The 44562-nt window shown below is 50.9% G+C and carries 38 protein-coding genes, 1 tRNA gene and 6 pseudogenes; 20 read left to right on the top strand and 25 right to left on the bottom strand.

From position 1 onward, the window contains the following. Nucleotides 1-284: 284 nt before the first annotated feature. A pseudogene (locus tag ORL50_RS27885) lies at nt 285-517 on the top strand (arginine deiminase family protein); the annotation flags it as partial. A gap of 142 nt (nt 518-659) precedes the next feature. Here ORL50_RS27885 and ORL50_RS27880 read toward each other — a convergent pair. Next, a complete protein-coding gene (locus ORL50_RS27880) occupies nt 660-1295 on the bottom strand; it encodes a glutamate-cysteine ligase family protein (protein ID WP_266019838.1) in 636 nt (211 codons plus the stop codon). Between the two features lie 34 nt (nt 1296-1329). On the opposite strand from ORL50_RS27880, the pseudogene ORL50_RS27875 reads away from it, so the two are divergent. Continuing rightward, nucleotides 1330-1846 (top strand): annotated as a pseudogene (locus tag ORL50_RS27875) (HAD family hydrolase); the annotation flags it as partial. A gap of 677 nt (nt 1847-2523) precedes the next feature. On the opposite strand, the gene ORL50_RS27870 reads toward ORL50_RS27875, so the two are convergent. Beyond that, nucleotides 2524-3663 (bottom strand): glutathione-independent formaldehyde dehydrogenase, encoded by a 1140-nt coding sequence (locus ORL50_RS27870; protein WP_124528254.1) that lies wholly within the window; start codon nt 3661-3663, stop codon nt 2524-2526. Between the two features lie 224 nt (nt 3664-3887). Here ORL50_RS27870 and ORL50_RS27865 point away from each other — a divergent pair, with 224 nt between their 5' ends. Beyond that, on the top strand, nt 3888-4094 hold the full coding sequence (locus ORL50_RS27865; protein WP_416236054.1) for a hypothetical protein: 207 nt from the start codon (nt 3888-3890) through the stop codon (nt 4092-4094). 56 nt (nt 4095-4150) lie between these two features. Further along, nucleotides 4151-4956, top strand: a pseudogene (locus ORL50_RS27860) (IS5 family transposase). A gap of 72 nt (nt 4957-5028) precedes the next feature. Here the strand turns inward: ORL50_RS27860 and ORL50_RS27855 are convergent. Continuing rightward, nucleotides 5029-5198: pseudogene (locus ORL50_RS27855) on the bottom strand (glutathione-dependent formaldehyde dehydrogenase); the annotation flags it as partial. A 150-nt stretch (nt 5199-5348) separates the two neighbouring features. On the opposite strand from ORL50_RS27855, the gene ORL50_RS27850 reads away from it, so the two are divergent. After that, entirely contained in the window at nt 5349-5621 is a 273-nt protein-coding gene (locus ORL50_RS27850; protein ID WP_266019834.1) for a hypothetical protein, read from the top strand. A gap of 4 nt (nt 5622-5625) precedes the next feature. Then, on the top strand, nt 5626-9048 hold the full coding sequence (locus ORL50_RS27845; RefSeq protein ID WP_266019832.1) for a bifunctional diguanylate cyclase/phosphodiesterase: 3423 nt from the start codon (nt 5626-5628) through the stop codon (nt 9046-9048). 55 nt (nt 9049-9103) lie between these two features. Here the strand turns inward: ORL50_RS27845 and ORL50_RS27840 are convergent, their stop codons facing one another. Continuing rightward, the gene (locus ORL50_RS27840) at nt 9104-10129 is read right to left on the bottom strand and encodes a chemotaxis protein CheB (RefSeq protein WP_266019831.1); all 1026 of its coding nucleotides are present in this window, start codon (nt 10127-10129) and stop codon (nt 9104-9106) included. A 988-nt stretch (nt 10130-11117) separates the two neighbouring features. Between ORL50_RS27840 and ORL50_RS27835 the strand changes: the two genes are divergently transcribed. Together ORL50_RS27835 and ORL50_RS29245 are read left to right on the top strand one after the other, a co-directional pair. Then, nucleotides 11118-11528 carry a response regulator gene (locus tag ORL50_RS27835; protein WP_266019830.1) on the top strand — a complete coding sequence of 137 codons (411 nt, stop codon included), beginning with the start codon at nt 11118-11120 and terminating at the stop codon, nt 11526-11528. 367 nt (nt 11529-11895) lie between these two features. Then, nucleotides 11896-12075 (top strand): DUF2934 domain-containing protein, encoded by a 180-nt coding sequence (locus ORL50_RS29245; protein WP_416236052.1) that lies wholly within the window; start codon nt 11896-11898, stop codon nt 12073-12075. Here the strand turns inward: ORL50_RS29245 and ORL50_RS27830 are convergent. Next, a protein-coding gene (locus tag ORL50_RS27830) for an IS3 family transposase (protein WP_266019829.1) occupies nt 12011-13161 on the bottom strand; the annotation gives its coding sequence in 2 pieces (ribosomal slippage) (nt 12011-12927 and nt 12927-13161; 1152 coding nt in all). The genes ORL50_RS29245 and ORL50_RS27830 overlap by 65 nt on opposite strands. A 944-nt stretch (nt 13162-14105) precedes the next feature. Here ORL50_RS27830 and ORL50_RS27825 point away from each other — a divergent pair. Beyond that, nucleotides 14106-15434 carry an SDR family oxidoreductase gene (locus tag ORL50_RS27825; RefSeq protein ID WP_266019828.1) on the top strand — a complete coding sequence of 443 codons (1329 nt, stop codon included), beginning with the start codon at nt 14106-14108 and terminating at the stop codon, nt 15432-15434. 89 nt (nt 15435-15523) lie between these two features. On the opposite strand, the pseudogene ORL50_RS27820 reads toward ORL50_RS27825, so the two are convergent. Then, a pseudogene (locus ORL50_RS27820) lies at nt 15524-15890 on the bottom strand (histone-like nucleoid-structuring protein, MvaT/MvaU family). 107 nt (nt 15891-15997) lie between these two features. Between ORL50_RS27820 and ORL50_RS27815 the strand changes: the two are divergent. Continuing rightward, on the top strand, nt 15998-16381 hold the full coding sequence (locus ORL50_RS27815) for a hypothetical protein (protein ID WP_266019840.1): 384 nt from the start codon (nt 15998-16000) through the stop codon (nt 16379-16381). On the opposite strand, the gene ORL50_RS27810 is transcribed toward ORL50_RS27815, so the two are convergent. Further along, the gene (locus ORL50_RS27810; protein ID WP_266019839.1) at nt 16265-16531 is read right to left on the bottom strand and encodes a DUF1652 domain-containing protein; all 267 of its coding nucleotides are present in this window, start codon (nt 16529-16531) and stop codon (nt 16265-16267) included. The two genes, ORL50_RS27815 and ORL50_RS27810, sit on opposite strands and share 117 nt — an antisense overlap. Nucleotides 16532-17568: 1037 nt before the next feature. Here ORL50_RS27810 and ORL50_RS27805 point away from each other — a divergent pair. Together ORL50_RS27805 and ORL50_RS27800 are read left to right on the top strand one after the other, a co-directional pair. Beyond that, complete coding sequence (locus tag ORL50_RS27805; RefSeq protein WP_266019827.1) at nt 17569-17778, top strand: hypothetical protein; 210 nt, start codon at nt 17569-17571, stop codon at nt 17776-17778. A 313-nt stretch (nt 17779-18091) separates the two neighbouring features. Then, on the top strand, nt 18092-18352 hold the full coding sequence (locus ORL50_RS27800) for a hypothetical protein (protein ID WP_266019826.1): 261 nt from the start codon (nt 18092-18094) through the stop codon (nt 18350-18352). Nucleotides 18353-19691: 1339 nt separating this feature from the next. On the opposite strand, the gene ORL50_RS27790 is transcribed toward ORL50_RS27800, so the two are convergent. From ORL50_RS27790 to ORL50_RS27780, 3 genes are read right to left on the bottom strand one after another with little or no spacing between them, the layout of a single operon-like run. Then, nucleotides 19692-20684, bottom strand: a complete 993-nt coding sequence (locus ORL50_RS27790) for a thioesterase, FlK family (RefSeq protein WP_266019824.1) — start codon at nt 20682-20684, stop codon at nt 19692-19694. Then, nucleotides 20684-22333, bottom strand: coding sequence for a class I adenylate-forming enzyme family protein (locus ORL50_RS27785; protein ID WP_266019823.1), 1650 nt, complete (start codon nt 22331-22333; stop codon nt 20684-20686). Before ORL50_RS27785 ends, ORL50_RS27790 begins: the two co-directional genes overlap by 1 nt. A gap of 11 nt (nt 22334-22344) precedes the next feature. Then, nucleotides 22345-23769, bottom strand: coding sequence for a purine-cytosine permease family protein (locus tag ORL50_RS27780; RefSeq protein WP_266019822.1), 1425 nt, complete (start codon nt 23767-23769; stop codon nt 22345-22347). 143 nt (nt 23770-23912) lie between these two features. Between ORL50_RS27780 and ORL50_RS27775 the strand changes: the two genes are divergently transcribed. Beyond that, nucleotides 23913-24830, top strand: a complete 918-nt coding sequence (locus ORL50_RS27775) for a LysR substrate-binding domain-containing protein (protein ID WP_266019821.1) — start codon at nt 23913-23915, stop codon at nt 24828-24830. A gap of 60 nt (nt 24831-24890) precedes the next feature. Here ORL50_RS27775 and ORL50_RS27770 read toward each other — a convergent pair whose 3' ends face one another. After that, nucleotides 24891-25220 (bottom strand): hypothetical protein, encoded by a 330-nt coding sequence (locus ORL50_RS27770; RefSeq protein ID WP_266019819.1) that lies wholly within the window; start codon nt 25218-25220, stop codon nt 24891-24893. A gap of 1218 nt (nt 25221-26438) precedes the next feature. Here ORL50_RS27770 and ORL50_RS27765 point away from each other — a divergent pair. Then, nucleotides 26439-27353: a DUF4760 domain-containing protein gene (locus ORL50_RS27765; RefSeq protein ID WP_266019818.1), complete on the top strand. Its 915-nt coding sequence runs from the start codon at nt 26439-26441 to the stop codon at nt 27351-27353. 548 nt (nt 27354-27901) lie between these two features. Here the strand turns inward: ORL50_RS27765 and ORL50_RS27760 are convergent. From ORL50_RS27760 to ORL50_RS27730, 7 genes and pseudogenes are all read right to left on the bottom strand, one after another. After that, a complete protein-coding gene (locus ORL50_RS27760; RefSeq protein WP_266019817.1) occupies nt 27902-28753 on the bottom strand; it encodes a hypothetical protein in 852 nt (283 codons plus the stop codon). 415 nt (nt 28754-29168) lie between these two features. Next, nucleotides 29169-29819: a hypothetical protein gene (locus tag ORL50_RS27755; protein WP_266019816.1), complete on the bottom strand. Its 651-nt coding sequence runs from the start codon at nt 29817-29819 to the stop codon at nt 29169-29171. Nucleotides 29820-30475: 656 nt separating this feature from the next. Continuing rightward, nucleotides 30476-30685 (bottom strand): annotated as a pseudogene (locus tag ORL50_RS27750) (DNA polymerase V subunit UmuC); the annotation flags it as partial. Between the two features lie 174 nt (nt 30686-30859). Further along, nucleotides 30860-32143 carry a translesion error-prone DNA polymerase V subunit UmuC gene (umuC, locus tag ORL50_RS27745; protein WP_266019815.1) on the bottom strand — a complete coding sequence of 428 codons (1284 nt, stop codon included), beginning with the start codon at nt 32141-32143 and terminating at the stop codon, nt 30860-30862. Further along, entirely contained in the window at nt 32127-32561 is a 435-nt protein-coding gene (locus ORL50_RS27740) for a LexA family protein (protein ID WP_266019814.1), read from the bottom strand. Before ORL50_RS27740 ends, umuC begins: the two co-directional genes overlap by 17 nt. A gap of 146 nt (nt 32562-32707) precedes the next feature. Then, complete coding sequence (locus tag ORL50_RS27735) at nt 32708-33283, bottom strand: hypothetical protein (protein ID WP_266019813.1); 576 nt, start codon at nt 33281-33283, stop codon at nt 32708-32710. Between the two features lie 572 nt (nt 33284-33855). Then, on the bottom strand, nt 33856-34215 hold the full coding sequence (locus tag ORL50_RS27730; protein ID WP_266019812.1) for a hypothetical protein: 360 nt from the start codon (nt 34213-34215) through the stop codon (nt 33856-33858). A 93-nt stretch (nt 34216-34308) separates the two neighbouring features. On the opposite strand from ORL50_RS27730, the gene ORL50_RS29240 reads away from it, so the two are divergent. Continuing rightward, nucleotides 34309-34392, top strand: a complete 84-nt coding sequence (locus ORL50_RS29240; protein WP_416236053.1) for a type II toxin-antitoxin system CcdA family antitoxin — start codon at nt 34309-34311, stop codon at nt 34390-34392. Between the two features lie 671 nt (nt 34393-35063). On the opposite strand, the gene ORL50_RS27725 is transcribed toward ORL50_RS29240, so the two are convergent. From ORL50_RS27725 to ORL50_RS27710, 4 genes are all read right to left on the bottom strand, one after another. After that, the gene (locus ORL50_RS27725; RefSeq protein ID WP_266019811.1) at nt 35064-35420 is read right to left on the bottom strand and encodes a hypothetical protein; all 357 of its coding nucleotides are present in this window, start codon (nt 35418-35420) and stop codon (nt 35064-35066) included. A gap of 39 nt (nt 35421-35459) precedes the next feature. Next, the gene (locus ORL50_RS27720) at nt 35460-35864 is read right to left on the bottom strand and encodes a DUF6957 family protein (RefSeq protein ID WP_266019810.1); all 405 of its coding nucleotides are present in this window, start codon (nt 35862-35864) and stop codon (nt 35460-35462) included. Nucleotides 35865-35873: 9 nt separating this feature from the next. Next, nucleotides 35874-36224 (bottom strand): hypothetical protein, encoded by a 351-nt coding sequence (locus ORL50_RS27715; RefSeq protein WP_266019808.1) that lies wholly within the window; start codon nt 36222-36224, stop codon nt 35874-35876. Nucleotides 36225-36312: 88 nt separating this feature from the next. Further along, entirely contained in the window at nt 36313-37050 is a 738-nt protein-coding gene (locus tag ORL50_RS27710; protein ID WP_266019806.1) for a metallophosphoesterase, read from the bottom strand. A 296-nt stretch (nt 37051-37346) separates the two neighbouring features. On the opposite strand from ORL50_RS27710, the gene ORL50_RS27705 reads away from it, so the two are divergent. Further along, the gene (locus ORL50_RS27705; protein ID WP_266019804.1) at nt 37347-37814 is read left to right on the top strand and encodes a helix-turn-helix domain-containing protein; all 468 of its coding nucleotides are present in this window, start codon (nt 37347-37349) and stop codon (nt 37812-37814) included. Between the two features lie 344 nt (nt 37815-38158). On the opposite strand, the gene ORL50_RS27700 is transcribed toward ORL50_RS27705, so the two are convergent. Beyond that, complete coding sequence (locus tag ORL50_RS27700; protein ID WP_266019803.1) at nt 38159-38815, bottom strand: Bax inhibitor-1/YccA family protein; 657 nt, start codon at nt 38813-38815, stop codon at nt 38159-38161. Between the two features lie 123 nt (nt 38816-38938). On the opposite strand from ORL50_RS27700, the gene ORL50_RS27695 reads away from it, so the two are divergent. Next, nucleotides 38939-39026 (top strand) — tRNA-Ser (locus ORL50_RS27695). Between the two features lie 368 nt (nt 39027-39394). Next, nucleotides 39395-39706, top strand: coding sequence for a hypothetical protein (locus ORL50_RS27690; RefSeq protein WP_266019802.1), 312 nt, complete (start codon nt 39395-39397; stop codon nt 39704-39706). Between the two features lie 40 nt (nt 39707-39746). Here the strand turns inward: ORL50_RS27690 and ORL50_RS27685 are convergent, their stop codons facing one another. Beyond that, nucleotides 39747-40115, bottom strand: a complete 369-nt coding sequence (locus ORL50_RS27685; protein ID WP_266019799.1) for a hypothetical protein — start codon at nt 40113-40115, stop codon at nt 39747-39749. Nucleotides 40116-40370: 255 nt separating this feature from the next. Continuing rightward, the gene (locus ORL50_RS27680; protein ID WP_131672097.1) at nt 40371-41282 is read right to left on the bottom strand and encodes a LysR family transcriptional regulator; all 912 of its coding nucleotides are present in this window, start codon (nt 41280-41282) and stop codon (nt 40371-40373) included. Nucleotides 41283-41415: 133 nt separating this feature from the next. On the opposite strand from ORL50_RS27680, the gene ORL50_RS27675 reads away from it, so the two are divergent. Both ORL50_RS27675 and hpxO read left to right on the top strand, forming a co-directional pair. Next, complete coding sequence (locus ORL50_RS27675) at nt 41416-42447, top strand: aromatic ring-hydroxylating oxygenase subunit alpha (protein WP_131672096.1); 1032 nt, start codon at nt 41416-41418, stop codon at nt 42445-42447. A gap of 181 nt (nt 42448-42628) precedes the next feature. Beyond that, the gene (hpxO, locus tag ORL50_RS27670; protein ID WP_266019797.1) at nt 42629-43822 is read left to right on the top strand and encodes an FAD-dependent urate hydroxylase HpxO; all 1194 of its coding nucleotides are present in this window, start codon (nt 42629-42631) and stop codon (nt 43820-43822) included. Nucleotides 43823-44562 lie beyond the last annotated feature (740 nt).

Genomic DNA, 44562 nt, shown 5'->3' with positions numbered 1-44562 from the left:
AGCACGTGTCCGATGCAGTATTTGTCGGTTGACACGCGGTAGTCCCAATGATTCCGAAGTCAAAAATTTGAACCGAGTAAAACTACGCGATCACCGGTCAATAGATTGAGCCGTGTTCTCTTCACAGCGGACATACGGTTATCAGTTTAACAAGGGCGAACCCACGTTCGTCGCGAATTTTGACAAAACGCCAAAGAGATTCCGTTTCGCAATACCCGCTCGCTTCTGCCGATTGAGTAAAAAACACTACTCGCGCGATTGGCGATCGTTTGAAGGATCCCGCCATGCCAAAGCTCAAAATCGGCGTCCATCCGAAGCCGGCGAACTCCACAAGGTCACGGTTTGCTCACCCGGTCTGGCCCACCAGCGGCTGACTCCGGGCAACTGCAACGAATTGCTGTTTGATGACGTCCTCTGGGTCGCTCAGGCCAAGCGCGATCATTTCGACTTTGTGACCAAAATGCGCGAACGCAACATCGACGTGCTCGAGATGCATAACCTGCTGAACGAGCTCGTTGCAGATACTAATCTTGGAGAGGTTGCACACTTCGGAGCTATCGACGGGACAGGCATCGATTCGGTTTCGCTTCCAGCGAGAATCGTCTTTTGAGACTCTTTGAACCAGCATTGGACTTACTGCCAAGGATCAAGGCAGGATATCAGAGGCGAGGAAGTGCTTGATCAAGATCCTCAGATTGCGTGTGCCGAAGAGCAGGTTCGTGATTTCCTATCGCCGTTTCCATCATCAAGTGGTCAACGACTTGTGAAAGAGCCTCACTGACATCACCTCCCTGGCTTAGGGCCTCCTCGTAGACACACCGTTGTCGCTCTGCACTGGTGCCGTGACGCAAAATGCGGCGAGCCTGCGAAAAAACATTCTCTACACCCAATTCTCGGGCAGTGTCACCCAGGATCTGTTCCGCCATGAAAAGCCACTGTTCAATCGAAAATGACCGATCGTAACCCTCGATTAGAAACGCTGCGTGGATTCCAAATCGTTTAGCTCTCCATCGATTTTCCATCAGGATCCAGCGAGTTTTCGGCGAGTAGTTCGATCCTGGATGAGGCTGACTGAGTGCATGCCCGATCATCAATCGGAAAAAAGAGGCAATACACAATGCATCATCCAAGCGAGGGCATGCATCTGTCATCCGCAACTCCAACGTAGGGTAATTCGCAGACGGTCGCACTCCCCACCAGCATTCGCCTGGATGCTTGATCGAGCCGGTTGAGATCAAAAATGCGATGTACGCGTCATAAGCGTATTGATCCTCGAGGAACTCGGGAATACCCATTCGGGGCCACTCATCACAGGCTGTTTGGCGATAGCTAAAAACCTTGTCCCGTGAAACGGGTGTAGAAATTACTGACGAGCAAGGAAGAATCTTAAGTAAAAAGCATGCGGCTGCGTATGAGGCCCTCAAAAGCCAAAATAACGGCACTCCCAGGTTCAGTCGAGCTACTAAATACGCTCACCCACGAAAATATACAGTGGTGCATCGCAACCAGTGGTGGTGTTTCTACAGCCAAGATCAATTTAAAGGCGCTGGGTTTAGACATCAACGACATTAATATAATCACCCGCGACGATGTCAAATATGGAAAGCCTGATCCAGATCTTTTCCTTGCCGCAGCGCAAAAGCTCAAGAGACCCATTGAGGACTGCTTAGTGGTTGGAGACGCCATATGGGACATGCTTGCAGCAAGGCGGTGCAAAGCGACAGATGTGGGCTTGCTCTCCGGCGGCTACGATATTAGCGAGCTAGAAAGAGCGGGAGCCCTGAGGGTGTACGAGGATCCTCAAGACCTATTGCAGCATTTTGAGGAAATAGCATCCCGACCTTGATTTTCGATAATCACCGTCAGGGCTTTTTATCAGCAGATTCATGCGTTTCGCCGATAACATTTCGATGCTTTGGGAGAGTGCAGCCCCCAGCGCCGTACTGAAACTCACTTCACTTGCGCAGGCGTTAAAGTAGGCTCGACAACGGTAACCAGTAGCCCTTCAGAACTTTGGATGCAGGGCAGGAAACCTTCAGTTCGCCGCGTATCTAGCCAGCCCCTGACTTTAAGCACATCGAAAATCTGCCCTTGATCCATCAACGCGAGAATCAGCTCGTCTGATATTCGATACCGACCGCACACCGGACAGTCACGCTCTTCCCACGGGCCGTCGCACATGACGCGTTGTGCAGCTCCCACACAAATCAGGCAATTCATCTCGATCACCATTTATTGTTGTAGTTATCTCTGGCCCAGGATGTTCACTCCTACCTGGGCCGCCTAGCTGCCCTACTTATTCTCGTCAGACTTTCCTTCCTGCATTTGGACAGAAGACTTGGTGCCACTGGAATTGTCTTTCGTGGCGTTATCCGCGTTGTCAAAGCATCCATGAAGCATGAATACACTGCATAGACATAAGCACATAGATAGCTTTTTCATGATCATTCTCCTGCTAGCTGTTGAATCTTTTCTACTGAAGAGGCCGGCCCAAAGGGAGCCGGCGAAACCGGAGGTTGGCGTTTAAGCTGCTGGCTTGAGTACAACCTTCGTCCAGCCATCGTCACGTGCGTCGAAGTGCTTATAGGCATCTGGGCCCTCGGCAAGCTTGAGGCGGTGGGAGATGATCTGAGAAGGTTTTGCTCGGCCATGGTGGATTAGCTCAGCCAGGCGACGGTTGTAGACTTTGACGTTGGCTTGGCCCGTTCGAATCTGCTGCCCCTTGAACCAGAAAGCGCCGAAATCGAAAGCCATCTTGCCTTCCTTAGCCAGCTCATTTTTGGCTCCTGGGTCTTGCGGTACGAACACACCTACGACGCCGATGCCTCCGGTCGCTTTGGTCGAAGCGACAAGGTTGTTCATGGTCAGGTGATTAGCTTCATGACCATGGCGGTCGCAGCACTGATAACCCACGCACTCGCAACCGCGATCAGTGCCCTTGCCATGGGTCAAGTTCAAGATCTGATCCACCGCCTCTTTCTCAAGCGAGTTGATGGGCGTAGCGCCCATTTGAGCAGCAAGCTTCAAGCGGTCAGGATGATTATCGACTACGAACACCTGAGAGGCACCCTTGATCATGGCCGAGTGGGCAGCCATCAAACCAACTGGGCCGGCGCCGTAGATGGCAATACTTTCCCCGGGAAGGAGGCCTGCCAACTCGGTTGCATGCCAACCAGTCGGGAAGATGTCGGAGAGCATGACGTAATCTTCTTCACGTTCTTGCGCGTCCTCGGGCAACACCAGGCAGTTGAAGTCTGCATAAGGCACTCGAAGTAGTTCAGCCTGCCCCCCCTGATACGGGCCCATGTCAGCGAACCCATAGGCCGCACCCGCGCTGCCGGGGTTAGCGGTCAGGCAAAACCCCGTCAGGCCTTTTTCACAGTTTTCGCAAAAGCCGCAGCCGATGTTGAATGGCAGGCATACCAGATCTCCTACCTTGACCCGATCTACGCCGGAGCCTACTTCGATGACCTCGCCCAGATTCTCATGGCCAAACACTCTGCCCGTTTCAAAAGAAGTACGGCCTTCGTACATGTGCAGATCAGATCCGCAGATGTTTGTGGCAGTCACTCGCACCAGAGCGTCGGTAGGTTTTTCGATTTTGGCGTCCGGCACATTTTGCACACTAACGTCACGAGGGCCGTTGTAAACGATGGCTTTCATTGCATTCTCCCAGAAGCAAGACGAAAGGGAATTTTCGTCAGCACATGTTTAATCTGTCCGAGGGAGCACGTATGTTCAAGAAATTCGATCCATGTCTGACGAACGGTACATTCCAAATGGCGCCCAAAAAATCTGAATTATTCGCCATTGAATCTCTCTCTTTTAAATCGATAAGAGATTGAGGGGTTGACTTGAGTTATCTGGATTGGGTGCAGTGGCCAGCTATGGCAGTGACGGTTATCGCCGCGTGGCTTATTGGCTCTCAACGTCCCGCGAGAAGAATGGCGGGGTTCTTCTGTTTCATTTTCAGTAATGTTCTGTGGGTCATTTGGGGTGCTTACGCCGGGGCCTATGCATTGATCGTACTGCAGATCTGCCTCTGTTCGATGAACTTGCGCGGTTGTAAAAAGAACTTTAGGCTCTGTACGTAAACCCAAGAAATACGATTTTCTGTAAAATACACCGCCATTAAAGCCAGGAGGCCAAGATGGCAAAGCGGTATGAACTCCCCGACGCAGCCTGGGATCTGGTTGCAGATATCTTCACCAAAAATCAGCGCACCGGGCGCCCTCGGGCCGATGATCGCCTGATGCTAAACGGTATTCTCTGGGTGCTTTGCTCTGGCGCAGCCTGGCGAGACATGCCCGAACGATTCGGCCCTTGGTCAACGATCTATCAACGGTTCCGGGGATGGCGTGATTGCGGAGCTTTTGATCAGATGCTCAAGCGTCTTCATATCCGATTGAATGAGCAGGGTTTGATTGACTTGGAAACATGGATGATCGACTCCACTGCCGTACGAGCAACCCGGGCCTCATCAGGTGCCGGGAAAAAAGGGGATTTGAAGAACCGCAAGACCACGCGCTCGGGCGCAGCCGGGGTGGCCTGACGACCAAGATTCACATGCTGTGCGACGCCAATGGTGTGCCTCTGCGTTTCCTGTTGTCAGGCGGACAAGCCAGCGATATAGCCTATGCCCAACCGCTACTCGATCAGGCTTGCATACCCAGCCTGCGCGGTCGCCCACGCAAGCGTTGCCGCTGGTTGCTGGCTGACAAGGGTTACGACGCTGAAGCGCTGCGCCAGTATTGTGATCGTTATCGCATGCAGCCAGTCATTCCGTTGCGAAGCATGAAGCGCAAAACCAAGCCAGGATTGCCTCGACTTTTTGATCGCCCCAAATATCGGCAGCGCAACATCATCGAACGCATGTTTGGCTGGCTGAAGGAGAACCGTCGCATCGTGACGCGCTTCGACAAGCTCGCAACAAGTTTTGCGGCGATGGTCTCATAGGCCTGCGCTATGCGGTGCTTGCGACAATACTTTACGTACAGAGCCTAACGCCTCGATAATTCCGACACTTTAATGGCGGAGAATAATGCCTGCTTCCATGGGTGGAGCACTATAACGAATGAAATGCAGATCGGTACCACAAATGGCTGAGGCGGTAATTCTGACATGGAATCTGTCGGGGACTGGATTGCTGGATCAGGGACATCGTCGAGCCAACTGTCACCTACACCATCCGCTAGCATTTGATGGGTCTTTATCTTGCAAATTGAACCTCCCGCGCCCCACATCGGTCGGCTATGGAAAGGGTACAGACCTGTGCGAATATGCGTAGCTGCGAGAGAAGAACATGCAGGAAAGGTACTGATAGGTTGATCGAAAGTGAAGGAAGAAAAATGCCTAAGAAAATTTTCGTGAAAAGCACCACCGTGCTCACGAATGTCGGGATGCCATTCGGATATGGCAGTATCTCGGGAAAAAAAACTATCTCCCTTCATAATGTGCTGCAAACCGCAACTTGGCTCAATGCATACTCACCCGCCGAAATCCTGCCGGTGGTTGTGCCAACTATCCTTTGGCCTTCACCACAAGGATCTATTCAGCAACGAAAAACAGCGGACGGCATCGCTTTGACGCATGCTTTTTCGACGAGTAAACGTAAGGACTGATGCTTTGGAAAAATTACAAAAGAAATCACCAAGTCCAAACAGAGCATCACAGGCCGAAGATTACGGCAATTCCCTACGCTCGTTCGTTTTGCCAGTAAGCATATTACTGACAGGGATAGCGCTTTCCATATCCCTTGGATCCTTGGATGTACGTGAGGAATCTCATCAAGCTAAGGCCCAGGTGATTTCAAAATTGGCGAATATGCGGGCGCATCTTGAGAGCGAAATCCGATCTACTTTCGATGTGACAGAAGGCATTGTACAACTGCTGAGATTGGATGGCCGCATTACTTCCGAGCATTTCAATGGAATGGCAAAGCAAGCGATCGCATCACAACCTCAAATTCGCCACATAGCACTTGCTCCCAAAGACGTGGTTTACAACGTTTTCCCATTGGAGGGCAATGAGGGGGTTTTAGGCTTGGACTATCGTAAGATACCCAATCAATATGGAGTACTTTTGCGGTCTCGCGAACAAAAAACTTCTTTATTAGCCGGCCCCGTTGAGCTGGTGCAAGGAGGGAAAGGATTCATCCATAGACGCCCGGTCTTTGTTAGCGGATCAGGCGGTGAAGATTTGTATTGGGGAAATGTCTCAGTCGTCGCAGATGTGAACCGTCTGCTCAATGCTAGCGGCTTAAGTAAGGAAACCAGCCTGCAGATAGTGCTACGCGGAGCGGACGGGTTGGGTGCCCAAGGCAATATAATATTTGGTGAGCCTACGGTCTCTCAAAAAGATGCAATTACTACTTCGGTAGATGTGCCAGGGGGAAGTTGGGAACTCGCCGCTTTGCCTAAAGATGGATGGCCGACAGGCTTCATCTTCAAGTCTCCTCTCTTCATTGTCGCGCTCACCTGTACAGCTTTCTTCACCTATTTCGCCGCACAGCTCAGTAAGAGTCATAAGCTTATTCGACTCCGCCACGCTGAGCTTGCTAAAGAAGTCAAAGACCGCCAGGCCGTCGAACAATCATTGATACAAAGTGAAGCTCGCTTTCGTGCCCTGTTCGAACGCTCACCCGATCCCATCTGGATCCTGCGCGCAAGCGGCGTGTGCATTGATGCGAATTCAGCTGCGCTAAGCGTCTTTGGGTTTGAAGACCTGACGAAGCTTTACAGGATTAAGGCAACCGACATTGCACCACCGATGCAGAGTGATGGTCAGTCAACCGAACTGAAAGCGCAAACCATGCTAAAAACGGCGTTAGCAACTGGCGTCCATCGATTTGAGTGGCTTCACAAACGAGCTGACGGAACGATTTTTCCTGCGGAAGTTACACTTTGTACTGTGACGCTCTCAGGAGAGCCGATGCTCTACGCCGTGGTGCGCGACATTTCCGAGCGCATACAAGCTAAGGAAGCGTTGCTTACTCAGAAAGCGTTACTGCAGGACATCGTGGATAATGCCCCGTCGTTGATATATGTCTATGACACTGAAGGAAAGCTTCGACTCTGCAATCGAATGTTCGAACAAGCGGCCGGATACACATTCGAAGAGATGGAAGGAAAAACGAGGGAAAGTTACTTGGCGACGGACGAGGCTAGGATTCTTCGGAAAAATGACATAGAAGTTCTTTCGTACGGCGGCATTCTTTGTTTTGAAGATCAGTTAAAACAATTTGGACAAAAGCGAATTTATCTGACAACAAAGTGCGTGTTACGGCGCACTGACGGACTACCTACGGGTGTTTTGGGAATTTCCACTGATATTACAGACACAAAGCAAAAAACAGATCAACTGCATCTCGCTGGCATTGTATTAGACCATACCGCTGATGGAGTTATTATTACGAACGCCCGCGGCAACATATTATCCGTCAACAGGGCATACACCATAATCACAGGATTCACTGCCGAAGAGTCTATAGGAATAAAACCAGGCATTCTAATCTCGGAAAAACAAAATAATGCATTTTACCGAGACATCCTGAGCAGCCTTAAGTCTTCTGGTTTCTGGCGCGGCGAACTCTGGAACCGGCGAAAAGATGGAGAGTTGTATCCTGAATGGATGACTATCAATGCTGTATACAATGACGTGGGAAAACTGATTAATTACGTAGCCGTATTTTCAGATATTTCAGCCATCAATCGATCCCAGTCTGATCTTGAGCGAATGTCGCATTACGATCCGATAACGGCGTTACCAAACAGAGCACTTTTCCATGAACGGTTACAGCATTCGCTTGATTTGTCGTTGAGCTATAACCGGCTCTTGGCGGTTATTGTTTTAGACCTAGATGGCTTCAAAACGGTGAACGATAGTTTGGGTCATTCTATGGGAGATCTGCTGCTGCAGCAAGCTGCGGCTCGGTTCGTGTCCTGTATACAGTCGGAGGATATTGTTTGCCGCTTAGGTGGCGACGAGTTTGCTTTTATTCTGGGCAATCTTACATACCCCACGGACACCATTATCATTGCTAGGAAGCTCCTAGCGTCGCTACAGGAACCCTTCGATTTGAAAGGTTCGTCTACGTTGTTGACTGCCAGTATAGGAATTTCAGTTGCCCCCCGTGACTCTGAAACCGCTGAGCAACTTCTAAGGCAGGCCGACACCGCTATGTATGGGGCCAAGGAAGGTGGACGTAATGACTATCGCTTTTACCAACCTGAGATGACCTTGCGGGCTCAAGAAAAAATGAACAGCGAGCGGCTCTTAAGACGAGCGGTGCTAAATCATGAATTCGAAGTATGGTACCAGCCCAAGGTCAACCTTTTAAACGATAAAATAGCGGGAGCGGAAGCGCTCGTTCGCTGGCGCGATCCGATTCATGGCCTGGTTTCGCCGGCAGATTTCATTCCTTTAGCGGAAAATACCGGGCTGATCATCCAGATTGGAGAACAGGTCATTGACCTCGTTTGCGGCGATATCAGGCGATGGACTGACAATTGTATTTCGCACGGTGTTATCGCGATAAACGTGGCTGCCTTACAAATAGAAAGAAGCAATTATGTAGAAACGATACAAAGCGCATTAGAACAATATGATTTACCGGCTAATGTTTTAGAGGTCGAGGTAACTGAAAGTCTGATGATGGCGAGTCCCGAACACTCAAAAGCAATCTTAAGCACATTGCAAAGCTTAGGAATTTCCACCTCTATCGACGATTTCGGCACTGGATACTCTTCCTTGGCATATCTTAAATTATTACCTATAGATAGTTTAAAAATCGATCGCACTTTTATTTCAGATCTACCTCACGACAAAAGCGATGTAGCGATTACTAAAACCATTGTAGAGCTAGGTCACGCTCTTGGCTTCAGGATCATTGCGGAAGGCGTTGAAACTGAAGAACAAAATGCATTTCTTAAGGAGATAGGCTGCGATCAAGGTCAAGGCTATCTTTATGGACGTCCAATGCCTGCAGCAGATTTCGAAAATTGGCTTAATCAAAGATGCAGCGATCAAGGCAGTTCGTTAGTAGAATGAAAGGAGCCGGCCTGTGAATAAACCACGAACAAGACGCCTGTTTTTTGATATGTGTTTATCCATCCTCGTGGCCAAAGAACTTTGGATCAAGTACTAACTCACGTAATGGCTTTAGCCGTTTTTCAGCAATGTTAGCCTGCCGAGTACACTCGGTAGCGTCACCAGAAGCTCCTACAGCCTCTGCTTTTTTGGCCATTTGGCGCAGCAGTAGAATCCGTTCTTCCACCGCTCTCAACGTATCCCACAGTCCAGCGTCTATCGCGTCATTAACTTCACTGATTAGCGATTTCATCGAAAACGCATGCCCAGTATGACAGCGGAATCTGACGATGGAACCTTCCTCTATCTGCACAAGAACGCCGTGACAATCAGGACATGTAAATTTGGAGACCTTACCCAATTCCATGACGCCGGCTTCAAGGCCATTTCCCTTCAAAGAGATAAGATTTTCGATAATATGACGCGCCTTTACCTCATGCAGAGTCGGATCTTCAATGCGGCTCCCAATCATTTTAGTGAGCTCTTTAGCTAACATGACGATTGTGCCAATAAAATCGATATTTACATGCTCAATCGCGCTTTCGGGCATAGAGCTCAGCATCGCCTCTGCGGGATCCTGCACGCAAGCCAAGCCACCCCGGTCTTTGACGGCCCACAGACCGGCAGTTCCATCATCCAGAGCGCCCGACAAAATGATGCCGATCACTCTTGAGCCATAGTTGACGGCAGCCGACCGGAATAGCACGTCCACGGCAGGACGCATTCGACATTCTTTAGGCCCACGTGTCAGTCGTATACCTGCCTCCGTCAGCATTAGGTGTCGATCAGCAATGGCGACATAGACTGTACCCGCTTTCAGTGTCTGCCCGTCTTGAGCAGCCACTACCCGCATGCTCGTTACTCTCGACAGAATGCTATGTAGAACGCTGGGTTGATGGGCTGGAATATGCAGTACCACCAGAAAGATAGCCGGCAGGTCGGCTGGCAGCTTTTCAAATAACTCGATTAACGCTTGAAAGCCGCCCGCGGAGGTGCCAATGACGACGATGTTTCGCGTGTTTTCGTCGAGTTCTTCCTTCACGCGCGTCTCCAGAGTCAATGAGCCATTCCACTGACTTTAGACCCATACCCATAGGGTGTACCTACGATGCTGGTGTATCTGGTCTGTTTTCTGCGATTTTCAGTGATGAAAAGACTGGGCTGTACGCTGGCCTCCTGGATACTCCTATTCACAAATAGGGTCATCCCAGCATGAGCTGAAGTTCTAGGCCCAACCCCTGCAGTTTGCGAACGTGTTCTCCCCACAAGCTCCGAAGGCATCGATGAGCTAGGGGAGGATCGCATAACATATGCCAATCACACAGGTAAGCCAGATGAGAGTCAGGCCGATATGAATTGCTGCGAAAAGTTTGTTGGCCAATCGAGGCTCATTGACAATGAATTGAGAATGATGGACTCACGCAGGAGAGAGCCGTTCCTTTTTATGGTAAGAACGCTCTCGAGGTTGAATACATCATCACAGTTTATGAAAAGCCGGGTGTAGCAGCGGCTTGCAGACCGGAGAGTTGATTAGGAGAAATGCGTGTGCGTCCGGACAACGATACCGATGCTCAGACACACGTTTTCCAGCTATCGGGATTTACGTGGACACTCCAACAGCGGAGTTCATTCCCACGTGCAACCCCCCAAACCTTCATTCCAAATCATCGTCAACTGTCGAGCCTACGTATTGATTCGCCTTCAACTCTGCTCGAGGGAGTACCTCTGACTTTTAGGTGTTCCGCCATTCTGAAACGTGGGTAACCCTGTAACGTCAGGTTGCCACCTGGCGTTCCACCACTTACCGCATGACAGGGAAGGACGCTTCTGATTTTCAACCGAGAGGAATTGGCTTAAGAAAAAACCCTAACAAGGCATCGAAATGCGCCTGCGGTGCCGCTTCACGTTACTGTCTAACACCACATCCTGAATTTGGGACACAAACATCTCCTATCTTTCCTCTCGATTGGACATACACTCAGATTTAGACCTAACGGCGTCGGCTCAGTAGCCCGGCTAAGGATTGATGAGTGAAGATTGACTGGGAAGGGATATTGCCAATTCACGGAGAGGTTATCGTCGTGGAAGACGATCCGACCTTACGCTTGCTAATGGGTGATATCGTAGAGGAAATAGGCGCACAGGCTACGGCCTTCGAAACTGCTGATGAGGCGTTGATTTACCTTTTGCAGGCCCACGACCAATGCCGCCTTGTAATCGCTGACCACGGCGTACCAGGACAGATTCAAGGCATCGAATTCATCGAAATGGTGCGGAGTAGATGGCCCACCATTTCGACGATTTTGACATCAGGATACGAGATAAACACGGAGTCAATTCCGGCGGACACTCTCTACCTGCATAAACCTTGGGCACTCTACGATCTGGTAACCGCAGTGACGTCACTCCTTCAGCCAGATTCACCCATTAATAAACCTTAGACCTCGGTCACCAGTGCTTGGAGGCTTGGGAGATTCCTGCCTCTAGAGTACAAAGATTTGGACTCTTTCTATTTCGTCTACAGCTCCGTGTCGATGCTCAGGCTTCGCCCAGTTCCAATAGCGATCGGACATCAACCCTTCTACGGCATGGGCGCACAACTGATCACTGCCGATGCCTTGACGACAGGCGGCTGCTGCTACAGCTAGCAAAGCTCGTTCACCGCTTGCGCACGATTTCAAGCATCCGCAATTCCCTGCTTGTGGATCAAGAGGCGATGATCAGATGGCGGAACTTGTTATGACGACTATCATTGATGGTGAAAGATCGGGTAGCGATGGGTAGCCCCGTTTCGCCACCTATTCACTAATGAGCTATGGGAGGAAATTGACAATGGAAGAGCAACAAATTAGGGAAGCTGCATATCGGCTTTGGGAGAAAGAAGGCAAGCCCCAAGGACAAGACCTGAATCGCCCCGGATTCTCTAGACACCTTGCAAGCTCATTGCGTAACGCTTTTCAAACTCTACCGGTGACAGTTGATTGTTGAAACCATGCCGGCGTTTTACGTTGTAGAACATCTCGATGTAATCGAACACATCACTACGAGCATCTTCGCGCGAGGAATAGATTTTCCGCTTGATCCGTTCCCGCTTTAGAAGCTGGAAAAAGCTCTCGGCCACGGCGTTGTCATGACAGTTGCCTCGGCGACTCATGCTGGCAACCAAATTGTTCGCTTTCAAAAAACTGCGCCAATCGGAGCTGCTGTACTGGCTGCCCTGGTCGGAGTGAACCATCACCTCCTGTTTCGGTTTTCGCCTCCAAACCGCCATCAATAACGCATCAATGGCCAAATCACTGGTCATCTGCGATTTCATTGACCAGCCGACGACCTGACGAGAAAACAGATCCAGCACGACCGCCAAATACAGCCAGCCTTCATACGTGCGAATGTAGGTGATGTCGGTGACCCAAACTTTGTTGGGTTCTACGACATCGAACTGGCGCTTCAGCAAATTGGGTGAGGCGACCGCTGGCTTACCGCCGTACTTGCCAGGGCGGCGTCGATACCCTGTCTGAGAGCGCAGACCTTCAAGACGCATCAGCCTCGCCACACGATGCCGACCACAATCCTCACCGACTTCGCGCAGATCGTCATGGACTTTGCGATAGCCATAAACGCCACCGCTCTCCAGCCAGGAATGCTTGATCAAACCCAGCAGTCGCTGGTCGTCTTTGGCGCGTACAGATTGCGGCTCAGACAGCCAGGCGTAATAACCGCTGGGATGGACTTTCAGCGTCAGGCAAAGCCGTCGAATCGAATAGTCGCCCGCTCGCTGCTTGATAAAGGCGTACTTCAACCGCACTCCTTGGCAAAGTACGCGGCGGCCTTTTTTAAGATGTCTCGCTCTTCGGTGACCCGCTTGAGTTCGGCTCGCAGACGACGCAGTTCAGCGTGCTGATCATCGTCTTGCTGCCGTTCTGCCTGAGGTTTGCTGTAGCGCTTTATCCAGGCATAGAGGCTATGCGTCGACACGCCAAGACGCGCCGCCACATCAGCGACAGGCAACTTCTTCTCGGTCACTTGATTGACCGCTTGGATTTTGAATTCTTCGGGATAACGTGGGTTGCTCATGGCACCTCCTGATTGGCCTCAGTTTAAGGCATGGAGGTGTCTACGGGAGCGGGGGCGATTCAACCTGGAGCACTGGTTCACTGCTGAAAAATCAGTAGACGTGGGTTACGACAGCTCGACCTCCAACTCCAAAATTGGCAATGAAAATGCTCCGTCTCAAGCTGACTTTGCAGCCGAGCCAGAAAACAAGAATAACGATGGTCGTTAAAGCTTGAGACGAAGATGACGATCAACGACTGGCAGGTACCCATCGATAGCGTGCACTTTCGAATGCGCGCTATCGATTACGGGTTCTGCCATGGGCCCTTTAATGAGAAGTATTCTAGCCGTTGACCAACCAAGGCGCACTCGATCGCAAATGACTTGTGATAGGTGCATTGTCCGGTTCAAAAGCGCGAGCGGACGCTTGGAGTGAAATCTGCATTACCGTTGAAGGCCTCCGGATGGAGCCGTGAGATGAGCTGCAACGAACGAATACTTAACCACAGGATGGTTTGCTCGGCTGGTTCAAAATAGTTCGGTATGCCAGCTTGCTCGCCCTTCGTTTTGCGGCTTCTACTGCCCCAACCCAATTGGTTAGCCCTTGGGTTTTCTTGGGTTAGCGACCGTTCCTCTTGAAAAAGTCCCCTCCTCCGCATGAATCTTGAACGATGCATGTTTGCTCAATTTGCTCTCTAACCAGCCCAAATTTCGGACTGCATAGAGGCAAATTTCGACTATTTGTGAGTCAGTGCCCAACCCGATGTAATAGTAGCCCATTCCGATCTTAAGGCATCCTCGCACTTTTACATTGGGTAGACCGGTTGCTCTCTCCCCTCTCAGCGAGTTGAAAAAGTCACACTCAAATATCTGAAGGGCTTCTTACAGACCTTCTAGTCATTTGGATGGAACATTGTGGGCAGCTCACCCTCTATCGCAACACCAGCGAAGCAGAGGATGTGACCATGATCGATTCATCTACCGGTATGAAGCAAGGAGAACGGTACGTCGTTGAAAAGCTCGAAAATGCGCAAGATTTTGCCGGCTTTTTTCTCGACGGAAAGTACTTTTTGGGCCCCGAATTAACGACCTCCGTAGGGTGGTTGGAAGGTCAGCAATTTTTGTATGACAAGCTTGATTCTGCAGGCGAACCGGTATTTCCAGACCGAGTAGCTGGCACCATCGAAGACCTGACGCTGACCCTGATTGATGGTGCACGCCTGAAACTGAACAAGATGCAATACAACGACCGAGTAGGTTTACCCTCATCAGAAGTTATAGAGCATTCTGATGGGTATAAAAAAAACCGGACTAGCGCTCTTAACAACATATTAGTAGTCATCACCGGTGCATCAGGCGGCATAGGTCGAGCGGCTGCTCATGCGTTCGCGCGCAAAGGTTCTCGCTTGGTTCTGGGAGCACGAGACGAAGTCGCGCTCGCTGAAGTCGTCGAAGAATGTGCTGCACGCGGTGCTACGGCTTTGGCAGTCCAAACCGATGTCACCAGCAGCGAGCAGATGCGTGCTTTGGCGGAGAAAGCTGCCGCGTTTGGCAGCGGCTGTATCGACATCTGGATCAACAATGCAGGTGTCGGTGCAGTCGGCAGCTTCGAGGAAACGCCTCTTGAAGCCCACGAGCAAGTAGTGCAAACGGATTTGCTCGGTTACCTGCGCGGTGCCTATGTGGCATGGCCTTACTTCAAGGCGCAAAAACGTGGAACATTGATCAACACCTTGTCATTGGGGAGCTGGGTAGCACAGCCCTATGCAGCTGCTTACTCGGCTAGCAAATATGGCCTGCGCGGTTTAAGCGAAGCGTTGCGCGGCGAACTGAACGGGTATCCCCATATCCATGTATGTGACATCTATCCAGCTGTAATGGATACACCGGGGTTTCGTGATGCAGGGAACTTCACCGGTCATGCGCTTAAGCCACCGCCGCCGCTCTATGATCCACATCTTGTCGCCCAAGCAATGGTAGCGTGTGCGTTACGTCCCAGACCCAGCACTACTGTGGGAGGCGCGGCCACGATGGCCCGTCTGGCGCATTTTCTGGTACCCGGTTTTCCTCTCCTATCAGGATGGTTAGCTCGCTTCGGTATACAACGCAGTCCACAGTCCGAATCGTCACCAGGTAATTTGTTTAAGTCGCCAAGTGGAGATCGCCGCATTGAAGGTAAGTGGCGTGCAGCCAAGCACAGACCGTCCCTCTTGGCTGCTTCAGGCGCGGCATTGTTAATTGGCGGATGCCTATACGCGCTTATTCGTCATGGAAGGCAAGAGCGTCATCCTTAGCAAATTCATTTGCTTCAGTACGAGGGAAACTGCCGTGCGTCGCTGAACGTGAAAAGGGCCCTGAGAGCCCTTTTTTATTCAAACTAGCCTCACTTTGCGAGCCACGACTCCACGGTGTCAGAACCGTATTTCGCTTTCCATTCCTTAAGAATTTTGTGGTTACCACCTTTCGTTTCTACTACTTCGCCAGACTTTGGATTTTTATAGACCTTTACTTGGCGTGGCTTGCGATTGCTAGTTTTGGATCCAGCCGCAGGAGTACGGCGACCGGTTTGTGGGTCAAGCAAATTGACGATGTCCCTCAAGCTATAGCCATACTTGGCAAGCAAGGCTCGGAGCTTCGTTTCAAATTCAATTTCCTGCTTTTAGGCCAGCATCACCCTTCAAATCTTCAAGCGCTTGAAGCTGCTCGGCCAAGTGTTTTTCGAGCTGGCGAAATTCTGCGAGTTTGGACATGGGAAATCTCTTCGGGATTGTTTGTCCTAACTTTACACTAAAAACTCATTTTGAAAAATTGGCTGGTTTGTACGACTCAAGCTACGGCACTCGGAAGCGTTTCCGACATGAATCAAGCGACACTAGATGATCGCCGTAGCCTCCGCGCTCTTGGGTATTGCAGAAACAATAGCGAATTAACAATCGTGAGCCGGTATAAAGTACATCCGAAATTTTTAATCGCTACAGCTCCACAGGTGCTCGGTATCCATTACAGGAAACCCAGCTCGGTACTTACTAAGAAACCGTTAAATATTGGGACACGTCGCAAGACGAAGCCCTTCACAACGAAAGACCATCGCCCAAACGTCGCAAAGCTTCTGGCAGCAGAAGCCTTAACATTTTTGCTGCGCTTGCACGGGCCAATATCTCCTGTCATGAGTGAATTTGAGTTCTTCCTTGAGTTCATTTATGAGCTGGTCTATCGCATGGTCTCCAACGAGGTGAGATAAAGAAATGCCCGTAACAAGAAGCTCGACTCGCTTGGATATCGGCTCGATGATCTGTATTTGAAGTGATCCTGAAGGCTCGACTCTACAGTCGCATGAGAGGGGCAGAAAAGCTGATTCAAAGACGTGGCACAGCTCAAGAGTGGATAACATAGCGGCTCCGTGGCATGCGCGGTCAGGGCTATCAGCTTGATAGAACGGAAGCTTATATCCCAAGTTCAAACCCACCTTTTAAGTCCTTGGCGAAGCAGTGGCAATTTTAGGCTACGCCCCATCTGCGCACTGCGTTATACCCATTGGGAGCAAACACATGCCAATTTTTCCTGCCATATACCCTTTATCGACAGGCACGAATCGAGCAAAAGCGGTTTCCTACCGATATCACCTCATCCGCTCCTAAAATTTCCAAGACTGAAATGTTCTTGCTGCGAATCCAGCCAATGGCTTACGCCTTGCATTTGCAGTGAGACGAGCGAAATCGCGAAACGAGATAATCCCTGTCGTTGGATGCAGTCACCCTTTCGATGGCTGTATCAGCCGCGCATGCGATAGAGCTGGTTACCACGTCGGCAACGATGACGGTGAGGGGCATTTACAAGCCGGTATGAGAAGTTTAAAAAAACCCTCAGTCGCCGTGCAGAAATGTTATTCATTTGTTTTTTAAGGGGATTGTGGTTGCTCTAAAATCAAAAACTAGCTGCGACTGCGTCGCAAATCAAACGACCTGCGCTTGCGAAGCACAGCTAGCCTCCTTCCCTTCCCTTCCCTTCCCTTCCCTTCCCTTCCCTTCCCTTCCCTGCCATTGACTCACTTCCGATTTACCAAAGGAAAAGGCAAGGGGCAAAAACAACGGTGAGGCAATCGAGTCTATTGCCCTAAAGCCTGCGGCACTCCGAAAAAATGCGATGCGAAGGAGATCCAGCTTTTGTTTGGTATCAAATATAACAACTCCGTCCCGTTTTTTAATTTTCAAGGGGGGGGGGCAAAATATTTTTTTGCCAGGTCGTCCCGAAACCGCTTTATTTGCCCTCGATTGGGCCAAATTGGTACCAGAATGAGGGTGGTAGGGCTTAGAAAAAGGAGCCGGGGTGGGCTGTCATAAATTATCTCAGCTAATCCTTGCATAGGCCTTTAAATCATCGTGCCTTGGCGGTACTTGTAGGACACCTTTCGTTAGCTGGGAGCGCACCATGGAATCCAGGTTCAGAGTGATTGAAACCACCAGACTGGAGGATGGCGGTAAGCGATATAGGGTTGTCGATCTGGTGGAGGGTGGCTCGGCGAGCAAATACGGCGTGTTCGAGGTTAGAGTTGAGGCAGAGGCTGTTTGCGACACATTGAACGCTGAGCATCCAGGACAGAAAGAGATACGGATGTGCGGAACCGCACCTGCTCACTGAGCTAACGACTTTCCGAACACGCTTTCCAAATCTAATGCCTCGAGCGCAGACAAACGTCTCCAAAGGCTCGGAGAGCTTGTGGCCACGTTCAACAATATGACGCTTGCAGCGCATATGGCGGCCAAGTGATCTGCTAAAACGGTTCGGAAGAAGCTATGGCCTGCGCAATTGATCGTAATAAATCGTGCTCGTCAAAATATGGCGGCTTGCGAATCCCGTCCAGCCTTTGCGTTGAACTCCACCGCAAATGCTTCGTCTAGCGCATAAGGGCTGCTACCTAGGCCCACTCCTGGTACGTTCAAAGGACATCACTATGAATCCTATCGCTACACGCATGAATTACATGCGTGACACCTTGCTTGGGCCCATCTCGAAAAGCGCTGAATGCAATGTCGTCATTACGCCTATCACGCCGGGAGCTTTCCAAGTGCAAGTGCTATCTCCGGTGCCAGATGACCTACACAAGGCACATTCCTTGACCATTTTTATTTCATCAAATGATCACCTTACCGGTACGATCGCTCACACGCGCAATTTAGATAACGGCGAGTTGGAGTTGCAGATCGACGTATGACAGTCCATTTTAAATTTGACTGATGTATCTGGTAGGAGGCCGACATCAACGGGGATTCACCCCGCTCACACTTTCGTGAGCGTCTGTACGATGTGATACCTTTGGTATCGATTCCCTTGGAACAGTCGAATTTTCAGCTCGTCTAAGATTCCCTAGCTTGTGGATTTCTACAAGTTTGTACACGGCAACCCTCGAAGAATTTTTGTGTGCCGCTTTGCTGTTTCAATCTGTCACATATAGCCATACGCTACCTTCATCACGCCTCACCACCATTAAATTGAATCATGCTGATGGCATCCGGTCATTTACTAGGAGAGCAAGTAGTAGAAAAGCAGTGGAGGAATGTATGAGCCTAACATTGACTATCTTGAGCATGATCGCCGCTTGGATGGCGGTAGCCCTAGCTATGCTGTGGGGTATGCTGTGGGGTATGCTGCGAATCGCGCGACCGCACCAATCATATGCTAAGGACATATTTGTCCCCGATGTCACAAGGAAGCGATCGCCAATACATCGTTCCATGTCGCTTAGCGCATCATCAAGCTGATGTCGAATTAGAGCCCCCCTCCTGAGAGAACGGCAGGAGAATTCGAGCTGGGGCGCTGCCCCCTCTTGGAAGCTTAAGAGATGTATGCGACGACACAAAAGCGACTTACGCCATTGCCTTGATCGGCTTACCCATCACCCTTTGAAGAAGACAGCGATCTTTTTTTCCTGTTGGTCGTGCAGAAAGGCGACGTAGAAGTAAACGGTGTGGGCCTGTCGGATACCTGCCTCACCGTCATCCGTCCCGTCGCTAGCAACCCCAGCAACGTGCCCCGTATTTTACCATCGCCTTGGAGCCAGCTCGCACTGCCGGCATCAATCCATTGCCTGGCGTTGCCGGTTGACCGTCAAAAGATCGGACAATGTGAATGCATCCTGGGCCAATTGGACATCTCCGCTATCCCGGGAAGCAAAAAAATAGAAGTGCCTTTCCGATTGATCTGTTTCTAAGCCTAGCGACTAAAATACGGCGACGTAGAATCGCACGGAAGCTTCGACATCGGTGGCGCCTATGAGCCAATTGTGAGCATGGAATCCTCCTAGAGAGAGCACCGATGGTAAAGGAAAGTCGCTGTTCCCCGCATTCACCTGATTGAAAAAAGCTTGTAAACGGCCCATTGCTCATCGTCCAACTTGCCAACTGTGGAATTCCCTTATGTGGTAGCCATCAATCGGCCAATATAAGCACTCGATTTACCCCCCGGTATAAGCTGAGGAGCGATTCGTCAAACGATGCAATTCAGAGAACTTCACGGGTTTAAAGGTCGATTCAATGCTTCTCCATCGTCAGAGATTAACTGTTTTGACCATTACTCTGCGCTAGATAATCCGCTATCATTTCCAGCCGATCATTGCCCCAGAACAGCTTCGAATCTGCGATGACGGTAGGCGCACCGAAAACACCTAGCTGCACCGCTTTTTCGTTGTTAGATTCCAATGCCAGCTTGAATCGCGCATCGGAAGCAGCCTGTATAGTTACACTTCGGTTCAGGCCTGCTCCTACCGCCAAATCGCCGAGGATCTCGAGGTCGCTGATATCCCGGTTTTCACTCCAGTAAGCCCGCATTACGTTGAAGATGAACTCGGCTCCCTTCCCCATCTCTATTGCATAAAGGCTGCACCGCAAAGCTCGGGAAGGTCGCAATGGAAACTGAGGGTGGTAACTTAGCGTCATGCGTCTCAGTCGCGCCCAATCCTGCAAATCCTGCTGAAACCACCGCACAAATGCTGGTGATGCTTCCAGTGGCCGTCGCCCCCCTATATGGTTGATCAGGTTGGCCAAGTGTATGGGCCGCCAATCAATCTCTCGGCCATGGGTAGCGGCGATTTCTCGCAAGCGCGGCATAGCCAGGTAGCACCAAGGACTGTGAAAATCGAAAAAAAACTCAATGGGCTCGCCGGCGCTGATTGTTTGCGGCATGGAGAAGCGGCTGAGGTCAACTATCACTCGTTCGTGGTGGCCGCGCATCACTAACCGTCCTTGTTGGCTCGCGCTCACCGCGAAACTCAACGTGCGGCCGCTGGTCGACTCCAGCACGGATTCGCATTGCACCTCGATGCCCGGCCAAGCCGGACTCAAATGCGCAATGTCCACTTTAGTGCCAACAGTGCCCCATCCCGAATCGCAGAAAGCCTGAACCCCACTGCCCGCCGTTTCCTCCAGCAGAGCAATAAGTGCCGGCGTAGATACTACCTGCACCCCGGCATTGCCGATGGCGGCTGCCGTTTGCTCAAGCCCTGGTACGAACGCGCAGTGATGTCGATGCCCGAGGATCGGTGTTCGCATCACAACTCCTCCAATTGCATTGCAATGGCTTGGGCTTTTAGCTCGCGCTTAAGTATTTTCCCGCTGGACGTCATGGGCCATTGGCTGACCTTAAATATCCTAGACGGATGCTTGAACCCAGCGATTTTGCCGGAACAAGCCTGCTTGACCTCCGCAACGGAGAGAGTCCCGCCAAATTCGATCGCCGCGGCGACGACCTCTCCATAGAAAGCATCCGGCATGGCAAATACAGCGATTTCAGTGATCCCCGGGTGGGCGCGTAGCAGGTTCTCCACCTCGACCGGATAGATGTTCTCTCCTCCGCGGATGATCATGTCGCGTAATCGTCCTCCCACAAGCTCCACTCGGCCGTCGACAGTAATGCGTCCGAGATCCCCCGTCTGCATCCAACCATCGAGGTCGATACAGCGAGCCGTCTCCAGCGCGTCACGATGATAGCCGAGCATCACCATGGGGCCGCGCACGTGAACCTGCCCGGTCTCACCGCGAGCAAGCACCTCTCCGTCGTCCGGATCACACACGCGCACCTCCATGCCAGGCAATGGCGTGCCCGCGGTGGTAAATCGCTGCGCACTCTCGCAACTGTCCAAGGCGATAAGAGTGCTGGCTTCGGTCTGGCCGTACACCTGCACCAGTCCTGGAATCGGGAACGCAGAAGCGCACCGTTCGAGCAAAGCCGGATCACAATCGGCGCCACCGCAGGTGCCCGCCCGCAACGAAGAAAGGTCATATTCTGTTCGTCGCGGGTGCTCCAGCATCGCCAGATAAGAGGTAGGAACGCCCGTCAGCAGCGTACAGCGCTCGGCCTCCACGAGGCGCAACATTCGCTCGGCATCGAAGGCACTGATCCCCACATACGTGGCCCCTGCGGCCAATGCTGCTAGCACATTCATAATGCAGCCCGCGCAGTGGAATAGCGGAATGATGGAAGTCCATCGATCCTCGGCATTAACCGCCAGCCGCGCGACTGTGCCCCGCGCATTCATCAACATTCCTTCGAAGCACAGTTCAGCGCCCTTTGGCCGCCCAGTGGTGCCGGAGGTGTACTGAATGCTCGCCAACTCGCGGGGCGACCAGGGCCACGCCTGAAATGGTAACTCCGGCTCTTCGCTCATCAGTGCCGCGTAACTCCAGCAATTCTCAGCGTGAAGCTCAGTATCGTCGAAGCAAATCACGTCGCGCAGAATGGGTAACCGGTTGCGAGTGTCCAGTGTCATGGTCAAATAGTCACTGGAGCGAAATCGTGCGGAAAGCAAGATCGCCACCGACTGACTATGGTCTAGCACATGCAGGAGGTCGTCCTCGCGGAAGTGCGTATTAACCGGCACAAGCACCGCACCAATTGCAGAAATGGCGACCTGTGCGATTGGCCACTCGGTTCTATTTTCCGCCCACAATGCCACCGAGCTGCCGGGTTGAATCCCGCGCCGCCGCAAGGCACAGGCCAGTGTCTGGGAAGCCAGCAACCATTGGCTAAACGTCAGCCGCTGAGATGTCGAGTCAAATATAAGCGCATCCTTGTCCGGCCAACGATTCGCACAGTGCAACAGCATTGCGTAAGGGTCGCCGGGCAAGTTTTCGGCTGCGAAGTGAAGTTCATCCGGTGTCATGAAGAGATTACCTGAGAGTGGAGTAAGGGCTAATTGCATCGGCATTCCAGTTAGACTTTGCTGTCGACAACAGGCGCAAGGGAAGTTGACACGCTGGCGCCCCTTCGCCGGCTTACCAGGCAGTAAAGAGCTCCGGTACCTAGCAGGCCGACCATCCACGAAACGTCTGCATCGTTCAGCGCACGGGCAATCGATCCAGTGTAGAAACTGCTGGAAATGAACGGCAGCTCCATCAGCACTCCGCAGCAGTAGGCGGCAATAACAGGCCAGTTCCAACGGCCATAGCGCCCAGTGGGATCGTTGAGAGCCGCCAAGTCATAACGCGTACCGTTGACGAAGAACACGTCAGCCAGGCTGATAGCGCTCCATGGCGTGATGAACGCCAGTAGAAAAATGAGGAAGGAAGAAAACGCTCTGATAAAGCTGTGAGAACCGGCTAAGGCAATCAGTACTGCGACGGACACCATCCCCAACACATAGATGAAGCGATGGGTCAGAGACACTTTGCTGAACCCGTAGAACGCGCTGACAATGGTGGCGCTGGACATGTAGCTGCTGTAGGCGTTGAGGGTCATCATGGTGATTTTGCCGAAGCCGACCACCAGATACAGGATCATCGCCAACATACCCGTCGAGCCCAAGCCGACAACAAACTCGACTTCATGGCCCGAGAACGCTGATCCGGCAAGGGCCGCGGAAAATACGCCGAAGGTCATGGCTGCCTGTGATCCCAGTACCGTGCCCAGAGATGCAGCCAGAAAGATCTTCAATTTGGAAGTTTTACTGGGCAAGTATCGTGAATAGTCTGCCACGTACGGCCCATACGAAATCTGCCAAGCCGCAGCCAAAGATATGGAAAAAACGAAATTGGCAATGACAAAATGACGGTTTTCGAGCAGCGCATGGATATCGTGCTTGGCCAGCAACGCACCGAACATGTAGATAAAGGCAATGACGCCCACCACACTGGCCACTTTGGCAATGGAGTGGATGGCGCGATATCCAAGGGTAGCCAAAAACAGTGTTACCAGACCGAACAGAACAATGCCTTGCCAATCCGCGATCGATAGCACTTTTGCCACGGATTGACCGGCCAGCAGCGTGCCGCCCGCTGAGAACCCTACGTACAACAAGCTCACCAGTACAAGCGGGATTACCGCACCATATACACCGAACTGCACGCGACTGCGGATCATCTGCGGCAGGCCAATCGCCGGCCCTTGGGCGGCTTGCAAGCCCATGACGATGCTACCGAGCACCTGACCAATGAGAAGGCCGATCAACGACCAGAAAACATCGCCTCCCAAGACCACCGCCAAAGCCCCGGTGACAATGGCGGTGATGTTCAAGTTCACACCCAGCCATAGCGTGAATTGACCGAATGCGCTGCCATGACGCTCGTTTTCCGGTATGTAATCGATGGAGCGGGTTTCAATCACCGGCCTGGGTGCAACAGGCGCATGAGAACGAGTCATGGGCGAATCCTCGATATTGTTGTTGCAGCATAAGCGCCGGATCAGCGCGGCTTTTGGAAGGACACAAGCTGTGGATGGACTGAGGTTAAGCGGTGGGGTATATAATTAAAAATATGCACTTTTGATTCGGCGAATTAAAAATAATGATTCACTTCAGCCTGCGGCAGATCGAATATTTTGTAGCAGCGGCCCAATGCCGAAGTACCGTCAATGCGGCAAAGTCGCTAAGTGTGTCCCAGCCCTCGATCTCAAATGCGATTGCGGAGCTGGAAGCCCTATGGGATGAGCGCTTGTTCGTGAGGATTCCAGGCAAAGGAGTCGAACTTAGCTCCGCCGGAGCGCGCCGTTATCAGCAAGCTCGACAGTTACTGCAAAGTGCCGCGCAGCTCTCTGCCAAGGAAACCGATAGCGTGGTTGGCGACCTTTCGGTTGGCTGCTTTGCAACATTGGGCGCGCGACACGTCCCCACCATGGTCGAGCGATTCAAGCAGCGCTTTCCTGAGGTACGAGTCGCCATTATCGAAGGTGACACCGAGGAACTGATCGAACGGGTGGAGCGCGGAACACTAGACTTAGCGCTGATCTATGACATGAACCTGGCTCGCAAAGTCAAGCTACAGGCTGTGGGACTGCAATCACCTTATGTCCTGCTGCCCGAAGGACATCATCTGGCAGCAAAAACCAACTTATTCATTCTGGATTTGCAAACCGAGCCTTTCATCCTTCTAGACCTGCCTCATAGCCGCGACTATTTCCTGTCACTGTTCCGCTCGGCTGGTATAGAGCCCAATGTCATTATGGAGTTGCGTTCGGTGGAAATGGTGCGCTCACTCGTCGCACATGGGCACGGAGTATCGATTCTCGTCACTCGACCAGCCGGAGATTTGAGCTACGATGGGCGCCCCATCGCGTGTCGCCCGTTTGACTCTAGCATTCCACCGCAACGAGTCGTGATTGCCTCGTCGCAAACCCAGAAGCCGTCCCGTCCGGCTGAAGCTTTTGTGGTAGTGATGCACGAATTGTTTAATGAAACCGATACGCTTGAAACCTCAACGATTTGATGAGGTTTTACGGAGCATCTTTCCGCTGGTGAACGACAGCTAGGGGTCGATCTCTGCCGGTCATGCCGCATGCATTGTTGCCCCAAACAATGCATTTTGCTGATAACAATAGAGGCCAAGCCGCAGGCAATTCTCAAGTGGCAAAGAAATCGCTTGCTCGCGTGCGCACCTAGCTTCTTGCTGTGCAAAAGGTTCCATCACGAAATGGGGAAGCGCTAGATGCACCAGCAGGCCGAGGAGCCTTTCAGCCATCCCCGCAGGGATCGAATTTTCCCCATATCTAGCGCGTAAGGCGCGATTGCGTTCGATCCGCTTAATCCAGGGATCGGAGTCCTCGGGCAATGCGGCGAGCTCAGCGCTGATGATCATCTGCACCGCTTCATCACGCATTAATCAGGTGGTCAGCTCGCGGTATTCGTCAAGCGTAACCACACCATAATCGGCGTGATTGTCTTTCGCGTAGAGGTCGGTCATTCCTACCCGCATATGGCCATACTTTTTTACGTCGTCGGGCAGGTATCCTCAAGGCCGAGGTATCCCATATCGAACTCCTGGCTAAGAATGTATTCCCTGAGTAGCACTGCCTGTTCACCCCGCAATGCTCAAAGACTCCACCGATAGCATGCATCATTATTGAGGTCGTCCCTTCGCGCCAGCGCCTACAACAGCCAGCCAACAGCAGCCGGTTAGGTGTGCATAGTAGGTTAGGCAGAGACCCAACCGTTGTGAGAATCCACCTTGAATACCCCCCTACGCATATGTCGATTTCTATACCTTGATCAACGCCCCAGAATTTACCGCTGATTCAATTGAGAAACGAGCTCCGGGTGAGTTGGGGAACCATTGAGTCGACTGCTGGACGCTGCTTCGAGCACCGCTTTGACGTCACACGGCGAATCACCAAAGAGCTCGCTCTCGGCACCTTCAAGCTCGTCCGCAAGGCTTTAATGTGAGCTCCGCGAACTCAAGCATCTCAATCAAGGACATGCTTTCGATTTGCGCATTTAGGTCATAACTCTCGATAAGCTCACCCCCTAATTTGTTCCAGTAAGTGCTCACAAAACCGATAGTGGTGGGATTCCTGATCTTCGGTTTGCCATTTACTCATGAAATCCCGGATCCCAAGTGTCTCCGAAACCGCCTGCGGAATGAAAAAGGACAGAATAGCTCGCTGGTTGCATCAAGCCCGTCCTCATTCGCCCCCCTCGAAAAATACAGGCTACGCTGACGAAGTCAGATTCCGACGCTGTTTTTGGCCAATCACGGCGCACAGGTCGAAAAAGGATAGGACGTTCGTAGCCAGTACCTTGAATTTTCTTATAGTGCTGCTTCACCTCGCCGACCATACCAAATTCAACTACATTGGGAGAAACGTTCACGGCTTCCAATGAGAACGAAATATTTTCTGATTTTTCACGCCATCAATAGATAATATCTATCGTGGCAACCTAGAAAAATTTAGCTCTTTGCTTTACACTGAAATAGCAAATATACATAACAGGAGGCTAGGCTATGCATATCACAGAAATTGGTTCTCAAGAATAAAATGTAAGTGACATGAAAAGGCCCGTTTAGGGCCTTTTTTTAATTTTAAGAACGGAAGCTGAAATGTTTAAAAAACTTTCATTTTTTCAAGGCGTGTTTCTAACAGCCAGCATATTTGTACTGGCTGTATCGGTATTCAGAAATCACTCACTAATTTACGACGCACTATTGACGCAAAAACTTGACGAGTGGTTATATTTTGGCGTTTTCGCATTTTCTTCGCTGTTTCTACTTGTGACACTTTACAAGGAAATATCGGAGAGATTCATAGAAACAAAAAAAGGCATAAAATATATAGCAATTACTTTTTTCTTCGTATTCATAACTACATACCTCGTTTTTAGATATCAAGGAGATACTGATTACCAAACATCCTTAGCGTTATTTGTTAGCTCCTCACTGTTGGGCGCTGGATGGTGGATTCAAGCAACAATAAACTCAGCTGCCGCGCGAAAATCTCATACAATCAACACCGTAATGACTCAACGATATAGCGAACTATTTTTCAAAAGAAGTGATAACTTTCTACAGCATTTTCCGGTTGGCAAGTCTATACATATGGAATTGGTTGAAGCTGCATTCTCTTCAAATGACAAAAAATATAAAACTTCCAATTTTCCAGTCGAACTTCTTGACTCCGCAAAAGATTTAAACTATGTAATGAATTTCTATGAATTTGTTGCTGTAGGCGTACTCAATGGCGATTTCGATGAAAAACTAATTCGCGAATGTTATGAAGGTATAATACTAGGCCTTGAAAAGCGGGGTTACTATCTGATTCAGTATATGAGAAAAAGCCAAGGGCCAAAAGTCTTTTGTAGCTTGATAAGTTTGATAGACAAGTGGACTGACAATAATTCACTAAATACAAAATATAAAAATGGAATCTACAACCTAGAACTCGGCGAACTTAGCCCTGTACAGGAAGACATAGACAAAATGCTCCAAGGTACATATATAAAAAGCTCCCTTGGTTGAAATATGCGGTACTAAGATAGGCTCGTGCTTTTACCGCCGATTTCGGGCACAGAGCAATGATGTTGACTGAAGAAACCAGAGACACGCCAGATTCCTCCGAAGGCAAACAAATGGGGCGGTCATGTTAGGAGATGGAAAGTACGCCACAATAGTTGCGAGGAAATAACTCCATTGCCATCCATGCGAGCTACATCCGGTCGGCCGAATTCAGCATAAGAGTACACAGCGGAACGAACGAAAAGGTAAGTGTGGCGTTTTCCGCTTTACCGACTGAGATGTCGGTGCTGCGATATACCTAGGAACGTATTCGCCGCTTAAGCGATTCAAGCTCACTTGGCACCTCAGCTAAATCTGGAAAGGCCTTATCGATGTAAAGTAAATATTGTCAGCTACGGACATGCTCTCCAAAGGGATGTCCACAGAACAACATCTATTTCAGTTGATCTTGCCGTATGCCGATAGCTATCAGTGCCAAATGAATTAGGAGCCGACCTACACACTCTACGGAGCTCCACCTGATTGAGAGAAATCAGGCGCGCCCTAATGTTTCATATCTTTATTTTTTGCTTTATAAGTTTCAGATTGCTGTCAAATTTCGCTTTAACTGCTAACGTTGATTTGTCGTATATCCAAAATTGAACGCCAGACAAGAGCAATGTTCGGTCAGTATACTTTTCGACATTGTCGCTACGAATCTCCATACTCCCCCAGCTCATTACGATCGGGTCAACCACACTGCCTACCACTGCGATGGAAACCGAATTTTTTAGCGACTGAGCCTTATCTATGGAAACAGGCAACGAAAGACTGATGTCACCGTAACTTTTCTTATTTGAATTGAAACCTACACGATAATTTATACGTTCATAAACTGGGAGCCCATACATTTTTTCACCATTTACTGATTCATTCGCAACTGACAAAGCAAAGGGAAATTTTTTTGAAGTATTATACGAAATTAGGCCATCAAAATTGCTATGGGATATCAGATTTACTTTAAATTCCTCTGCATCTGCATCATATGTAATGCTTTGTTCGTCTGGCACAAAAAAGATAAGACTCGACTTGCCCTCAAATTTATTTACCAATGAAACAAAATCAGCTTTTCGAGCACTAAAGGCTTCCGTTTTTTCGAACTCCTTCTTTTTGCCTAGCTCTAAAGCATCTGCCTTGTTAATCAGAGCTTTCAAATCATTCCGGATGAATACTTCCTCCAGAGACTGATCAGCATAGACCAGGGGTTTATACGTAACTTTTGGTGGCGCTGGCTGCACCTTGACGACTTCTTTTTTTTGATCGGGAGTATTAGCCGGCACGTGATTATCGTCGTTAACTTTGTCACAAGCGGACACCATTAAGCAAGAAGTTAAAAGCAGCGGGCAAAGGTTGATCAATTTCATGTATGATAATCCTAAGAGGCCTAGTTTGATGGGTGAAGAGCCGCAAACTTGGCTACGGCAACCTATATTTTGTATTTCAACTTCTAAAACGCCAGCGGTGGCCAGCAACATAGGGCTGAATATATTTTTGAGTGGAACTGCCCTTGCTTCACAGGAGCGAAGAACAGTTCGCACCATCAGGTGAACAATATCTGGTGACTTGGATTGGTATCCAGGGCAAGGCATTCCTTGACTTGATCCTCGGTCAAGAATTTAGTGAGGCGCTTTCCATCGCGAACCATTAGCAAAACATACGCGCTCTTAGCTTCTGCACTAGCGACATGACTGGGAAGACCGGAATGCCGGCCCGTTCTTCCCCTTTTATCAATAAAGGGCAGCACGGTTACCAGGTTTCGCTGCTTAACCAATCGGTAGATTAATCGAACCACTTCTGCCAAAAATGCTTCGGGAAATCAGCACTTCGTTCTATTACTTTGCCATTTTTTATAACAAACGATATTTTCAGATTCTCGTCTTGCAACCCCAGTAACCAATACGTCATAGGACGCTCGTAGGATATGCGATACAGTCCGTCTTTATAAATGGCCATTTTGCCGTGAATATCCTCCCATATTTTAGAGTCGCGCATTTCCAATGAGAATTTAGCGTCTGCGCTGTAAGATATGTGTGTGGGGCCTTTTGTAGTTATCCCGCCGATAGTTGTACTCTCTGAAATAAACTTACCATTGCTATCAATGGGGTAGAAGTACGCACTATCAGGAGCACCCAACTTATAAGCCACATCAAACGGAGGCTGTGTCGCAACCAACTGAGCCACATCATCACGCGACATCGGTTTAATTTCAGCCATACGTATGTCTTTTGGAGAATGTTTCTCAATTGCCGCAAGCGTTAGCTTCGCTTCCGCCGGAGACTGCTTGAGACATCCAATCCAGCCGACATCAGCAAGCCCCTCGCCGCTGTCCTTTTTCAGTTGCTGGTCAATCTTACGGCACACCTGTTCCGTCGTATCACCACATCCAGACAGCAATAAAGCTACCGAGGCTACAGCTACAAGCTTTTTCAAAGTTGTCCCCTAACAATTGATAAGCGGTTTCCCAAACCACCCCTATGATGTCAGAGCGACATTATCCGTGTCCATTCGCCCCGCCGCCCGAGACATTGTACTCATCGTCAAATCTGCCGTTTTTGGCGTTAACACCTCAGGTTGAAGCGTTCTCACCGAATCCAGCTTATCCATCTCAGCCCAAGCCCTGAAAACAGTGGCTCATAGCTCCTGGGTCTAGTCGTGCACTTAGTTATAACCGACGATAGAAGCTTTGTTTCCGTAGGATTTTTCCCTATTTATCTCTGGTTATCCCTGAGGGCATGGCTGCGCTATGAACTAAACTTCATAACCCTGACTCTCACCGTTTCCACTACAGGAGAGAACCCACCTCATGAGCACAAAAGCGTTTTTGGCAATGCTCGTAATCACTGCCCTCATCTGGCTAGTGACAGTGTGGACTGTCATCGGCTGGTATACATCCGACGCGGTGGATTCATCACAATCAGAGGCCAGCAGCACGCTGGAGCAGGAAGCATCGTGAACGCGAATGAACTGATGTGTTTCATGGTGGGACTGGGGATATGCTGGATGCTTCTGATTTGGCAAGCGAGCACCATGTTTGCCGGGTGAATTAGCGTTTCTTGTAGCCGTGTATTTGGTGAGCCTCAGCGTGTGTACGGCAATTCCACCACACCACTCGTGTACTTCGCTTCCTCGGGATCGAACATGCCCGTGTGAAATGCTCATCTAAATCTTCTTGCACAGCGACTGCTACGCCAGGGGCAACTCCGTGGCTCGCATCATGTAAGTTGCGATAGCTTCTTTGATCGGGCTATCTCGATCGGACGTTTGCCGAACATCCGACTGCGGCAAATCTCCTGCTTCGCGGATCTGAGGATCCAGGTAGATTACAACCACTCACTGAGTAGACGCGGGATCGACGTGGGAACCATCAGTCCGTGGCACGGCACTTCGTAGGTAGCAGCTCTCCGCGCCTTACAGATGATGTCTTCGTAACAGGCAACAACATCTTCCCCCCCCTTCTGATCCAGAGACGATCACCTGCAGTACACAGTCCATAACTGATCGACGCGCGTTGTGAAACTCTGACTCATCATCTCGCGCCGCATGCCCCAATCAGGATTGGTTGGCACACTCGCCAAGCGCAGTGTTCCCCTACCCCACCGTTCATTGATGGAATCCAACACGCCCATCACTTTCTCTGTCGCCTCCGGCTGGGTGACCGAAAAGAGATCTTCGGTGTACTCACCTTTCCGGCATAGATTGACTAGGAGTACCTCGGCTTTGCTGTATTTGAAGCCAGGTCGGAAGATCATATTTACCGCGTCCACCGCAGCTTTTGTCATCAACCGAACGTCATCTGTTGGATAGGGCAATTCCACCAGAACACCGTTGGCGTACTTGGCCTCCGCCGGATTGAACATACCGGTGCGGATAGACACGCGTATTTTTTTGCACAGTGAATGCTGGGCTCGGAGTTTTTCTGTGGCGCGCATCATGTAGGTCGCCACGGCCTCTTTGATCGGTGCAATCTCGGTGAGGCGCTTGCCGAAGATGCGGCTGCAGCAGATCTCCTGCTTCGGTGGGTCAGGCTCATCGAGCTCAAGGCACGGTGTACCGGCCAACTCACGAGCCGTCTTCTCGATCACCACGCTAAATTTTTTACGCAACATCCAGGGATCGGTTTTGGAGAGTTCCCAAGCCGTCTTGATTCCCATGCCTTCGAGGTGAAGCGTCATCTTGCGTCCGACGCCCCAGACATCCGAAACCGAACATTTTTTCAGCACCCAGTCGCGCTTGGCTTGATCACGTAGGTCGACGACTCCACCACTCTGCGCTTGCCACTTTTTGGCGGCGTGATTGGCAAGCTTGCTGAGTGTTTTCGTGCCGGCAATACCTACCCCTACCGGGATACCAGTGCTCCTGTAAACCTGGGCACGGATCCGACGTCCTAGCGCCTCCAAATCACCTGGAACGCCAGCTAAATCAGCAAAGGCCTCATCAATGCTATAGACCTCGACGGCGGGCACTAGCGACTCGATCACACTCATCACCCGCTCGCTCATATCACCGTAAAGTCCGTAATTCGATGAGAAGGCCACGATGCCGTGTTGCTTGAGCTTGTGTTTGATCTGAAAGTACGGCTCGCCCATTTTTACGAAGGGCTTGCTGTCCGCGCTGCGAGCGATCACGCAACCATCGTTGTTCGAAAGCACCACGATCGGTGTTCTGGCCAAGTCGGGGCGGAAGACTCGCTCACAGCTCGCATAGAAAGAATTGCAATCGATCAACGCGAAGACGGGCTCAGGATTTTGGATCATGAGCACGCACACTAAAAGTCACCACGCCCCAGATGATTAGTTCATCGCCTTCCAGGATATAGCGCGGCGGATAACCTACGTTCTCGGACATTAGGATGATGTCGGAGCCTCGCTTGCACAGGCGCTTGCACACCGGCTCGCAGTTCACTGCCGCGATCACTATGTGGCCGTGTTCAGCGGTGATCGAGCGATCGACTACGGCCATATCGCCATCGAAGATCCCAGCGCCTTCCATGCTGTGGCCTTCAATGCGCACCAGATAGATATGCGGGGCTCGAATGTCCAACAGCTCGTCGATGGAGATGTGTTGTTCAAGGTGATCAGCCGCAGGGGATGGGAAGCCGGCTGGGACTTTGAACGAGTAGAACGGGAGCTGAACTCCCCCTCCTCCTAACGGGCAGATGATTGTGACGCTCATGGTGGATGCCTTAACCAAAACTGTACATGCATACAGTAAACGTCGAAGGCGATTGACGGTCAATGTCGAGCGAGAAAAATAGACCAAAGGGAATGACGCCCCCATCAGCGGATGGCACGGCTCTGGTCGTGATAGGTACCCTAATTTTATTTGCTGATTGCGCGGCTAGGCTTTGTTGCCAAAAAAACCGCAGTCCATAGCTGTTCCGCCAACCACTGAGCCTCACTTCGGCTGAGTCTCCAACCAACCCACCCAAAACACATTAAGACGTATTGGCCTTCTAGTCTGATCTGAAAGTCATAGATAGGCTCTTCACCGTCCTTAAATTCCACCATCGGCTCAGGATCCAGGAGAGCTCCTTCAATGAGGAAACGTGTACCAGTCATCACAACTTGGAGTAAATCAGGTGTTTTCTTTGATCCAAACAGCTCATGGCGCTCAATGAGAACAGCCCAATGATCATGGGTCGTTTGGATATTAGACTTATCCGATTTTGGGTGATTGTGATCAAGCGAGTTGAGTACTGCTTTGATTAGGCCAGACGCGATCTCATAAGCTTGCCGTGCGGTGAAGCATGCTTTGAAGTCGTGTAGCGTTACCCGTATGAGTCGAGACGGGGTGAGTTTGACCGTCGCACGATAACGCTCGTCTGATCCCGAAAAGGTGAAAATTTCGGTGGCCTTGAAGGTGAGGCGGGATTTCAAACGGTCGTGGTTGCTCATGGCATTCTCGAAAGATTGGCTTACTAAATCAAATTCGGCTCAATCCCGAAGAATTTTAACAATGTAAAAAATTTATTTAGTGGGTTAGCCTTCGGCGTAACCCGCCGCCCAGACTGGTATAGATGCTTAAAAGCGTCGTAACGCTCTGGCTCCATCATCTCCTGACGCATTCCGCAATCTGGATTGGTCGGCACACTGGCCAAGCGCAGTGTCCCCTACTCCTTCTGAGTGGCGACCGGCTCCGAGATCGAGGGAAGGTCTTCGGTGCACTCGCTTTTTTGACAGAGGGTAACGAAGAGAACTTCAGCTTTGCTGTAATTAAAAATCAGGTCGGAAACGCGATACACCGCCTCCACAGCAGCTTTTGTCATCAGCCGGACATCGTCGGTTGGGTTGCTGTCCGCTGCCTCTCCCTATACGTTCACCGATTTGAGTATCTGCTCGAGTGCATGGCGCTCCGAATCAGTAAGGAGTTGTTGGCGCTGATGGGGCATTTGCTTTATTCACTGCCAGCGGAGCGGTTACTAGAAGCGCTGAGGCCCTTGCGTTTGGAATTGGAAGTCTGAAGGCAGTCAGTCATCTGACCAAGGATCGAATTTATCCCCGTACTTGGCGCGTAAGGCTCGATGGCGGTTGATCCGCCAGATCCATGGATCGTAGTCCTTGGGCAATGCGGCCAATTTGTCGCTGATGATCATTTGCACCGCATCATCGCGCAAAAGCTGACTAGTCATCTCCCGGTATTCGCCAAGCGTAGTCAAACCATAAATGGCGTGATTTTCTTTCACGTAAAGGTCGGTCATACCCACGCGCATATGGCCGTAGTCGGCTACGTCGCCGGGATAGATATCCTCCAAGCTGAGATGTCCCATATCGAGCCCCAAGGCAGAATTTGCCCGCTGGAAAGTAATGTTTGCGCTGTACATTTTCATTGTGCCGCCGGAAGAAAAGCAATCGCTATTCCGCGCGAGCGGCTACCAAAATGAGGCTCTGGCCGAGGCCCTGAATACGATAAAGCGCGAGAAATAGAGAACAGGGAAGCCGTAAAGGCCTACAACGAAGACGTAGAAACTCACAGCGTTTTCAGCGACAACATACGGAGCTTCTGAAGCCTATCTCTCGCTAAGTGGCTGTTTTTCAGCCTGCAACAACGGGCCTCAGATGAATATCGAGGGTTTCATCTCTCCCCACGTGACACGGGGGCTCGGACGAATATCGGTAGATTCATCTCCCACCTAGAGAGGCGTGCCGACTAGCTGGCTGATACGAATTTGGAGGGTTTTATCTCTCACCTCTCCAAGGCCGTTTGACCCAACAAACGAGGGTCTCAGGCGAATATCAGGAGATTCATCTCCCACTGTCTGGAGCGGGCCGAATCAGCTCGCCGAGACGAATACCGAGCGTTTCATCTCTCGGCTCTCCATCGCAGTTTGAGCCAGGAAACGCGGGCCTCAGATGAATATCAGGAGCTTCATCTTCCGCTAGCTGGTGCGGGATTAATCAGATGGCTGAGGCGAATATGGAGTTTCATCTTTCAGCTCCCCCATGGCCGTTTGAGCCAGAAAACGCAGGTCTCAGACGAATATCAGCAGATTCATCTCCCGCCTGGGAGCGGCCCGAATTAGGTAGTTCATACGAATACAGAGGGTTTTATCTCTTGGAGGCGAGCCAGTTGTCAGCAATACAAAAGCCAGTTACAGGCGGTTTATTAAACGCATGATAGTTCCGAACCTACAGTGATCTAACAATTGACCCATTGTAACGTTGCTGAATTTATCCCTCAGCAACGCTCACCTGATCGAAGCAAATCGCAAAAGCTACGCCGCCCAAAGCCTCGTAGGAAACTGCCAAGGACGTAGTTGCCATTTTGAGTTTCAAGAAGCCAGTAACCTCCCTCTTTCCATGCCCTCCGAATTTTCCCTGTTCGAATGAGGCCGCCATCTGCCGGGCGAAAAGCATCACCTAGCCCAACGTGATCGAAAGAAACGCCAAGGCATGTGTCATTTGCGATGAAGGCGTCACTGATAAACGCAGTGATCGGAACCGAGTATTTTCCGATGCTCGCTCCCCCGAGTCGACACAACTGAAAGTCACTCAGCTCCTTACTATAAAATTCGACTTCGATGATTTCAGTCATTCAACCAATGCTCCAAACGACTCCAAAATAAATTACCGCTTACCCGGCCGACATCGAAAAAGCAGCTCCCACAGTTGCTTCTTTTCGCTGGCCTGGGCCCCAGAGGAGGTAGACGGTATTGTTGGTTTCAAACATACAGCTGTAGATGAATTGCACTCCGAAGTTGCTACGCACCCACATTTTTGGTTGGAAGCGGCCTTTACTGTCTAGGACTATTTCGTGAGCGAATAGCGTCATGGGTAGTAGAGTGAGGTTCGTGAGCTTTTCTTTTTCATCCGGTGTAACGATGAGGTCGATCAAAATCCACTTCCGCACCACACAAAAAGCTTTGCCGGGGAACACCTTTCCCGCTAAGGAAATTAAATCCGCTCGGGAACCAGTCCAACCCGAAGTCTCCCCTTCGGTACCATAGAGGAGCTGAGAGATTTCATCTAAGGTCACCATAGTGGTATCTCAAATTGGATTAGGTTGAGGAGCGCTTGTATAGGTCTGCCCTGCCATGGTTACGAATTCGTAGATTGGTGGTTGCTTGTCAGAACTTTGCAGTCTGATTTCGGCAAGCGGTTCCATTAGACGTTCATTTTGCCGGTTCATCCAGGGTGGGGAGATGAGGTATACCTTGGTAACAGTAAAAAATTCAGAATCTCCTGAACTGCACATTGCTTGAACCGATTCCGCATCACTGACGAGGCGCACGCTTGGCCCAAAAGTCCCATCGAAAAATCCTACTCCTTCTACTAAGAAAGAATATTGGTTGTGACAAATATTAACGCTTTTCCATAACAGGAGATTTTCATCAGGCATTTTGAATCTGCCTTGCAGCTGACTCTCGTTTGTTCTGAACACAATACAGTTCCTGACTGACAATTTATCTCTTTAGCGCCCATCTGATTCAGATAGTAAGTATTAGATCACTTACAAAACCAGTCTCTTCGAAGGGGTAGCCCCTTGGATTGGACGCACAGCGAATGCCTTCTATTGTTTTCTCATAGCCGACGTGCGTATGCCCATGTAACCAGATGTCTATATTGCATCCTGAAAACTCCTTCCAGTCATTGACATAAGCTGCAGCCAAATGGCCCATCTCATACTTGATTCCAGGCGTACATTCCGGAAAAGGTGCGTGATGGGTAACCACCACTGTTTGTCCTTGAAACTCAGTTGATAATTTAGCCAGCAACCACTTTTTCGCAAATTGCGACTTTTGCTGAGTTTCGATTGGCTTCACGCGACGATACTGAGTTCCAGCTCTGATCTGCCTGTAATCATTCATAGATGCCTGAGCGCTATTAAGTGCAGAAGCGACGTCCCCGGTCGAGTAAAAATCAGTCCAAGCGGTTGTACCAAGGAACCGCACCCCATTGATGACGACTTGCTCGTTTTCTAGAACGTGAACATGCGAGAGGGCCTTAGCACGCATTTTGTCCAAAGTCCTGTCGATGTGGCCTTTATAGAACTCATGATTTCCTGCGACATAGATCACTGGGCAGCAAAAGGTTCTGTTCGCCCCCTCCACTCCTCTAGCCAAAAGATCAATGTCACCGGCCAGCACAACAACATCCGCATCGGAGACGACAGGAGAAAATTCCTGAAATTCGATATGGACGTCAGAGAGCAAGTGTATTTTCAAAATCTCAACCCTTTAAGGCCCATCCACACTGTCAATTTATGGCTAATATTTCACGAAGATATCCAAGAGTGAAAATGCGCCTTTTAGAAATTTACAGCCAAAACCTTCAGGATGGTGGTGAATGACTCATGCATTACTAACGCACGTATAGAAGAAATGATCCGTCATTCCGCGGTTTCTGAGGTGTTGCTTGACCCTCAGTTAAGCTCACAAGAATCCCCATTTCGGAATTATATTTCATGGCGTGGAATTGTTCAATATGGCCTTATCCTCTCTTTTGAGGATTCGCCATGGTCATGAGGGAATCGCTGGCGGCAGTACTTCGATTGGTGCGTTCTTCCCGCGGCCTTTCGAAGGAGGATCTTCAAGGCCAGGTTGAAACTAGGCATCTATACAATCTCGAGAACGCAAAGACGGGCGTTACCCTCGATATGCTGAATACGATCTCCTCGGCATTGGATGTCGATCCATTGGCGCTACTTGTGGTCGCATCGTGCTTTGAGAAGAAATTATCTCCCGAAGAATCTCTCGAGAGACTGTCTGAAGAAGTAAAGCGCCTCGTTGCCTCGGGTGTAGTAAACGGGTTGTCCGGGCAATTCGCTAACGGCACGCTTAAGCCCATCAAGGGTGGCCCACGCTCATCTCCCGATAAAATTGAAGCCGTGCTTCGTTGCCGATCTCAGGGAATGACGCAGAAAGAAGCTTCTGAGGCGCTTGGAATTCCCACATCAACGGTCAACCGAATTTGGCGAATGGCGAAATAGGCAGGCATCGAATGGCAGCGAGGGTGGATAACGCTCATTTCGGCTTTTACGAACATGAATGTCAGGCTTGATCGGCCAACGGATATGGGTTCCATCCGCCAGGCCGGGCATCAACTCGAGCTAACGGGGCATCAGCGAGCCGTCGATGGGGCTTCCGGCATACGTTTACGCCTGAGGGAAAAATGCACCTGTTTCATCCATGCGTAAGAAACTGAATGTTTACATTTTCGGCGTAATTTACGCGGAAAATAGAGGTTTACATTTTTTGACAACTGCCCCAAAAAAAATGCCGCCTAATCGGCGGCATTCCTTGGTTTTTCAGGGCATAACGCCCACCAACCCCCTTACTCGTCACGTATACCTAAAATCGACGTGAACATTAAGTAGATCGATACATACAGGCTGATCGTGGCCATGATGTAGTTGCGCTCGCCGCCGTGAATGATGGCGCTGGTCTGGAACAGAATGCAGACCGAGGAGAACAGCACAAAACCAGCGCTAATCGCCAGCTGCAGGCCGCTGATCTGGAAGAAGAAGCTGGCAACCACTGCACCCAGCAACACGAAGAAACCTGCTGTGATGAAACCGCTTAGGAAACTCATGTCCTTGCGCGAGATCAGCACATAGGCCGACAGGCCGCCAAATACCAGAGCGGTCATGGCGAAAGCCGAGCTAACCACTTCCGCGCCGCCCTGCATGCCCAGGTAGCGGTTAAGGATCGGGCCGAGCAGGAAACCCATAAAACCGGTCAGGGCAAACGCCGACACCAGGCCCCACGCGGAGTCACGGAGTTTGTTGGTCAGGAAGAAAAGGCCGTAGAAACCGATCAGCACCACGAAGATATTCGGGTAGCCAACACGCATCTGTTGAGCGACATACGCCATCACGCCGCTGAATGCGAGGGTGAGAGCGAGTAGGCCGTAAGTGTTGCGCAGGACGCGGCTAACCTCTAGCTGCTCAGCCTGCACGCTGTTATTAACTGCGTAATCCTGTTCGCGCATGGCGACACTCCTGTTGGTTTGAAACGTTCAGTCGCAAAGATCATAACAGACGCCCTGCAACTAGCTACTCAGAGAGTTTGACAGTGCGTTTCATTCAGGTATTATGGCGCCCGCAACGCAAACGGAGGTGTGGCCGAGTGGTTTAAGGCAACGGTCTTGAAAACCGTCGACTGTAACAGGTCCATGAGTTCGAATCCCATCGCCTCCGCCATATTTGTACCGACAAAGCCCTGATTTTTCAGGGCTTTGTCGTTTCTGGCTTTCGCGAAAATCCTCTCTGGTCCGCACGCGTTTTATAACTATTGTGGACGCGTTCCATAACTCCCCCGTTCCAAGCCCCGGCGGCCTGCCGACCACTTGAAATTTCCAAATGTGCCACCGCATTTCCGCGGCTACGCTCACCTCCTTATGGAGCATTACTCATGCCCGGCTCAGAACTGCTCCCATTCCTTCTTTGCAAAATCAACGAAAGCATTCGGCCAATAGCTGCCTCCAGGCCTCCAGAGCAGCTGTATTGCGACTAGCTTTATCTCGAACACTAAAATCTAAGTCCACAGCTCAACCAGATTAAGGTTCGTTATGATTAAAAAAATCGATCTGACGATCACCCACGATTACCTCAATCCGTTTGCCTCGCCAGACAATCCCAAGCTAAGCCCCGAGCTGGTGGACTACCTATCAGATAGCGCCTGGTACCATCCCGAACTGTGTCTGGACATTCGCTGCCCGGAAGATGAGCGAGAACGCCTGCAGCAAGCCATCAGCAATACCGTTGCGCAAAAGAGCGAAAACCGACTTTTTCAACTGATGACCCATTGCAACCTTCGCGACAGGCAGCAACCGGCCAAAAGCAGTCGTTCACGGGAGGCAGCTATCGACCCACAGCAGTAATCTGAACCGCATTGATCTAAAGCAATGCCTCCTGCCCATCCTAAAATCGTGATGGCAGTTCATTTCCGGCCTGGGCATCTGAAAAGACCTCATCTGGATCTGCCTGACACCAATATCTGAAAAGTAGGCGAGGCTCGATATTTCCGAAATATTGATCCACGATGCTCTCGGGGCGCACGACCAATTTAGGTTCTGGCCATTGCTGGGCTAAAACACCTAATGGTTTGCCAGATGAATAAACAACCCAAGTGGCCTTGCCTCCACTGATACGAGGTAGGTAGTCCATATCTTGTATCACTTCGATCAAGGTGCGCAGTGTTGCTGATTGATCGAGTGTGATCGATGTTGCATGACTTTCCAGATCATCTCCCGCATGAACGCTATCTCGATCAATGGCAACTACCAACATGACTGCTCCTTTTAGTGGTGTGCTTTCACCAGATCGATCAGCGTAGAGACATCAGCGGCTAACTGTCGAGTGCGCTTCTAGCCGAAACCTGCCGTACCAGGCTACCGCTTTCGGCCAGAAGCGGTCATTCTTTATCGGCCGGGCTGTGAAGAGCCGTAGTCTCCAATCAACAATGTGATTTCTGGTGTGCGAACATATCTAAAAAGGCCTGTCGCACCGAGCCCGAAAGCCGTGGTAACTGGCTAATGGCTGCAGCTATTGAGATCGCATCAGGTCGGCCATACGTTTCTGTAGATCCGATAACGCCAGAAGCGCCGCACGAGATAGTTGGCGATGCGGAGCTACGCAAATGGAAAGAACTGGATGGCTGACGTGGATGCCGTCAAGAGGGACGAAGGCAATGGTTTGCGCTTCTACTTCGCTTGCGACATCCAACCAGGACAGAATCCCGACACCCACCCCGGCGCGGATTAACGATCGCATCATGCGCAGATCGTTGCACGCTACGCGCTGCCGAACATCAAGCCTCAGATGATCGTGAAGCGCATGTATGTGCTTTTGTACGACCAGAGGAGCTGCTGGGAAGATCACTGTTTCATCTTGCGTGTCGCTCAGCCGTAGGCTCTTCCTACCTGCCAAGGTATGAGTAGTAGGCATGGCAACTCCCATCTTGATCACCGTGCTAGCAGTCACCAATAGCTCAGCGCCCGGTATAGCATCTAATACGAAGCCAAAGTCGACCTCCGCGGAGGCGATCATTCTTGCGACTTTCTGGCTGTCTGCAACCTTCATCCCGAATGTAAGGCCCGGATACTGCTGCATCAGCGCCGATACGGCTTCAGCCACCATTCCTTCGCTAAGCGCATCGATCAATCCAATGTCGATATGACCGCGGCGCAGGCCTTGCATCTCGTCAATCTGCTCACGAGTGCGAGCGTAATCTTTCTGCCACTGGCGGGCATTAGCCAATACCAGCTCGCCCGCGGACGTAAGCCTCAAACCGCTTGGGAGACGTTCAAATAAAGGTACCCCAAGCTCTTCCTCGACCTTGAGAATCTGCCGATCTATAGCCGAGGCAGAAACGTGCAGAACTTCAGCCGCTCGGCGAATGCTGCGGTGTTGAGTGACCTCGAGAAAGTATCGGGTGAATCGTGAGAATGGGAACATGTGTTGTATTTTTTGCAACGCGATGATGAGAAATCGATGTTTGAGTTCATCACGCCATGCTCTTAAAGTCCATATCGAAGCGCCTTAGAGCGCACTTTCAGACTGTGATGGCAGCTTACGAGGCTCACTTCCCATGATCAAAGACCGTACTCTTCCACTCAATTGCACCTTTGTTGAAAGTGACTGGCGCATTCTCGCCTCACACTGGTACCCAATTGCTGAGTCGATCACCGTGGGCGAGGAGCCGATCAAAGCGATGCTTCTCGACGAGCCGCTAGTGATTTACCGGATAGGCGAGGAGCTGGTCGTGGCGCGAGACGTATGCCCGCATCGTGGCGTTCCGCTGAGTATGGGGAAAAGCGACGGCCAAGGCGTAGTTTGCCCGTACCACGGCTTGCGCTTCGGTCACGGAGGCAAGTGCAACAAAGTTCCGGCAAGCCCCAATGGATCCATCCCAAGCCGTATGCAGCTTTATACGTATCCTGCGGTTGAGCGTTATGGGTTGATATGGACGTGCCTCGATCCGCAGAACGGCCAAGTCGATATACCGAAAATGCCTCATTGGGAAGATGTTGGATTTCAGCAGATTGTTTGCCCGGCTTTCGACGTTAAGGCATTTGCGGGGCGTCAGCTTGAAGGCTTCCTCGATGTGGCTCATTTTGGCTTCGTTCATACGGACACTTTTGGCAATCCGAACAACGTTGAGGTACCTGCCTATCGCCCCGAAGAAACACCTCATGGTTTTGAAGTTCGCTATCTCAGCTCGGTCGCAAACTACCCGATCGGTGTAGAGGCTGACGTCCCTGCTGACTTCACCTGGTTGAGACATTTCGAGGTACATCTGCCGTTCACGGCTACCCTGACAGTGCACTTTCCGAACGACGGTCGGCTGGTCATCATGAACGCCGCTTCCCCCGTGTCTGCTAAATACACGCGAATGTTTGCCCCGATCGCGCGTAATTTTGACAAGCATATTTCTGTAGAGGACGTTCATAGTTTCAACTTCCAGGTATTTGAAGAGGATCGCCTGATCGTCGAAGCTCAAAAACCGGAGCGTCTGCCACTCGATCCCTCCCTGGAAGTACACATTCCGGCGGACATGAGTTCTATCGCTTACCGCAAAGGGCTGCGTAGCCAAGGACTGAGCCAGTTTTTCCTGAGCTAAGAACGCAACTGGTTTAACAACAAGACAGCCGTGGGGAGCATGCGTGGCTTCCTCCCACACATTTTAAGGCGCGAACCACTAACCAGTCTGGTGAAGGGTCTCTCAATTCATACACAGGCGAATACCCTGGGGCATCCTGCCTAAGCGATCTCTTCATCTCTCCATCTTTGGTACGTTCGCAATGACTCTTACTGTTTCTAACTCAAGATCCTTAGATATCGTCATCATCGGTGCAGGCATCGGTGGCCTCACAGCCGGTATCGCCCTGCAACGTCATGGGCATCGCGTACGCCTGTTCGACAGGGTTGCAGAGCTGACACCTGCAGGCGCAGCGATCTCGGTCTGGCCCAACGGCGTAAAAGTCCTAGAAAAGCTTGGTCTGGGGGATGAGATCAAGAGCGTTAGCGGCACTATGGATACTATGAGTTACAGCACCCATACAGGTACCCTGCTAACTCGCTTCGGCCTCGGACCGCTATACGAGTCCGTAGAGCAGCGCGCTTGCCCCATCGCCCGTACGGCCTTGCAAAAAGTTCTGCTGAATGCCTGCGGCGCTGATAACGTCACCCTAGGCGTGAGCTGCGATAGCGTCGAGTCTCACGAGAACGGAGTGCTAGTAACGCTCTCCGATGGCCAGCGCATCCAGGCCGACCTTGTGGTGGCTGCTGACGGCACCCACTCGCGGCTGCGCAACTATGTGGCCGGCTGCGAAGTAGCGCGTGACTACTGCGGCTACGTCAACTGGAATGGTCGCGTGGACGCTAGCGACGATCTGGCTTTCGCAACCGAGTGGACCCAGTTCGTCGGTGATCACAAACGCGTATCTCTGATGCCTATGGGCAACGGCCAGTTTTACTTTTTCTTCGATGTACCACTTCCCGCGGGAACCGCCAATGTGCGCGACAGCTACCGCGAAGAGCTGCACAGCCATTTCGAAGGCTGGGCTCCTCCGGTACAAGCCCTCATTGAGCGTTTGGATACCGCTATCGTCAGCCGCGTAGAAATCCACGATATAGCGCCAATCACCAGCTTCGTCAAAGGCAGGGTAGTTCTGCTTGGCGATGCGGCGCACCCCATGGCGCCTGACCTCGGCCAAGGCGGCTGTCAAGCTATGGAGGATGCCTGGGTACTTGCCAAGTGCCTGGAGCTAAGAGGCACCGATGTCGCAGCCGCGCTCGACCTTTACAACAACGCTCGTGTCGATCGCACCGCGCAGATCATGCTGCGCGCCCGTAGTCGGTCAGAGGTGACCCACGGGGGTAGTCCGGCGCAGACACAAGCTTGGTATCAGGAACTTGCGCAGGAGACTGGGGAGCGGGTGATTGCGGGAATCGTCAAGACTTCGCTAGGGGGCGGGGAAATGTTACTCGGCTGATCTGGAAGTGGCCGATTCTGCCTGCGCAATTTGGCGCTACACAGGTAATTGCTTGGACTCGACCACCTATTCGCATACCAGTAGCGCCTCGAGAATGCCAGCTATGGCAAAAAGCTTACACGCGCTCGGGTAAATCTGCCCTATACGCCGTGATAGCGAAGTAGCAATCTAAAGCCATCAACCGCAGCGCAGGGAGCGCTTCGGAAGGTTACGGATGACCACCAGAGCTTGGATGCTGCCGACAGGATGTTGGGCTGGCTTTGATGAGAAAAACGACCCGCTTCGGCGGGTTTTTTTTGGGCGGTATTTTGTTGCTGATTGGGGCGGCATGCAAAATTTCAGGAACCTTTTAGGTGAATGTAGCTAACGCTCAATACGTTATTTTTTCCCATAAACTGGCCTTCTAAGAGTCCGGGTTAGTCACCTCCTGGAACGGCGTTTGGAGGTGGATCTATCCGGATACTTCAGGATAGCCATGTGCCGAGCCTGTATTAGCCTCAGTTATCTTCAAAAGGAAAGGCGTCCTGGCACACCGAAAAGATGCAATTTTCTCAGGCAGCCAGGTACCGGATCATAGCGTCCCACGCTTGCGCCTTATGCAGCGCAAGCGGATGTGTGCCAGCCACCCAGAGGACGCAAAGTGATGAGGTGACTTTCGCTGGACGCTTACTACAATTAGGCAGCTGTCAGCGGTCTCTCATGAAAAAGCCTCGTGCAACTATAGCTGCACGAGGCTTTTT

The organism is Pseudomonas sp. RIT-562, assembly GCF_026241895.1.
Classification (GTDB): Bacteria; Pseudomonadota; Gammaproteobacteria; order Pseudomonadales; family Pseudomonadaceae; genus Aquipseudomonas; species Aquipseudomonas mandelii_F.
This window is presented reverse-complemented; position numbering and strand designations above follow the sequence as displayed.

What these genes read in the sequence shown, in the direction of transcription:
- ORL50_RS27690 (WP_266019802.1), top strand. Translation starts at nt 39,395, where the DNA reads ATGATTAAAAAAATCGATCTGACGATCACCCACGATTACCTCAATCCG.
- ORL50_RS27815 (WP_266019840.1), top strand. Translation starts at nt 15,998, where the DNA reads ATGAATCAAGCGACACTAGATGATCGCCGTAGCCTCCGCGCTCTTGGG.
- ORL50_RS27740 (WP_266019814.1), bottom strand. Translation starts at nt 32,561, where the DNA reads ATGAGCGTCACAATCATCTGCCCGTTAGGAGGAGGGGGAGTTCAGCTC.
- ORL50_RS27870 (WP_124528254.1), bottom strand. Translation starts at nt 3,663, where the DNA reads ATGAAAGCCATCGTTTACAACGGCCCTCGTGACGTTAGTGTGCAAAAT.
- ORL50_RS27800 (WP_266019826.1), top strand. Translation starts at nt 18,092, where the DNA reads ATGAATCCTATCGCTACACGCATGAATTACATGCGTGACACCTTGCTT.
- ORL50_RS27705 (WP_266019804.1), top strand. Translation starts at nt 37,347, where the DNA reads ATGAGGGAATCGCTGGCGGCAGTACTTCGATTGGTGCGTTCTTCCCGC.
- ORL50_RS27770 (WP_266019819.1), bottom strand. Translation starts at nt 25,220, where the DNA reads ATGCGTGATGAAGCGGTGCAGATGATCATCAGCGCTGAGCTCGCCGCA.
- ORL50_RS27685 (WP_266019799.1), bottom strand. Translation starts at nt 40,115, where the DNA reads ATGTTGGTAGTTGCCATTGATCGAGATAGCGTTCATGCGGGAGATGAT.
- ORL50_RS29245 (WP_416236052.1), top strand. Translation starts at nt 11,896, where the DNA reads ATGAGCTATGGGAGGAAATTGACAATGGAAGAGCAACAAATTAGGGAA.
- ORL50_RS27680 (WP_131672097.1), bottom strand. Translation starts at nt 41,282, where the DNA reads ATGTTCCCATTCTCACGATTCACCCGATACTTTCTCGAGGTCACTCAA.
- ORL50_RS27790 (WP_266019824.1), bottom strand. Translation starts at nt 20,684, where the DNA reads ATGCGAACACCGATCCTCGGGCATCGACATCACTGCGCGTTCGTACCA.
- ORL50_RS27700 (WP_266019803.1), bottom strand. Translation starts at nt 38,815, where the DNA reads ATGCGCGAACAGGATTACGCAGTTAATAACAGCGTGCAGGCTGAGCAG.
- ORL50_RS27760 (WP_266019817.1), bottom strand. Translation starts at nt 28,753, where the DNA reads ATGAAATTGATCAACCTTTGCCCGCTGCTTTTAACTTCTTGCTTAATG.
- ORL50_RS27725 (WP_266019811.1), bottom strand. Translation starts at nt 35,420, where the DNA reads ATGACTGAAATCATCGAAGTCGAATTTTATAGTAAGGAGCTGAGTGAC.
- ORL50_RS27865 (WP_416236054.1), top strand. Translation starts at nt 3,888, where the DNA reads ATGGCAGTGACGGTTATCGCCGCGTGGCTTATTGGCTCTCAACGTCCC.
- ORL50_RS27730 (WP_266019812.1), bottom strand. Translation starts at nt 34,215, where the DNA reads ATGAAAATGTACAGCGCAAACATTACTTTCCAGCGGGCAAATTCTGCC.
- ORL50_RS27785 (WP_266019823.1), bottom strand. Translation starts at nt 22,333, where the DNA reads ATGCAATTAGCCCTTACTCCACTCTCAGGTAATCTCTTCATGACACCG.
- ORL50_RS27780 (WP_266019822.1), bottom strand. Translation starts at nt 23,769, where the DNA reads ATGACTCGTTCTCATGCGCCTGTTGCACCCAGGCCGGTGATTGAAACC.
- ORL50_RS27880 (WP_266019838.1), bottom strand. Translation starts at nt 1,295, where the DNA reads ATGGGTATTCCCGAGTTCCTCGAGGATCAATACGCTTATGACGCGTAC.
- ORL50_RS27805 (WP_266019827.1), top strand. Translation starts at nt 17,569, where the DNA reads ATGGAATCCAGGTTCAGAGTGATTGAAACCACCAGACTGGAGGATGGC.
- ORL50_RS27675 (WP_131672096.1), top strand. Translation starts at nt 41,416, where the DNA reads ATGATCAAAGACCGTACTCTTCCACTCAATTGCACCTTTGTTGAAAGT.
- ORL50_RS27850 (WP_266019834.1), top strand. Translation starts at nt 5,349, where the DNA reads ATGCCTAAGAAAATTTTCGTGAAAAGCACCACCGTGCTCACGAATGTC.
- ORL50_RS27715 (WP_266019808.1), bottom strand. Translation starts at nt 36,224, where the DNA reads ATGCCTGATGAAAATCTCCTGTTATGGAAAAGCGTTAATATTTGTCAC.
- ORL50_RS27775 (WP_266019821.1), top strand. Translation starts at nt 23,913, where the DNA reads ATGATTCACTTCAGCCTGCGGCAGATCGAATATTTTGTAGCAGCGGCC.
- ORL50_RS27810 (WP_266019839.1), bottom strand. Translation starts at nt 16,531, where the DNA reads ATGTTATCCACTCTTGAGCTGTGCCACGTCTTTGAATCAGCTTTTCTG.
- umuC (WP_266019815.1), bottom strand. Translation starts at nt 32,143, where the DNA reads ATGATCCAAAATCCTGAGCCCGTCTTCGCGTTGATCGATTGCAATTCT.
- hpxO (WP_266019797.1), top strand. Translation starts at nt 42,629, where the DNA reads ATGACTCTTACTGTTTCTAACTCAAGATCCTTAGATATCGTCATCATC.
- ORL50_RS27765 (WP_266019818.1), top strand. Translation starts at nt 26,439, where the DNA reads ATGTTTAAAAAACTTTCATTTTTTCAAGGCGTGTTTCTAACAGCCAGC.
- ORL50_RS27720 (WP_266019810.1), bottom strand. Translation starts at nt 35,864, where the DNA reads ATGGTGACCTTAGATGAAATCTCTCAGCTCCTCTATGGTACCGAAGGG.
- ORL50_RS27735 (WP_266019813.1), bottom strand. Translation starts at nt 33,283, where the DNA reads ATGAGCAACCACGACCGTTTGAAATCCCGCCTCACCTTCAAGGCCACC.
- ORL50_RS27825 (WP_266019828.1), top strand. Translation starts at nt 14,106, where the DNA reads ATGATCGATTCATCTACCGGTATGAAGCAAGGAGAACGGTACGTCGTT.